The organism is Streptomyces sp. NPDC041191, assembly GCF_055591945.1.
In genome coordinates this window covers 450,365-508,035 of record NZ_JBVIZC010000004.1, presented here as the reverse complement: position 1 = coordinate 508,035, position 57,671 = coordinate 450,365, and the positions used below count along the sequence as shown (strand labels likewise).

The 57,671-nt window shown below is 72.1% G+C and carries 46 protein-coding genes and 2 pseudogenes (2 of these 48 running past the window's edge); 27 read left to right on the top strand and 21 right to left on the bottom strand.

Annotated features, from left to right (window positions below):
- From ACZ6AQ_RS11030 to ACZ6AQ_RS11020, 3 genes are all read left to right on the top strand, one after another.
- Window positions 1-457: the final stretch of a flavin monoamine oxidase family protein gene (locus tag ACZ6AQ_RS11030; RefSeq protein ID WP_468759189.1), read on the top strand. It extends 1,283 nt beyond the left edge of the window; 457 of the gene's 1,740 nt are visible here — the last part of the coding sequence; the start codon falls outside the window, past its left edge; it ends in the stop codon at window positions 455-457.
- Between the two features lie 85 nt (window positions 458-542).
- Window positions 543-2,486: a metal-dependent hydrolase family protein gene (locus ACZ6AQ_RS11025; protein ID WP_468759187.1), complete on the top strand. Its 1,944-nt coding sequence runs from the start codon at window positions 543-545 to the stop codon at window positions 2,484-2,486.
- Between the two features lie 39 nt (window positions 2,487-2,525).
- On the top strand, window positions 2,526-3,638 hold the full coding sequence (locus tag ACZ6AQ_RS11020) for a threonine aldolase family protein (protein ID WP_468759185.1): 1,113 nt from the start codon (window positions 2,526-2,528) through the stop codon (window positions 3,636-3,638).
- An 81-nt stretch (window positions 3,639-3,719) separates the two neighbouring features.
- Here the strand turns inward: ACZ6AQ_RS11020 and ACZ6AQ_RS11015 are convergent, their stop codons facing one another.
- Window positions 3,720-6,854: an amino acid adenylation domain-containing protein gene (locus ACZ6AQ_RS11015; RefSeq protein WP_468759183.1), complete on the bottom strand. Its 3,135-nt coding sequence runs from the start codon at window positions 6,852-6,854 to the stop codon at window positions 3,720-3,722.
- A 567-nt stretch (window positions 6,855-7,421) separates the two neighbouring features.
- Between ACZ6AQ_RS11015 and ACZ6AQ_RS11010 the strand changes: the two genes are divergently transcribed.
- From ACZ6AQ_RS11010 to ACZ6AQ_RS10995, 4 genes are read left to right on the top strand one after another with little or no spacing between them, the layout of a single operon-like run.
- Window positions 7,422-8,084 carry a hypothetical protein gene (locus tag ACZ6AQ_RS11010; protein ID WP_468759181.1) on the top strand — a complete coding sequence of 221 codons (663 nt, stop codon included), beginning with the start codon at window positions 7,422-7,424 and terminating at the stop codon, window positions 8,082-8,084.
- A 35-nt stretch (window positions 8,085-8,119) separates the two neighbouring features.
- A complete protein-coding gene (locus tag ACZ6AQ_RS11005) occupies window positions 8,120-9,361 on the top strand; it encodes an FAD-dependent oxidoreductase (RefSeq protein ID WP_468759179.1) in 1,242 nt (413 codons plus the stop codon).
- Window positions 9,362-9,371: 10 nt separating this feature from the next.
- The gene (locus ACZ6AQ_RS11000) at window positions 9,372-10,172 is read left to right on the top strand and encodes a HisA/HisF-related TIM barrel protein (protein WP_468759177.1); all 801 of its coding nucleotides are present in this window, start codon (window positions 9,372-9,374) and stop codon (window positions 10,170-10,172) included.
- Window positions 10,173-10,182: 10 nt separating this feature from the next.
- On the top strand, window positions 10,183-11,187 hold the full coding sequence (locus ACZ6AQ_RS10995; RefSeq protein WP_468759175.1) for a zinc-dependent alcohol dehydrogenase family protein: 1,005 nt from the start codon (window positions 10,183-10,185) through the stop codon (window positions 11,185-11,187).
- A 54-nt stretch (window positions 11,188-11,241) separates the two neighbouring features.
- Here ACZ6AQ_RS10995 and ACZ6AQ_RS10990 read toward each other — a convergent pair whose 3' ends face one another.
- From ACZ6AQ_RS10990 to trpD, 4 genes are all read right to left on the bottom strand, one after another.
- Window positions 11,242-12,624, bottom strand: coding sequence for an amidase family protein (locus ACZ6AQ_RS10990; RefSeq protein WP_468759174.1), 1,383 nt, complete (start codon window positions 12,622-12,624; stop codon window positions 11,242-11,244).
- Complete coding sequence (locus ACZ6AQ_RS10985; RefSeq protein WP_468759173.1) at window positions 12,621-14,036, bottom strand: aspartate aminotransferase family protein; 1,416 nt, start codon at window positions 14,034-14,036, stop codon at window positions 12,621-12,623. The genes ACZ6AQ_RS10990 and ACZ6AQ_RS10985 overlap by 4 nt, the downstream gene beginning before the upstream one ends.
- Complete coding sequence (locus ACZ6AQ_RS10980) at window positions 14,033-15,493, bottom strand: tryptophan 2,3-dioxygenase family protein (protein ID WP_468759171.1); 1,461 nt, start codon at window positions 15,491-15,493, stop codon at window positions 14,033-14,035. The genes ACZ6AQ_RS10985 and ACZ6AQ_RS10980 overlap by 4 nt, the downstream gene beginning before the upstream one ends.
- 189 nt (window positions 15,494-15,682) lie before the next feature.
- Window positions 15,683-16,711 carry an anthranilate phosphoribosyltransferase gene (trpD, locus tag ACZ6AQ_RS10975; protein WP_468759169.1) on the bottom strand — a complete coding sequence of 343 codons (1,029 nt, stop codon included), beginning with the start codon at window positions 16,709-16,711 and terminating at the stop codon, window positions 15,683-15,685.
- 473 nt (window positions 16,712-17,184) lie between these two features.
- Between trpD and ACZ6AQ_RS10970 the strand changes: the two genes are divergently transcribed.
- Window positions 17,185-18,507 (top strand): pyridoxal phosphate-dependent aminotransferase, encoded by a 1,323-nt coding sequence (locus ACZ6AQ_RS10970; protein WP_468759167.1) that lies wholly within the window; start codon window positions 17,185-17,187, stop codon window positions 18,505-18,507.
- 68 nt (window positions 18,508-18,575) lie between these two features.
- Entirely contained in the window at window positions 18,576-19,091 is a 516-nt protein-coding gene (locus ACZ6AQ_RS10965) for a carboxymuconolactone decarboxylase family protein (protein ID WP_468759165.1), read from the top strand.
- Here ACZ6AQ_RS10965 and ACZ6AQ_RS10960 read toward each other — a convergent pair.
- Window positions 19,045-19,473 carry a helix-turn-helix transcriptional regulator gene (locus tag ACZ6AQ_RS10960; RefSeq protein WP_468759163.1) on the bottom strand — a complete coding sequence of 143 codons (429 nt, stop codon included), beginning with the start codon at window positions 19,471-19,473 and terminating at the stop codon, window positions 19,045-19,047. The two genes, ACZ6AQ_RS10965 and ACZ6AQ_RS10960, sit on opposite strands and share 47 nt — an antisense overlap.
- 697 nt (window positions 19,474-20,170) lie before the next feature.
- Between ACZ6AQ_RS10960 and ACZ6AQ_RS10955 the strand changes: the two genes are divergently transcribed.
- From ACZ6AQ_RS10955 to ACZ6AQ_RS10945, 3 genes and pseudogenes are all read left to right on the top strand, one after another.
- On the top strand, window positions 20,171-28,993 hold the full coding sequence (locus ACZ6AQ_RS10955) for a SpvB/TcaC N-terminal domain-containing protein (RefSeq protein ID WP_468759161.1): 8,823 nt from the start codon (window positions 20,171-20,173) through the stop codon (window positions 28,991-28,993).
- 3 nt (window positions 28,994-28,996) lie between these two features.
- Complete coding sequence (locus tag ACZ6AQ_RS10950) at window positions 28,997-29,413, top strand: hypothetical protein (RefSeq protein ID WP_468759159.1); 417 nt, start codon at window positions 28,997-28,999, stop codon at window positions 29,411-29,413.
- Window positions 29,414-29,451: 38 nt separating this feature from the next.
- Window positions 29,452-29,715 (top strand): annotated as a pseudogene (locus ACZ6AQ_RS10945) (IS5/IS1182 family transposase); the annotation flags it as partial.
- Between the two features lie 41 nt (window positions 29,716-29,756).
- Here the strand turns inward: ACZ6AQ_RS10945 and ACZ6AQ_RS10940 are convergent.
- From ACZ6AQ_RS10940 to ACZ6AQ_RS10925, 4 genes are all read right to left on the bottom strand, one after another.
- A complete protein-coding gene (locus ACZ6AQ_RS10940; RefSeq protein ID WP_468759272.1) occupies window positions 29,757-29,993 on the bottom strand; it encodes a hypothetical protein in 237 nt (78 codons plus the stop codon).
- Complete coding sequence (locus ACZ6AQ_RS10935) at window positions 29,990-30,571, bottom strand: hypothetical protein (RefSeq protein WP_468759157.1); 582 nt, start codon at window positions 30,569-30,571, stop codon at window positions 29,990-29,992. The genes ACZ6AQ_RS10940 and ACZ6AQ_RS10935 overlap by 4 nt, the downstream gene beginning before the upstream one ends.
- Window positions 30,572-30,623: 52 nt before the next feature.
- Window positions 30,624-31,469 carry a helix-turn-helix domain-containing protein gene (locus tag ACZ6AQ_RS10930; protein WP_468759155.1) on the bottom strand — a complete coding sequence of 282 codons (846 nt, stop codon included), beginning with the start codon at window positions 31,467-31,469 and terminating at the stop codon, window positions 30,624-30,626.
- Between the two features lie 75 nt (window positions 31,470-31,544).
- On the bottom strand, window positions 31,545-31,796 hold the full coding sequence (locus ACZ6AQ_RS10925) for a hypothetical protein (protein WP_468759153.1): 252 nt from the start codon (window positions 31,794-31,796) through the stop codon (window positions 31,545-31,547).
- A gap of 1,174 nt (window positions 31,797-32,970) precedes the next feature.
- Between ACZ6AQ_RS10925 and ACZ6AQ_RS10920 the strand changes: the two genes are divergently transcribed.
- Window positions 32,971-33,234 (top strand): hypothetical protein, encoded by a 264-nt coding sequence (locus ACZ6AQ_RS10920; protein WP_468759152.1) that lies wholly within the window; start codon window positions 32,971-32,973, stop codon window positions 33,232-33,234.
- Between the two features lie 94 nt (window positions 33,235-33,328).
- Window positions 33,329-33,922 (top strand): annotated as a pseudogene (locus tag ACZ6AQ_RS10915) (zeta toxin family protein); the annotation flags it as partial.
- 216 nt (window positions 33,923-34,138) lie between these two features.
- Here the strand turns inward: ACZ6AQ_RS10915 and ACZ6AQ_RS10910 are convergent.
- Both ACZ6AQ_RS10910 and ACZ6AQ_RS10905 read right to left on the bottom strand, forming a co-directional pair.
- Window positions 34,139-35,653 carry a right-handed parallel beta-helix repeat-containing protein gene (locus ACZ6AQ_RS10910; protein ID WP_468759151.1) on the bottom strand — a complete coding sequence of 505 codons (1,515 nt, stop codon included), beginning with the start codon at window positions 35,651-35,653 and terminating at the stop codon, window positions 34,139-34,141.
- Between the two features lie 265 nt (window positions 35,654-35,918).
- Window positions 35,919-36,374, bottom strand: a complete 456-nt coding sequence (locus ACZ6AQ_RS10905; RefSeq protein WP_468759150.1) for an SPW repeat protein — start codon at window positions 36,372-36,374, stop codon at window positions 35,919-35,921.
- Between the two features lie 436 nt (window positions 36,375-36,810).
- Between ACZ6AQ_RS10905 and ctaD the strand changes: the two genes are divergently transcribed.
- Window positions 36,811-38,541 (top strand): aa3-type cytochrome oxidase subunit I, encoded by a 1,731-nt coding sequence (ctaD, locus tag ACZ6AQ_RS10900; RefSeq protein ID WP_468759148.1) that lies wholly within the window; start codon window positions 36,811-36,813, stop codon window positions 38,539-38,541.
- Entirely contained in the window at window positions 38,538-38,972 is a 435-nt protein-coding gene (locus ACZ6AQ_RS10895; protein ID WP_468759146.1) for a hypothetical protein, read from the top strand. The genes ctaD and ACZ6AQ_RS10895 overlap by 4 nt, the downstream gene beginning before the upstream one ends.
- On the opposite strand, the gene ACZ6AQ_RS10890 is transcribed toward ACZ6AQ_RS10895, so the two are convergent.
- From ACZ6AQ_RS10890 to ACZ6AQ_RS10870, 5 genes are all read right to left on the bottom strand, one after another.
- On the bottom strand, window positions 38,969-39,439 hold the full coding sequence (locus ACZ6AQ_RS10890; protein ID WP_468759144.1) for an SPW repeat domain-containing protein: 471 nt from the start codon (window positions 39,437-39,439) through the stop codon (window positions 38,969-38,971). The genes ACZ6AQ_RS10895 and ACZ6AQ_RS10890 overlap by 4 nt on opposite strands.
- 199 nt (window positions 39,440-39,638) lie before the next feature.
- A complete protein-coding gene (locus tag ACZ6AQ_RS10885) occupies window positions 39,639-39,776 on the bottom strand; it encodes a hypothetical protein (protein WP_468759142.1) in 138 nt (45 codons plus the stop codon).
- Between the two features lie 218 nt (window positions 39,777-39,994).
- Window positions 39,995-40,882 carry a Rieske (2Fe-2S) protein gene (locus ACZ6AQ_RS10880; protein ID WP_468759140.1) on the bottom strand — a complete coding sequence of 296 codons (888 nt, stop codon included), beginning with the start codon at window positions 40,880-40,882 and terminating at the stop codon, window positions 39,995-39,997.
- Between the two features lie 527 nt (window positions 40,883-41,409).
- Window positions 41,410-42,762, bottom strand: a complete 1,353-nt coding sequence (locus ACZ6AQ_RS10875) for an APC family permease (RefSeq protein ID WP_468759138.1) — start codon at window positions 42,760-42,762, stop codon at window positions 41,410-41,412.
- Window positions 42,759-42,932 (bottom strand): hypothetical protein, encoded by a 174-nt coding sequence (locus ACZ6AQ_RS10870; protein ID WP_468759136.1) that lies wholly within the window; start codon window positions 42,930-42,932, stop codon window positions 42,759-42,761. The genes ACZ6AQ_RS10875 and ACZ6AQ_RS10870 overlap by 4 nt, the downstream gene beginning before the upstream one ends.
- 249 nt (window positions 42,933-43,181) lie before the next feature.
- Here ACZ6AQ_RS10870 and ACZ6AQ_RS10865 point away from each other — a divergent pair, with 249 nt between their 5' ends.
- Entirely contained in the window at window positions 43,182-43,751 is a 570-nt protein-coding gene (locus ACZ6AQ_RS10865) for an EF-hand domain-containing protein (protein ID WP_468759135.1), read from the top strand.
- Between the two features lie 101 nt (window positions 43,752-43,852).
- Here ACZ6AQ_RS10865 and ACZ6AQ_RS10860 read toward each other — a convergent pair whose 3' ends face one another.
- Complete coding sequence (locus tag ACZ6AQ_RS10860) at window positions 43,853-45,013, bottom strand: baeRF3 domain-containing protein (RefSeq protein WP_468759133.1); 1,161 nt, start codon at window positions 45,011-45,013, stop codon at window positions 43,853-43,855.
- Window positions 45,014-45,172: 159 nt separating this feature from the next.
- A complete protein-coding gene (locus tag ACZ6AQ_RS10855; RefSeq protein WP_468759131.1) occupies window positions 45,173-46,831 on the bottom strand; it encodes an FAD-dependent monooxygenase in 1,659 nt (552 codons plus the stop codon).
- Window positions 46,832-47,061: 230 nt separating this feature from the next.
- Here ACZ6AQ_RS10855 and ACZ6AQ_RS10850 point away from each other — a divergent pair, with 230 nt between their 5' ends.
- From ACZ6AQ_RS10850 to ACZ6AQ_RS10820, 7 genes are read left to right on the top strand one after another with little or no spacing between them, the layout of a single operon-like run.
- Entirely contained in the window at window positions 47,062-48,171 is a 1,110-nt protein-coding gene (locus ACZ6AQ_RS10850; protein WP_468759129.1) for a SchA/CurD-like domain-containing protein, read from the top strand.
- A gap of 54 nt (window positions 48,172-48,225) precedes the next feature.
- A complete protein-coding gene (locus ACZ6AQ_RS10845; RefSeq protein ID WP_468759127.1) occupies window positions 48,226-48,690 on the top strand; it encodes a cupin domain-containing protein in 465 nt (154 codons plus the stop codon).
- Complete coding sequence (locus ACZ6AQ_RS10840) at window positions 48,687-49,955, top strand: beta-ketoacyl-[acyl-carrier-protein] synthase family protein (protein WP_468759125.1); 1,269 nt, start codon at window positions 48,687-48,689, stop codon at window positions 49,953-49,955. Before ACZ6AQ_RS10845 ends, ACZ6AQ_RS10840 begins: the two co-directional genes overlap by 4 nt.
- Window positions 49,952-51,199, top strand: a complete 1,248-nt coding sequence (locus ACZ6AQ_RS10835; RefSeq protein ID WP_468759123.1) for a ketosynthase chain-length factor — start codon at window positions 49,952-49,954, stop codon at window positions 51,197-51,199. Before ACZ6AQ_RS10840 ends, ACZ6AQ_RS10835 begins: the two co-directional genes overlap by 4 nt.
- 22 nt (window positions 51,200-51,221) lie before the next feature.
- On the top strand, window positions 51,222-51,482 hold the full coding sequence (locus tag ACZ6AQ_RS10830; protein ID WP_468759122.1) for an acyl carrier protein: 261 nt from the start codon (window positions 51,222-51,224) through the stop codon (window positions 51,480-51,482).
- A gap of 1 nt (window position 51,483) precedes the next feature.
- Window positions 51,484-51,963 (top strand): SRPBCC family protein, encoded by a 480-nt coding sequence (locus ACZ6AQ_RS10825; RefSeq protein WP_468759120.1) that lies wholly within the window; start codon window positions 51,484-51,486, stop codon window positions 51,961-51,963.
- A 24-nt stretch (window positions 51,964-51,987) separates the two neighbouring features.
- Window positions 51,988-52,320 carry a TcmI family type II polyketide cyclase gene (locus ACZ6AQ_RS10820; RefSeq protein ID WP_468759118.1) on the top strand — a complete coding sequence of 111 codons (333 nt, stop codon included), beginning with the start codon at window positions 51,988-51,990 and terminating at the stop codon, window positions 52,318-52,320.
- 91 nt (window positions 52,321-52,411) lie between these two features.
- Here the strand turns inward: ACZ6AQ_RS10820 and ACZ6AQ_RS10815 are convergent, their stop codons facing one another.
- Together ACZ6AQ_RS10815 and ACZ6AQ_RS10810 are read right to left on the bottom strand one after the other, a co-directional pair.
- A complete protein-coding gene (locus tag ACZ6AQ_RS10815) occupies window positions 52,412-53,458 on the bottom strand; it encodes a methyltransferase (RefSeq protein WP_468759116.1) in 1,047 nt (348 codons plus the stop codon).
- 116 nt (window positions 53,459-53,574) lie between these two features.
- On the bottom strand, window positions 53,575-54,636 hold the full coding sequence (locus ACZ6AQ_RS10810; RefSeq protein WP_468759114.1) for a right-handed parallel beta-helix repeat-containing protein: 1,062 nt from the start codon (window positions 54,634-54,636) through the stop codon (window positions 53,575-53,577).
- Window positions 54,637-54,835: 199 nt separating this feature from the next.
- On the opposite strand from ACZ6AQ_RS10810, the gene ACZ6AQ_RS10805 reads away from it, so the two are divergent.
- The 3 genes in view from ACZ6AQ_RS10805 to ACZ6AQ_RS10795 are tightly spaced (each overlapping or abutting the next) and all read left to right on the top strand, a layout consistent with a single transcriptional unit that may run on beyond the window.
- On the top strand, window positions 54,836-55,954 hold the full coding sequence (locus ACZ6AQ_RS10805; protein ID WP_468759112.1) for a glycosyltransferase family 1 protein: 1,119 nt from the start codon (window positions 54,836-54,838) through the stop codon (window positions 55,952-55,954).
- Window positions 55,951-57,021, top strand: coding sequence for a glycosyltransferase (locus ACZ6AQ_RS10800; RefSeq protein WP_468759110.1), 1,071 nt, complete (start codon window positions 55,951-55,953; stop codon window positions 57,019-57,021). Before ACZ6AQ_RS10805 ends, ACZ6AQ_RS10800 begins: the two co-directional genes overlap by 4 nt.
- Window positions 57,018-57,671, top strand: partial view of a glycosyltransferase gene (locus ACZ6AQ_RS10795; RefSeq protein WP_468759109.1) — the 5' portion only. 390 nt of this gene lie beyond the right edge of the window; the window shows 654 of its 1,044 coding nt (coding positions 1-654); its start codon is at window positions 57,018-57,020; its stop codon lies off the right edge, out of view. The genes ACZ6AQ_RS10800 and ACZ6AQ_RS10795 overlap by 4 nt, the downstream gene beginning before the upstream one ends.

The following is a 57,671-nucleotide window of genomic DNA, read 5'->3' as shown; positions in this document are numbered from 1 at the left end:
CCAGGACGCGGTGAAGGTCGCCCCTTCCGACCTGGAGGAGAGGGTCGACCTCTTCGTCCGCGACCTCGCGGCCATCCACCCCGGCATGGCGGACGAACTGCGCGCCCAGGCCCGTGCGGGAGAGGCGGTGACGGTGTCGTGGGAGAACGAGAAGAACTTCCGCGGCCTGTGCCGCTGGTCCTGCCCGGGCGACTACCCCTACCAGCGGGACCTCTTCGCCCACTTCCTCAAGGACTTCACCGGGACACCGGCCGTACCGGGCGAACCACCGAACGCCCTCTACCTGGCCGGTGACGACACCTCCTGGTCGCCGGGCTGGCTCGATCACGCCCTCGCCTCGGGCCTCAACGCCGCCTGGGGGGTCCTGCGCCTGCTCGGTGCCCGCCCCGAACCCGGCAATCCGGGGCCGGGTGACGTCTGGGGCGATCCCCGTTACACGCCGCTTCTCGCTCCCTGAAGCGCTCCGACGGCACCGCCCGGCCCACACCGCCCGCAGGCCCCCCCGCACCCGTCCCGCCGTGTCCACCGCTCCGGAGGTATTCGTGCGCACACCCCCCGACCGGGAGATCCTGCTGCGTCCCGACCGCGTGTGGGACGCGGTCGCGGATGCCCCCGTCGAAGGACTCTCCGTCCTCGTGAGGGACGGCCGTGTCGCGGCCGTCGCCCACGACCTCGTTCCGGGACCGGAGGCGGACGTCCTCGACATGCCCGGCTGCACGCTGCTGCCCGGATTCATCGACTGCCACGTCCACCTGCTCGACGAAGGCGCGGAGACCGGACCCGCCGCGTACCAGACCCTCACCGCCGTACCCGTCCTGCGCACGCTGCTGCACAACGGTTTCACCACCGTCCGGGACCTCGGCAGCGCCCACCTGCCCCTCAACGTGTCGCTGCGCGACGCGGTCGAGGACGGCCTGATCGAGGGACCGCGCATCCTCGCGGCCCCCAACATCCTGTCCCCGCCCGGCGGTCACGGCGACAAGAAGCCCGACCTCGCCCAGCGCTACGGGCACCGGATCGGAACCCTGGCCCAGGGCGTCGAGGGACTGCGCCGCGCGGTGCGCGAGCAGTCCCGCGCGGGAGCCGACTGGATCAAGTTCGCCGGCGGCGGCGGATTCTCCTCACCGGTGGACAGCCCCACCAGCACCTCCTACTCGCGCGTCGAGGTGGAGACCATCGTCGCCACCGCCGACGACCTCGGCCTGCCCTGCGCGGCACACGTCTTCACCGACCGCGCCGTCCTGCGGGCCGTCGCCGCGGGGGTGCGCAGCGTGGAACACGGATGCTTCGCCACTCCGCCCGCCTACCGGGCGATGGAGGAGGCGGGCACGTTCCTGGTGCCCACCCACTACGTCCAGACCTACTTCCTCGACCGGATCGACGACGACGCCTTCTGGGACGACTCCACCGCCCTCGTCCGCGAGAGCTACCGGAAACACGCCGAGGCGCTGCGCGAAGGGCTCCTGCGGCCCGCCCGGACGGACGTGAAGACGGCGTTCGGGACCGACGCCGGGATGTTCCCGCACGCCGAGAACTGGCGCGAGTTCCCCACTCTGATGGACCACGGCTACACCGCCCTGCGCGCCCTGCGGGCGGCCACGAGCGTCGCGGCCGATCTCCTCGGCCGGCCCGACCTGGGCACCCTCACCCCCGGGGCCGTCGCCGACCTCGTCGCCCTCGAAGGCGATCCGTTCCGGGACATCACCGCCGTCGGCCGCGTGCGGCACGTGATCCAGCGGGGGCGCCCGGTCGTCCGGGAACCGGCCACGATCACGCCGGGCGCGCGTCCCGCCCCGGCCCTTCCCTCCCCCTCCGCACCGACGAAGGAGAACCCCGTGGAACCCGAACAGCTCGTCGAAGCGACGAAACCGGACGTCGAACGGTTCGTCAGCGGCAACCGGCTCGTCGAACTGGCGCGGTCCGGTCAGATCCGTCCCGAGCACTTCAGGAGGATCCTGCTGGCCGAGTACCAGTGCCAGGAGGCCGAACTGTCCACCTACGCCCTCCTGGTGGCCCGGCACCGCCACGAGATACCGGCCACCATGTTCTCGTTCGTCCAGCACACCATCGCCACCGCGCGCGGCCTGCTGCGCGAGGCGGCTCCGTCCGTCGGCGTCTCCGGCCCCGACATCCCGCCGGTGCCGGTCGACCAGGGACTCTTCCGCGTGGTGCGCGACCTGACCTGGATGGGCACCCAGGCCGGTCCCGCCGAAGCCGCCCTCTACCTCCACACGGACCTCTCGACCTGGTGCACGCTCTTCTCCCGCATCGTCGACGCCTCCCGGGAGCTGCCGGACGCCCCGCGCCCCGTCCTCACCTACATGGAGTCCTGGGGCGACCGGCCACCTCCGGAGGTCGCCGAAGGAACTCTGGAGGTCCTCGAGTACGGTCTGGCCCGGGGGGAGGAGCCCGCGCGCATCCTCCACACCGCCCGGCAGCTCGGGGCGCTCGTCGACCCGTACTGGGACTACGTCGACGGCGGTTGAAGGGGGGACGCGTCCGCCGGGAGCACCCCACCGGCCCGCGTGCCGCCCCCCGCACGGCGCTCGTCGCCCTCCACCAGCGCGGTCCTCCGCCACGACCCCGAGCGGCGCGGCTTCACGAGCGACAACTGCTCGGGCGCCCACCCGGAGGTCTTCTCCGCACTGCTCCTCGCGAACGGGGGGCACCAGGGGGCCTACGGGCAGGACGGCTACACCGCCCGCCTGAAGGACACCTTCCGCCGCCATTTCGGACCCGCCGCCGAGGTCTTCCCGGTCTTCAACGGCACCGGAGCGAACGTCGTCGCGCTGCAGGCCGTCACGGACCGGTGGGGCGCGGTCGTCTGCGCCGAGCGGGCCCACGTGAACCAGGAGGAGGGAGGGGGGCCGGAACACGTCGCGGGACTGAAACTGCTCGGGGTCCCCTCCGCGGACGGGAAGATCGGGCCCCGGGCGGTGGAAGCCGTGCTGGAGGCTTCGGTGGACGAGCACAGCGCCCGGCCGCAGGTTCTTTCCCTGACCCAGGCCACGGAACGGGGAACCTGCTACACCCCGGAGGAGGTCCGCGATCTCGCCGCGCGCGCCCACGCGCACGGTCTCGCCGTGCACATGGACGGGGCACGCCTCGCGAACGCGGCCGCGTCCCTGGGCGTCCCCCTGTCGGCCTGCACGGCGGACGCGGGGGTGGACGTCCTGTCCTTCGGCGGCACCAAGAACGGTCTCCTCTTCGGCGAGTGCGTGGTGGTCCTCGACCCGTCCCGTGTCTCGGGCACGGCCCGCCTGCGCAAGCGCACCACGCAGCTCGCCTCCAAGATGCGCTTCCTCTCCGTCCAGTTCGAGGCGCTTCTCGGCGGAGACCTGTGGCACCGCAACGCGGCTCGCGCGAACGCCATGGCGGAACGCCTGGGCTCCCTCCTCGCGGGGGTGGAAGGGGTGGCGGTCGTCCGGCCGGTCGAGGCCAACTCCGTGTTCGTCGTCCTCCCCGGAACCGTCCTGGCCGCGCTTTCCGGACGGTACGACCTGCGCCCCGACGAGAAGAACCGGAACGAAGTGCGCCTGATGTGTTCGTTCGACACCACGGAAGAGGACGTCCGGGACTTCGCCGCGGCGGTGGCGCGGGCGGTCGACGCGCGTGAGAAGGGTTCCCGCCGGCCGTAGGGCCGGAGAGCGGGTGCCGGGCGGGGAGTCCGCCCGGCACCCGGCGCGGGAGGCGTCCCCCGGGCCGGCGGGGACCGGGCGTCATCCGGCCGGCTCCCTCCCGTCGCCCTCGTCCGGTGTCGTGGGGGCGGGAAGGAGACCGGCCCCGCTCAGGAACCGGAGGTTGGTGTCGATCAGCCGCGCGTCGACGGGCGGGCAGACGATACCGCTTCCGGAGAGCGCGTCCTCGGTGTTGTCCCGGCCGAAACGCGGGAACGTGCCGGCGAAGTACATCTCCGCGACCGAGACGGTGGAGCAGCGGGCCGGTTCGGTGAACATCGGAACGTACGGGGCCAGGGGGTGTTCGGGATCGCGGGCCGTCAGCTCGGCCATGTGCCGGGTCCAGGTGGCGTAGGACTGTTCCCGGACGCCGTAACCCATGGCACGCAGGCGTTCCACCAGCAGGTGCAGCAGCGCGGGACGGGGATTGGCGAGGTGGTGGACGCGGCCCTCGCAGGGCTGGTGGGTGAGGATGTGGACGACGGCGGCCGCGGTGTAGTCCACCGGGACGAAGTCCAGGAGCAGGGGAACGTCCGGGGCCGTTCCGGTTTCCGCCACGGTGCGGAAGAGCGCGCACATCATGGTGTCGGTGTTCCACGTGCCGCTGTCCGTGGCGCCCGTGATCTCGTGGGGCCGGTGGATGGTGACCGGAAGTCCGCGCCGCGCCGCCAGGGAGACGAGGCGCTCGGCGACCCACTTGGTCTCGGCGTAACCCTGGGAGAGCAGTTCCGGATGGGACGGAGGGGTGTCCTCGTCCACCCGCCGTACGCCGGCGAGTCCGGAACCGGCGATGACGCTCATGCTGGAGACGTGGTGCACGGCCTTGAGCCGTCGTTCCGTCGCCAGGGCCAGGACGGTCCGGGTCCCCCCGACGTTCGCGGCGGACAGGGCCTCGTAGGGGTAGGCGAAGTTGACTTGGGCGCCATTGTGGAGGACGACCTCCACCTCCTGGGCGAGGTCGTCCCAGGCTCCGTCGTCCAGCCCGAAACGCGGCAGGCCCAGATCACCGGGAACCACCGCGACGCGGTCCGCCCAGCGGTCGGGGTCGAGGCCGTAGTGCCGCAGTCGGCCCCGCAGGCGGGCAAGGGCCTCGGCGCCGTCACGCGCGCGCACGAGACAGTGGACGCGCCGGACGCCGGACGCGGCGAGGCGGTCGAGGAGGTGGACCCCGAGGAAGCCGGTCGCTCCCGTCAGCAGCACGGAACGCGGGACCTTCTCCTCGTGGCGTTCCGTCGGGACCCCACCGGCGGCGGGCGCGTCGAACCGCAGGGCCGGGTCCGGAACGGCCTCGGCGGCGAAGTCGACCGGGGCGTCATGGGCGGCGTCGCCGGACGCGTGACGCAGCCCGGACGCTCGCTCCGTGAACGCTGCCAGAGTGGGGTTGTCGAGGAGGACCCGGACGAGGGTCCGGGTGAAGGCCGACCGGATGCCGAGGCGTTCACGGACGACCGCGGCGACCCGGGTCGCCTGGAGCGAGGTACCGCCCAGAGCGAGGAAGTCGTCCCGGCGCCCGACGCCGTCGACGCGGAGGAAGCGGCGCCAGACCTCGGCGACAACCTCCTCGTCCTCTCCCCGGGGGCCTTCGGCGGTTCCCACCGGTTCCCGGGCCGCGTCGTCCGTGAGTTCCCGCAGCCGGCCCCGGTCGACCTTGCCGCTGCTGTTGAGGGGCAGTTCGGGTACGGGGACGACGCGCGCGGGCCGCATGTGCGGCGGCAACCGCTCGCGCAGGTACTCGTCGAGTTCCCCGGGCAGGCCGTCGTCCTGTTCCGGTGCGGGCACGACGGCGGCGGCCAGGCGCTGCGAGGCGCCCTCCCCCAGGACGCCGACGGCGGACTCGTTGACCTGCGGGTGGTCGGTGAGGGTGGTCTCGACCTCGTCGAGTTCGACCCGGAAGCCGCGGATCTTGACCTGCCTGTCCCGGCGCCCGTGGAACTCGATGACCCCGTCCGTCCGCCATTCGGCAAGGTCTCCCGTGCGGTACAGGCGCCGTCCCGGGCCGGGACGGAACCGGTCGGGGACGAAGGCCGCCGCCGTTCTGGCGCGGTCGCCGAGGTACCCGAGTGCCACGCCGTCGCCACCGACCCACAGTTCGCCGATCTCCCCGGGACCGGCCGGGGTGCCGTCGTCCCGTACGACATAGGCGGTGGAGGCGGCCACCGGCCGGCCTATGGGGACGCCGCGGGCTTCCGGCGGGAGCGAGTCGATGACGTGCGTGGTGGAGAACACGGAGTTCTCGGTGGGGCCGTAGCCGTTCAGGAAGAGGGCGGGGGGCCCGTGCTCCAGTACGGCCCTCACCGCGGAAGGGTTGAGGACGTCCCCGCCCGCGATCAGGCACCGGAGTCCCGCGAACATCCCGGGACGCTGTTCGGCGTGCAGGTGGAAGAGCCCGGCGCTGAGCCACATCACGGTGATCCCGCGGTCGCCGAGCAGCCGTTCGAGGGCAGCCGGGTCGAGGAGGGTCTCGGGGTCGGGCAGGACCAGGGCGGCGCCGTTCAGCAGGGGGGCGAACAGTTCGAAGCAGGAGACGTCGAAGGTCGGGTTGGTGGTGGCGAGGAGACGGTCGGCCGGTGTCAGCCGGAGGACCTCGGTTCCGCGCACCAGCCGGACAGGACCCCGATGCGCGCAGACGACGCCTTTGGGCGCGCCGGTGGAGCCGGAGGTGTAGATGACGTAGGCCGCGTCGTCGGCGTGCCGGCGCGCCGTCCGGTCTCCGGCCGGGCCCGGCCCTTCCCGTGACGTGAGTTCGGTGACGGTCATCCGGTCGAATTCTCCGGCCGGTTCCGTGCCGGCGGTGACGACCGCGCGGACGCCCGCGTCGCGCAGGATCGAGGAGATGCGGTCGGCGGGGTGCGAGGGGTCCAGCGGCAGGTAGACCGCGCCGGCCTCGAGGACGGCGAGCACGGCCGCGACGGCTTCCGGGGAGCGGGGCAGGAGGAGCGCGACGCGGTCCCCGTCCTCCACTCCGCGTGCCCGCAGGCGTGCCGCGCCGCGCCGCACGCGATCCAGCAGTTCGCCGTAGTTCCAGGCTCCCCCCTCCCACAGCACCGCGGGAGCGCGGGGACGGAGCCGGGCCTGTTCCTCGAACAGTTCGGGAATCAGCGCGTCCCGGGGGTAATCGGTGGTGGTGTCGTTCCACCGCCGGACGGAGTCCGGCAGGTGGACGGGGGGCTGGACCATACGGCGCCTCGATGACTGGGGGTGGAAGGGCGGTCGCCGGCGGACGTGTCCGACCCGGGACGGAGCGCAACGGAAATGCGCGGTCCCCCGGGTGCCGGATTCATGCACGGCGATTTCGTTGGGGCCTACCCGGGCATCGCCATCCGATTCACCCCGCCGGAACAATTTCCAAATCCTTTCGCCTCTCCCGGCGCATGGAAAACATGCGCAACAGTGGTTCACCCGCGATCCGTCCAGCGGGTTTCCGGAAGGGTTTCACCCGCCTTATCGGGACGGTTGAACCGCTGGGGCGGGCGAGGGGATCGATCTCTCTCTCCAAAAGATCCAGAAATCGTTACGACGAGGTAATAGAATCTTGATGACCCCCTTGCCCATGCCTGTGGTTCGTGTAGTAATGGAGACGAACCCGGCGGGTCGTGGCGGGGACCGGCGGAGATCGCCAAATCTTTATCCGACCATTATTTCGGCCGTGTCGTGCCCTGTATCTCCATGCGCTCCCACGAGCCTTGCGGAAAGCCTGCGGTCGACCCGGAGAAAATGCGAGACGAGCAAAAAGGACGAGGTTACATGCCCGACATCATTCCTTCGGACGCCAGGGAGCTCGCGCGACGCCTCGAGGAGCGGCGCGAGCACGCCCCGGTGGGCAACGCGCTCCTCGACAGGCTCGACGGCGACCGGGCGCCGGAGCTTTTCCGGCGCCTGGTCGGCACCGAGGCCCAGTGCCACCGAGCCGAGATGATCGCCTACGGAACCATGCTGGCACGCTTCCCGCGCCGCCCGGCCGCCGATCTGTTCATCCGCCTCTCCCGGCTGGTCCACGACGCCCAGCCGAAACTGCGGAAGTGTGCCGACGCCCTCGGCCTGCCCGACCCCTTCGGGAGGTTCTGGCCCCCGGACCGTGAGACGTACGCGTTCAACGGAACGCTCAGCTGGGTGGCGAACCAGGGGAGCCAGGCGTCTTTCGCGCTTTCCTCGTACACCGACATGGTGGTGTATTTTTCTGGCTGCGCCTCCCTCGTGCAGCGGGTACGCGAGCTGAAGATCGACGCCCCTGCGGAATTCATCGAATACTACGAGGGCGGGGCATCGGACGAGCTGACCGAGCTGGCGCTCGACGTGGTCCAGGACGGCTTGGACCGGGGCGACGACCCGCAGGAAGCACTGTTTCAGGCCCGGCTTCTCGAGGAGTCGATAGGCGACTTCTGGAAGTCCGCCGCAAACAGTTCCTGAGCCGCCCCACCCCACCCCGAAGCCAAGGAAAAGAAATGCGTGTCGCAATCGCCGGCGCGGGCATGGCAGGACTGGCCGCCGCATGGCTTCTGGAGGAGACGCACGATGTCCTCCTCCTGGAGGAGCGGACAACTCCGGGAGGAAATCTCCGCACGTTCTTCCCGTCCGACCCGGTGCACCTGCCCGAAGCCGTGGAGTTGGGGGTGCGGGCGACCCCCGCGGGCCCGGACTCCCTGGTCGCGCGGCTCTCCGGGGCGCTCGGCCTGGACCGCGGGCAGTGGCTTCCCCTTCCTTCCGGACACCTCCTCCTGAGCGACCGCGGGGAGGCGGACGGCTCCCGCCGCACCGCTTCCCCGGTCGCCCCGGTGCGCCGCGAGGAGGCGGTGCGGGCGGCGGCCCTCCTGGCGGAGCAGGCGCACCTCTGGAAGAGCGGACGACTCGACTGGGAGGTGCCGCTGCGGGAGATGGTCGAGGACTTCGACCTGCCCGAGCGGGTGAAGGAGGTGGCGGTGTACTCCCTGCCGGCCGCGACCTTCGGCTGCACCCTGGAGGAGGCCGGCCTCCTGTCGGCCCGTGCCGTGGGGGAGCTGTGGGCCGAGGACCCCGCCGCGCCGGCCCCGGTGAGCTGCCGGCTGCGCGGCGGCATGCAGTCGCTCGCCCGGCACCTGGTCTCGCGGTCGCCCCGCGTCGAACTGGCGATCGGCACCGCCCTGCGGACGGTCCACCGGCGCGGAGGGAAACCGGAGCTGACCGACACGAACGGGCGCCGGTACCGGGTGGACGCCCTCGTCCTCGCCGTGCCCGCCGACGAGGCCGCACGCATCCTGTCCCCGCACTTCGCCCCCCTGCGGGCGCGACTGGCGTCCTACGCCTACCGTCCCCTCCTCTACCAGGTGCACCGGGACCCCTGCCACATGCCCGGGGACCGCCGCACCTGGGCCCCCTCGACCGTCACCGTCCACGGCCCCTGGGCGGAGACCACGGACTGGTACCCCACGAGGAACGGCGACCTGTTCGTCAGCCAGGTGACCCACAGGAAGCCCCGCCCCCGCACGCCCCTGGCCTCGGCGGGCTTCCGGACGGTGCAACCGACCCCCGGCATGCTGAGAGGGCAGAGGGAACTCCTGCGCTTCCAGGGGGACGGCGGCGTCTTCCTCGCCGGTCACGTCACCGCACCCGTGAACACCCTCGAGAACGCCCTCGGCAGCGCCGTCGCGGTCGCCCGCCGGTTGGCCCCCCGGAGCCGGCGACTCGCCCGGCTCCTCGACGACACGTGAAAGGTCTCCCATGTCCCGGCCCGTCTTCCACGACCAGCACTCCCACATAGGCGATCTGGTCATCCCCTGCATCGACGTCTCCCGTGGCCGCGCCACGGAACCGAGCGGCATTCCTCACCTGACCGACCCCAGCGACGTCCTGGCCATCGCCGAGGCATACGCCTCCGGCAGCGCGCAGAAGCTCTTCCTCGACGTGTTCGACACCTGGGACGCCGTCGACTACCTCCCCGGTCTGCTGCGCGACCTCAGCACGACCGGGATGAGTCTGCTGGTGTCCGTGGGGCACGGTGACATCCCGTCCACGGTGCACGCCGGCGGAATCCTGGAGGCCGGGGCCGACGTCATTTCCGTCAGCACCGCCCTGATCGAGAAGCCGGACACCGTGACGCAGGTCGCCGAGGCGTACGGTGCCCACCGCCTCATGGGCGTGGTCAACTGCCGGTCCGCCGGACCCGGGCAGTGGCGGGTGTACGTCCACGACGGCGAGCAGGGCACCGGACGCGACGCCGCGGACGTCGCCCGGCAGCTCGCCGAACTCGGCGTGGCCGCCATCCTCGCCAACAACATCGACCGGGAGGGCACAGGAGCCGGATTCGACCTGGAGCTCGTCCGGACCGTCGCCACCGCCTCGGGCCTCCCCGTCATAGCGTCGGGCGGCTGCGGCAGTCTCGACCACCTCCAGGAGGCCCTCGGCGCGGGGGACTCCACCTACGTCCTGGTCAACGCCATGGTCCACCGGGGCACCCACAGCGTCCGGGAGATCCGCGACCACCTCCTCGCCCACTCCTCCTTCCGCACCGGTCTCGACTAGGAGCCCGGCCGTGCGACAGATCGTCTTCACCCGGTACGGCGATCCCGCCGACGTGCTGGTCCTCGTCCACCGCCCGGTCCCGGAACCCGGCCCCCACCAGGTGCGCGTGCGCATGCGCGCCCGGCCCGTCAACCCCTCTGACCTCCTCCTGGTGGAGGGCCGTTACGGGAGGCCCGCCTCCTTCACGCCGGGACTCCACCCCGACGGCGTCCATACGGCGGCCCCCGTCGGGTTCGAGGGAGTCGGCGTGATCGACCGGGCCGGACCGGACGCGTGTCACCCCGTGGGCACGCGCGTGGCCGTCTCGGCTCCGGGCACCTGGGCCGAGTACGTCGTCGCGGACCACCGGGACGTCCACCCCGTGCCCCCGGACCTGAGCGACGGCGCGGCCTGCCGGCTGACCGTCAACCCCGTCACCGCCAACCTCCTGCTCGAAAGCCTGGCGGTGGAACCGGGAGATCTCGTCCTGTTCACCGCGGCCGCCTCCTCGGTCGCACGGATGATGATCCGTCTCGCCCACCTGGGAGGCGTGCGCTGCGTGGCCCTGGTGCGCGACCGGCGTCACCGCCGGTCCCTCATGGAGACCGGCGCTTTCGCCGTCCTGCGCGAGGACGAACCCGCCCTGGAACGACAGCTCTCGGAGATCGCCGCCCCCCGGGGCATCCGTGCCGTGGTGGACGCCGTCGGCGGCCCGGTCGCCGACCTGTCGCTCCGGGTCCTGCGTCCGCACGGCCGGTTCGTCAGTTACGGCCTCCTGTCCGGCCTGCCCGTCACCGTCCGCCCGGAGGACCTCCTGTTCCGCGGCATCACCATGACGGGCTTCTGGCTTCCCGAACGCCTGTCACGGCTCACCCCCGGAGAGGTCGGCGACGTGATGGCGCGGGCCGCCGCCCAACTGGCCGACGGCACGATCGAGGTCCCCGAGGCCGAGACGTTCGACCTCTCGGACGTCCGGGCCGCCGTGCGCCACAGCCGGGAGGCGGGACGCCTCTCCGGAGCGGTCCTGGTCGGCTGAGGCCCGGCCGGACGCCCGGCCGGGGGGACGGGACGTCGTCGTACACGTCCGGGGTCACACGTCCTCCCGCCCGGAAAGGAGGCCGGCCGCCCGTTCGGCGACGGCGAGCAGCATCGTGTCCGCGCCCGGGGCGGCATCCAGGAGCAGGCCCACCGGAAGACCGGCGGCGGTGCGCCCGGCCGGGACCGTTACGGACGGGCTCCCCGTCACGGCCGCCACCGCCGTGTTGCGGATGTAGGTGAGGAAGGTGGACGCCTCGCCCCGGGGGAGGGCCAGGGTGGCGCGCACGTCCTTCCCGGGAGCCGGAAGCGTGGTCGCCGGCGCCAGCAGCACGTGCGCCCCCTCCCGCCCTCTCAGGGCCTCCAGCCGGCCCGCCAGCAGGCGGGCGCGGTGCAGGGCCTCCTCGTAGGCGGCCCGGTCCGGCCCACCGCCTCCGAGCAGCGGCAGGACGAGTTCGCGGACGTCCTCGTCCGACACCGCGCGCAGCACTTCGTCCGCCTCGGGCGCGCCGGGGTGGCGGGCGAGGTAGCCGGCGAGGGCGCAGCGGGTCTCCCGCGCGGGGACGAGGGTCGCGCTTCGCAGCACGTCGTGCCAGGAGAAACCGGGCAGCGTGCGTTCCACCAGGTCCCAGCCCGCGGCGCTCAGCCGTTCGCAGGCGGCCCGGCAGACCTGTTCGACCCGCGGGTCGAGGTCCTCCCAGAGAGGGGCGGGAAGCACGGCCCTGGGGACCCGGGGAGGCGGCGCGCCGGCGCGGGCCCGGGGACCGGCCAGGACCCGGTCGAGCAGGCGCGCGTCGTGGACGTCGCGGGTCATCACGCCGACCGTGTCCCGGCTGGTGGAGACGCGCACCACCCCGTCCGCCGGGTAACGGCCCCGGGTGGGCCGGTACCCGACGATGCCGCAGAGCGCCGCCGGGATGCGGACGGAGCCCCCGGTGTCGGTGCCCAGGCCCGCCGGCACGAGGCGCGCGGCGACGGCCGCGGCGGTCCCCGAACTGCTGCCGCCGGCCAGGTGGTCCGGTGCGGAGGGGTTGAGCGCGGGCGGCCCCAGGGCGTGGTGACCGGTCGTGCCGTAGGCCAGCTCGTGCAGCGCGGTCTTTCCCGCCAGGGCGGCGCCGGCCCGCGCGCAGCGCTCCCAGGCCGTGCTGGAGCGCGAGGGGAGGTGTTCCCGCAGGGCCGGAGTGCCCGCCGTGGTGGGCACGCCCGCCACGTCGATGTTGTCCTTCACCGCGAGGAGCACACCGGACAGGACGCCGTCGCGTCCGGCTTCCGCGGAGGGGGCGTGGAACGTCTCGTGGAGGTACGCGTTGAGGTGCGCGTGCTCTTGGGTGCGGGCGGCGAGGGCCTCCCGATAGGCGGCGGGGGTGGTGCGGCCCGTCCGCAGGTGTGCGACGGCCTGTGCGAGCGTCCAGTCCGCCGGTTCGGACGGGCGGTTCACGGCGCGTCCCGGCGGGTGCGGACGGCGTCCTTCTCCAGTAATTCCGGATGGTGGACGGCGATGTAGGGGCGCAGGTCGTCGAGGACGTTGCCGTAGGCGTCCACGAGGGCGTCCACGCTGTCCGGCGAGGTCGGCACGTGCTGGCACAACAGGCCGTGCGGGGCGGTGAGGAAACCGGCGTGCAGGAGGCCGAGGTGCAGCAACGACCGCAACCCCGCCCTGCCTTCGCGGAGGCGGGCGGTGTCGGCCGCGTCGCGCGGGGGCGTGTTCCCGAAGTGGAAGTAGCTGAGGCCGCCCTCTCCCACCGACCGGCCCGCCACCCCCACCGAAGCGGCCGCCGCGTCCAGCCCCGCGCGCAGCCGGTCGCCCAGGAGGTCGAGGTGGGCGATCTCGTCCGCACCGAAGTGGTCGAGGGCTGCCGCTCCGGCGGCCAGGGAGAGGCTGTTCCCCCCGAAGGCGCTGGCGTGGTAGACGGGTTGGGCACCGGAGGGATCGAAGAGGGCCATGACGTCCTCGCGTCCGCCGAAGACGCCCAGGGGCAGCCCGCCCCCGACGATCTTGCTGTGGGTGGTCAGGTCGGGGACGACACCGTGTTTGACCTGCCAGGGGCCGAGCCGGAGGGTGGCGCACTCGTCGAGCACGAGCAGGGCACCCGCCTCCCGGGTGAGACGCCGCAGTCCGGCGAGGTAACCGGGTGCCGAGGGGACGCCGCCGCCGACACCGAGAACCGGTTCCACGACGACGGCGGCGACCTGCTCGCCCAGCCGGCGCAGGACCGCCGCGGCGACGGGGAGGTCGTTGTACGGCACCGCCACGACGTCGGCGGCGGTCGACAGGGTGACACCGGACGCCAGCCGCGCCTCGGACACCCCCGTGAAACGCGCCGGTGCGGTCCGGTGCGGGGCGAAGAAGGCGTTGACCTGCCCCCACTCGTGGGTCCCGTGGTAGCCGCCGTCGATCTTCACGATCAGGTCGCGGCCGGTGTACGCGCGCGCGGTACGGACCGCCCACATGGTCGCCTCCGTGCCGCTGTTGCAGTACCTGACGCGTTCCAGGGAGGGGTTGAGGGCGCGCAGCCGTTCCGCGTGTTCGTACTGGAGCGGAACCGGGCCGCCCGGTGCGGTGCCGCGGGCCATCTGTCCGGTGACGGCCGCCACCAGTGCCGGATGGTTGTGACCGTGGGCCAGGGCCCCGTAGTTGGCGACCATGTCCTCGTACCAGTGCCCGTCGGCGTCCTGGACCCGTGTGCCCTCCCCCCGTACGAGGAACAGGGGGTAGGGGGCGAACCACGTCATCGAACGGGTGTCGCCGCCGGGCAGCGAACGGGCCGCGCGGCGCGAGGCGGCGGCGGAGGCGGGGGTCGCGCGTGCGTAGGTTTCCCGGATCCTCCGGGCCACGTCCTGACGGTTCATTTCCGTTCCTGTTCCTGTGAGGTGCCCGGTCCGGGACCGAGGGGAGAACGGGGGGAGACGGGGCAACCGCCGGCGGGTCCGCCCTCCAGGGAGGAACGCGCTTCCCACAGCTCGGGAAAGGCGTGTCGGGAAGCGACGTGGCGCAGCCATGCGACACCGGTGGTACCGCCCGTCCCCGGCTTGTACCCGATGATCCGCTCCACGGTGAGCAGGTGGAGCCACCGCCACCGGCCGAAGGCCTGGGCGAGGTCCATCAGCGACTCCGCCCAGCGCAGCAGCTCGCCGGAGACGGTCTCCTCGCGGTGGATCCTCGCCCAGGCGTCACGGATCGCCGGCGCGTCGCGGTCCGGTCCCGGGGCCCCCGCGCTCAGCAGCCCCCGGCGCACCAGCAGGCCCAGCGCGTCGTCGTAGAGGCTCGCGTCGTGCAGGGCCCGGTACACCTCGGTCTCGACCCCGGGCACCCCCTCGTACGCCGCGGCCGTGGAAGGGGACGCGACGCCGAGCGCGAACTCCAGCGCGCGGTACTTGTAGGAACCGCTGCCGGAGGCGTCTCCGAGCGCGTCCCGGAAGGAGTGGAACTCGGCCGGCGACAGCGTGGACAACAGGTCCCAGAACTCACCGAGGAGCCGGAGTCCTGCGGTGGCCCGCCGCACGTGCCAGGAGGACCGGCCCGGGTCGTCGGCGGCGATCCCCTCCTGAGCGGCCCGCACTTCTCCCAGGACCAGCGAGAACAGGAGTTCCTTGGCCTGTCCGGCGAGGTAGAAGGAGGATTCCGCCTGGTGCGCCGTACGGGGCTGGTGCAGGGCGTGGAGCAGGGTGACGCTCTGGTAGTCGACGTACGGGTTGCCGGTCGGGGCGGGAAGCCTGGGCGCTCCTTCGTACAGCGTCCGGAACTCCTGCGGCACTTTCCCGCCGTCCTCGTACCGGCTTCCGAACCTCCTCCGGTACTCGGCGAAGAGAACCGGGTCCGTGTGCAGGAAAAGGATGTCGTGGAAGGCCATGTGCCGGACCGCCACGAGCGGCAGCGGCGACCTGGACACCGCGAAGGAGGGGTTCCAGTGAGCGGGTTCCGGGCAGTCGGGATGGAACTGCCCCACCATCAGGCCCTCGCGCACGGCCTCCCGTTTCAGGCGCCGCTGCGCCGCGTCGAGCAGACGCCAGCGGTGCCGGGGGAGGCCCTGTATCAGGACCACCAGCGCGGTGAGCGATTCCTTCCCCTCCGGAACCGGAAGGTCCCGGAAGTGCCGCATGCGGTCGCGCAGGGAGTCCACCAGTTCCTCCGTGCCGTCCGCGGGTTCCGCGCGAAGGCTCTCCGTCCGGATCGCCCCCGCCTCCCGAGCGGGTCCGACGAAAGGACACACCGCTCCTCCGCGCCCCAGGTCCTCGTGCTCCCCGCTGAGGTACTCCTCCATCCACCGCTCGGCGACGCACCGGCCCTCGGATGCTGATTCGACCATTCGCATGACGTGCCCCACACATTATTGCCCGAAGGGATTCCGCTTCCTTCCTACGCCTCGTGCGGGGACAAGTAAATCGATTTCGATTCTTTTTTGAATATCTTGCGTCGAATTCAGCACCGGTGGTTTTCTGTTTCCCCTCGAGTCCCTCCGATGGAAAAACGGAACACGACTGCGCCCCGGGTGCTTCTACCGCGCCCGCGACACCCGTGCCCACCGGTCGAGCACGTCGTGCGCGGTTCCGTCGTCGATGGCTTCGGCGGCGCGCGCCATCGCCCCGCCCCAGTCCTCGTAACCGCCCGCGATCCGCAGCGCCGCCGCCGTGTTGAGCAGGACGATGTCGCGGCGCGGTCCTCGCTCCCCGGCCAGCACCCTGCGCGTCAGGTCGGCGTTCCGCTCCGGTGTTCCCCCCGTGAGCGAACCGGGCGCCGCCGCCGCGAGTCCCAGCGCGGCCGGGTCGAGCACGTAACGCCGGGTCCGGCCCTCCCTCATCTCCACCACCCGGGCGGGCGCCGCAGTGCTCAGCTCGTCCAGGCCGTCCCGTGGACAGAAGACCATCACGTGGGCGGCCCCGAGGAGTTCCAGGGCATCGGCCAGCAACTCGAACGCGTCCTCGTCGGGCACCCCGATGATCTGGTACTCCGCCCGCGCGGGATTGCAGAGGGGGCCCAGCAGGTTGAACACGGTCCGGACCCGCAGTTCCCGTATCGGCCCCATGGCGTGCTTGAAGGCGGGGTGGAACACCGTGGCCGAGAGGAAGGTGATGCCCGCCTCCTCCAGGCAGCGGGCCGCTGCCCGGGGGGACAACTCGACGTCCACCCCGAGCGCTTCGAGGACGTCGGCGCTGCCGCACCGGGAGGAGACGCTCCGGCTGCCGTGCTTGGCGACGGGGACGCCGCAGGCCGCCGCGACGACGGCCGCCGTGGACGAAATGTTGAACGTGCCGTGTCCGTCGCCTCCCGTGCCACAGGTGTCGAGCACCTCGGACGGGCCGGGGAAGGGCTCTGAGAATTCCCTCACCGTCCGTACGAACGCGGCGAGTTCACCCGCGGTGACCCCTTTTCCCGCCATCCCCATGGCGAGGCCGGCCACCTGCAGGGGCGACGCCTCGCCCCGCATCACGGACGACATGGCGCGTCTCGCCTCCGCCTCCTCCAGATCGCGGCGGTGGGCCAGTCGGTCGAGGGCTTCCCACATGAGCGACTTCCTTCCGGTCATCGGCGGGTCCGTGGCGGAGGCGGTCACCTCCGCGTCACGCGCTCGGTCCGGCCAGGAAAGGTTCTTTCCGGGCCGCGCGTCCTTCCGCGTCGTCTGCGCCTCCGGGCCGCCGCGGGCACGGCCGGGTCGCCCCGGTGCTCACCGCACGGGCCTTCCGGCTGTCTACCCGCGCGCCGGCTCGCCCACGCACCGGCCGTGCGGCCGGCGGGCGCCGTCGGACCACGGCTCCGCGCCGCGCGCCGGCGGGTACCGCCCGGCCCGGCCGAAGGTACCGGCCGGGTCCCCACATGGAAGGCCGGAACCCGGTCAACCGGGAACTGCGGCCACGGGAACGGCGCGACACCGGTGGGACGACGGGCGCCGCACGCCCCCCTCCCCCCCGGCCGGGCCTCCGCGTGCCGACCCCACACCGCGGCCGCCCCCGTGTCCCCGCGGGGCAGGAGCGCCACGGACCCGACAGAAGGAGACACGACATGAGCGTGCCGGAGACCATGGTCAGGGACGGCGACCTCTACAACCCGTACGAGGACACGGAACTGCTTCGCGAAGCGACCGCGGCCGGCAGGAAGGTGGCCGACATCATCTACCTCAGCCTGGGGGAGACCTGGAACGGGGCCGCTCCGGGGCTGGTCACCGCCCTCGGCAGGGACGTTCCGCCGCACGGTCACGGTTACGTCCTCAGCCCGTACGGCCTCCCCGCGCTGAGGCGGGTGCTGCGCTCCCGCATCCCCGCCGAGCACCGGCTCCCCCCGTCGGCGCGCCTGGGGGAGGAGTACGACGTGGCCGTTTCCCACGGCGGGACCCGCAACGCCATGTTCCACTTCGGACGGCTCATGGCCGACCGGTCCCGTGAGCCGGACGCCCGCCCGGCCGTGGTGTGTTCCTCACCCGGGTGGGACTACCCGGGGGTCTTCGGGGCACTCGGCTACGACGTCCACCGGTTCCCTCTCGATCCCGGGACGGAGTACCGGCCCGACCCCGGCGACGTCGCGTGCATCCTGAGGAAGGCCCGGGCGGAGACCTCGGGCCCGCTCCTCCTCGTCCTCAACGCCCAGCACAACCCGACCGGCGCCGACTGGGCCGAGGACACCGTGCGCGCGATGGTCCGCGCGGCGCTGGAGGTGGGGAGCGGCGTCCTCGTCGACGACGCGTACTACGCGCTGCACGACCCGGGGGTGACCCCGGTCTCCGCTCTGCGGGTCCTCCTGGAGGAGTTCGGCGCCGTTCCCGCGGCACGGCGCCCGCCGTGGCTGGCGGTGCGTTCCCTGAGCAAGCAGTTCCACTGCAACGGCTGGGGAATCGGAGCGCTGACGGGACCTCCGGACGTGCTGGAGGACCTGCTGGGACGGCTCCTTCCCGAATACGGCTTCGTCTCCTCCGTCCCCCTCCAGGCAGCCATGGCGTCCTGGCTCGGGAGCCGGGAGAGCGACGACTACCTGGCCCGGCAACGCGAGGAGTACGCCCTCAAACGAGCCCACATGGCCCGGCACCTCACCGGGGAACTCGGTTACCCGCCGGACGCGTTCTTCATCGGACCGTGCGGTCCCTACCTCCTGATGCGCACACCCCCCTGGTACGACGCCCGGACGGGCGAGCCCTACCGCTCCTTCTGCCTGCGCCGCAGCGGCGTTCTCCTGGGAGAGGGGCACATGACCACTCCGGGCGAGCTCCCCGTGACCGGACAGGACCGGGTCCGCCTCTTCCTGGGACCGGCGACGCGAACCCTGACCCGGGCCGTGCGGCGCATGGCGGCCGCGGGGCTGACGTGGCAAGGCGGTCCGGCGACCGGCCGCTGACCCCCCCGCCCGGACCCGTACGAAGGAACGGCCCGGTGAAGCCGGTGCCATGAACCTGAGGAGTGACGATGAACGATCCCGCGGACCGGCTCGCACGCGGCCGCGCCATGATGCACCTGCTCTCCCCCCGGCTGGGCGGTGACATGACCGACGGCTTGCGCGAAGTGGCCCCGGACTTCGAGGAGTTGTTGCTGGGCTTCGCCTTCGCGGACGTGTGGGCGCGGGCCGTCCTGCCCCTGCGGGAGCGCGCTCTCGTCCGGCTCGGAGCCCTCACGGCCCTGGGCGCTCCGGCGACCGCGACACGCGCCAACATCGACTCGGCTCTCCGGGCGGGGCTGGACCGGGAGGAGGTCTCCGAGGCCATTCTGCAGACGTTGCCCTACGCGGGCTTTCCCCACGTGATCGCCGCGCTGGAAATCCTCCGGGAACTGGTGGAGCCGCCATCAGGACCCACTGGTCCTCCCGCGCGCCGGGCGGAGCCGGAGGATGCGCCACCGAAGAGGCGTCCGGACCACCGCGACTGCCCGGGCCCAGACGCTACGGGCGGCCCCGGCGCCCCACCAGGTGCGCCATGGTCCTGCTGATCGCCTCCGACCGCCCCGACACTCCGAGCTTCACGTACACCGAGTGCAGGGTGTTCTTCACCGTCCGCTCGGTGACACCGAGATCGCGTCCCATCTTCCGGTTGGTCGCCCCCGTGAGCAACGCTGCCAGTGTCTGGCTCTCCCGTTCCGTCAGGCCGGACGCCCTGCACCAGTCGGTGAAGCCGGCACCCACCCGCCCGTCCACCGCGTCGTCGTCGCCCTCCGCGGTCGGGTGCAGATACCTCAGCTCACGTACGAGCCGTTCTTGACTCCGTTCCAGGGCCGCCAGAGCGTCGATGACGCGTAGCAGGAGGGCGAGGATCTCGCCCTCCCGGGCATCGTCCCCGTCGTGTGCGCCGGGTTCGGGAGAAGGGTGCGCCACTGATCGTCCACCGCCGTCTGAAAAGCGCCCGGGTGGAGAGCCGGGCACAGTCGAGGGACCTGTTTTTCTCGTTCCCTCCCCACGCGCCTTGAACCGGGTCGACCGGTTCGCCACGAAAGCGGGCGCCGCATTCGTCCGGAGCCCGAACCTCGTGAAACCGATTGTCGGATCGGCAAGCGCTTTCGACGGGAGCATCGGCCGGCCACAGGAAGTTCCTCGCATTTTCGCGCGCACCAAGGCGACATCGGCGACCACGAACGGGACTACTCGGGCAAGGCCCGACGGCACGGAGTGGACGTCCAGGCCGTCACCGATCCGGTGGGCGAGCTCATCCGGTACTCGTACTCGCCGGAGCTGCCCGGCCGCACGGTCGGCATCCCCGCCGTCCGCACCCACCGCATCGTCACCATCTGTGAACGACCGCGGTCCCCGTCCTCGCCGGCAAGGCCCACGCCGGCGCCGGCGGCACGTTCCGGGTGCCGTTCCAACGCCACCTCGGGTGCCCCTCACCGTCGTGCCGGCCAGAACTCCCGTTGCCGGACCGTGACCACACGGGCCGGATCTTGTCCAGAAAGCCTGTACGAACGGCCCGATCCGCAAACTACTGTTCGGTGGCGCAGGGGGCGGGGGTCGTCGGACGACTCGTGCTTCGGGGACGTCCGGCGGTATGGGGGGCTCTTTGATGACGGTCCATCGCGTGGTCCGCGGCCGAACGGCCGTGACCATCATGCTGGCCATGGTGCTCACCATGTCCGGGATGACCTCGCCCGAACTGCTGCGCAGCGTTGCCGCGGCGGTACCGGACGCCGGGTCGGCGGTCACCGGCCCGGAGGGTCCGGAGGGAACGTCGTTCAACCCGAACCAGATCAAGGACGTCAAGGCGGCCGATCCCGGCTCCGGGGTGAACCTGATCGAGGCGCCCGCTGCGAACAACAGCGGCGACGCGCGGTTGTCGTACCCGCTGGAGGTACCGAAGGGGCGCGCGGGCCTGGAGCCGAGCCTGGCCCTCGCCTACAACTCGTCGGGGGCGAACGGGTGGCTCGGTGTCGGGTGGGACCTCACCACTCCGATGATCACGGTCGACACGCGGTGGGGCGTGCCGCGCTACGACACCGGCCTCGAGACCGAGACCTACCTGCTCAACGGGGAGCAGCTGACTCCGGTGGCGCACCGGGGCGCATTGCAGGCACGGACGTCGGAGAAGGTGTTCCACTCCCGGGTGGAAGGCTCGTTCGACCGGATCGTGCGCCACGGCGACAGCCCCGCGAACTACTGGTGGGAGGTCACCGACAAGCAGGGTGTCCGCACGCTCTTCGGCGGCACGGCCGACAGCACGCTGGCCGACGGCAAGGGCCGCGTCGCCACCTGGGCGGCACGGGAGGTCCGCGACGGCAACGACAACGTCCTGCGCTACCGGTACGCCGAGGTGGCCGACGGCGGCACGGCGAACTCCACGGTGCCGGGCAGCGAGCTGTACCCGCAGAAGATCACCTACACCGGCCGCGGCGACACCGACGGCAGGTACTCGGTGACGTTCGTCCGGGACCGCGAGCGCGGCGAGCCCCGCCGGACGGACGTGCGGATCGACGCCAGGTACGGGTTCAAGAAGGTCACCGCCGACCTGCTGCGACGCGTCGAGGTCAAGCTGGACGACCGGCTGATCCGCGCCTACGAACTGAACTACCGGACCGGCGCGTTCGCCAAGACGCTGCTCACCTCGGTGTCGCAGTTCAGCGAGACGAATCAGCTGTTCCACACCCATACGTTCGACTACTTCGACGACGTGCGCGATCAGGCGGGCACCTACAACGCCTTCGCCGACGCGACGGGTTGGTCGGTGCCGGACGACGACCTCGGTGTGAACATCCGCGAAGGGGAGGCCAGCACGATCTCGGCGAACACGTCGGCCAACTTCGGCGCGCACCTGTTCGCGGGCTACAACGTGCAGGGTCTGATGACCAAGGAGGGGTCCGTCGGGCTGAAGGTCGGGTTCAGCGCGGGCCAGTCCGACGGCCTGTCGACGCTGGCCGACGTGAACGGCGACAACCTGCCGGACAAGGTGTTCCGCAAGAACAAGGACGTGTTCTACCGGCCCAACCTGGCCGGGCCGGGAGGCGAGCCGAAGTTCGGCGACACGCCGATCAAGCTCACCGGCCTTCCGGGGATCTCGACCGAGCGCACGCTGTCCGGCACCATCGGCGTCGAGTCGTACGTCCTCACCACCTCGGCCCAGCTGGACTTCGTGGGCACCACGACCACCTCGGACCGGTTCTTCAGCGACGTCAACGGCGACGGCATCACCGACCTGGTGAACAACGGCGGCGTGCTCTTCGGCTACCTGGACGCCCAGGGGCAACCCGCCTACAGCGCGGACTCCACCCGCACCCCGGTGCCGATCGGGGGAGGCGCGGTGACCGGTGAGATCGTCGGTGATCAGACCGCCCAGTTCAACCAGCAGGTGGACAACTCGCCGCTCCTCGACACGGTGCGTCGCTGGGTCGCGCCGTTCGACGGCACCGTCCGCGTGGACGGCGACGTGCAGCTGACCCAGGACCCCTCGCCGGCGCGGGCGGCCTACACCAAGGCCGACGGCGTGCGGGTCACCATCCAGCACAAGGACGCCGAACTCTGGGCGCAGCGGATCGGCCCCGACGACCACACCGCTTTCACCCCGGGCAATGTGGCGTCGATTCCGGTGAAGAAGGGCGACGCGCTGTACTTCCGCACCCAGTCCGTCCTGGACGGCAAGTACGACACCGTGGCGTGGGACCCGGCGATCACCTACACCGACCTGCCGGCCGGCACGGACGCGAACGGGCTGGCGAGCACCGTGTTCCGCGCGTCGGCGGACTTCACCTTCGGCGGCAGGCCGTCGCTGGTGACCGTGCCGGTGAACGGCACGCTGCGGCTCACCGGTGACGTGGTCAAGTCCAGGGCGACCTCGGACGACGTGACCGTCGTGATCGAGAAGGGCAACGGCGTCCACACCCCCTCGGAGGTGTACCGCAAGGTCCTGCCCGCCGCGTCGACCGGCACCACCGCGATCGACGTGAGCATCCCGGTCAGCATGTTCGAGAAGATGTCGTGGAAGCTGAAGACCGACTCCCCGATCGACCCCTCGGCGGTGAGCTGGGCGCCGAAGGCGCACTACACGGCCGCGCAGGGAGTCGAGTCGGTCGTCGACGCCAAGGGCGATCCCACTCTGGTGATCACCCCGCCGTACGACATGACCATGTTCCCGGCGGACACCCTCACCGCGCCGCAGCAGACCTACAAGGCGACCAGGACCGGCCAGATGAAGGTGCGGCCGAAGATATCCCTCAACTTCGGACTCCTCGGTGACGCCCCCATCGCGTTCACGGTGAAGAAGCGCGGCGGGCAACTGCTCGGCAAACGGATCTTCAAGGCCAAGGACACCTACTTCGGTGGCCAGAACCTGGACCTGACCGTGCCGGTCACCGCCGGCGACGAGCTCTACATCGACTACTCCACGACGGAGACCGGACTGCTCGGCTCGCTCACCGGCCAGTCCGCGTCGGTCACCTACGACGTGACGTCCAGCTGGCCGACCTTCACCCCGGCACCCAGCGCCATGCACGGTTCCGTCGGACAGGGTGCCTTCGCCCAGCCCTACCGCGGCTGGGGCGTGATCGGCTACCAGGGCAACCGCGAGCGCGCCACCCAGCCGCTCAGGCAGGCCGAACTCACGCTGGACCAGAGCTTCAAGGATGCGCTTCCCAAGGAGCCCAAGGAGGCGGACGTCGCGCCTTTCGCCGCGAACCCCCGGCTCACCATGCCGCGGCTCGCGGTGTTCGCCCCCGTGCCCGCCAAGGGCGGCTGGGCCGCCCAGGACGAGTCCTCCTGGGTCACCGCCACGATGGCGACGAGCTCCCGCCTCGGCGCGGACACCATCGACGTCGTCACCGACGCCGACGTGGCGGGCGACCGGGCGGTGATGCGCCGCGGTGTCACCGGCCAGGTGTCGGCCACGCTCGCGGCCGGCCCGTTCGGCGGCACCGTGGTCGGCGGGATCACCGCGGGCTCGGTCGACTACCTCGACCTCAACGGCGACGGCTACCCCGACGTCGTGGGCGCCAAGGAGATCCAGTTCTCCGACACGACCGGCGCGCTCGGCGCCACGCGCGGCACCCTCGGCGGCAACGTCCGCGAGGCGGACAACGTCTCCGGCAACGTGTCGCTCTCCGCGGGCAGCGAGACCGCCACCATCGCCAGCGCCCTGGGCATGGCCGCACCCGACGCGGGCACCAGCGCCAACACCGCCACCACCGGCTCGGTCCAGCCGTCGCTCGGCATCGGCGGCAGCCTGGGCGGCGGCGAGTCCGACGTCCGCGTCGACCTGCTCGACATCAACGGGGACGGACTGCCGGACAAGGTGTTCTCCAACGGCGATGTCCAGTTGAACCTCGGCTACTCCTTCGCCGCCCGCGAACCCTGGCCGGCCGGAGCGATCAACGACGCGTCCACCCGCAACGCCGGCGTGAACCTCGGGTTCAACGTCGACCGCTACGGCTTCGCCGGCGGGCTGTCCGCCGAGCTGGGCACCTCGTACACCAGCGCGAGCATGACGGACGTCAACGGCGACGGCCTCACCGACCGGGTGTTCACCGACGGAACCAACCCGATCAAGGTCGCGGTCAACACCGGCACCGGCTTCACCGCGCCCGCCCCCTTCCGCGGCAGCTTCCCCCAGATCGCCGTCGACAAGAACGCCAGTCTCGGCGCGGGCGTCTACTTCACCGTCGGCCTGCCCACTCCCGTCGGCGTCTTCGTCTTCAACCCCGGTGCCAACGCGTCCACCGGCATCAGCCGGGCCGAAACCAGCCTGCGGGACGTCAACGGCGACGGCCTGGCCGACCACGTCAAGTCCACCCGGGACGACGAACTCCTGGTCGCGGTCAACAAGGCCGGACGCACCAACCTGCTGCGCTCGGTGTCGCGCCCGATGGGCGCCCGGATCGACCTGGACTACACCCGGTCGGGCAACACCGCCGCCATGCCGGAGAGCCGCTGGGTGCTGTCCCGCACCTCGGTGTTCGACGGGCTCACGGGCGACGGTGCCGACACCCGGCTCACGACCTACCGCTACGAGCAGGGGCGCCACGACCGGCTGGAGCGCGAGTTCCTCGGCTTCGGCCGCGTGGTGACCGAGGACCGCGACACCCGTGCGGACGACACCGTCCGCCGCACGGTGACCGACGAGTACCGCACCGACGGATACGTGAGCCGCGGCCTGCTCACCCGCACGCTGACCGAGGACGGCGCCGGCCGCCCGTATCGCGAGACCCTCCACACCCACCGGCTGCTCGACACCTCCACGGGCGGGGAGGCCGACCCGAAGAGCCGGACCGCCACCGTCTTCCCGCAGCTCACCCGCATCGAGGACAAGTACTACGAAGGCGCGGCCACCGCGGGGAAGTCCACGTTCACCGACCTCTCCTACGACGAGTACGGCAACGTCGTCCGCACCTTCGACGCGGGTGACGAGGGCACCGCGGACGACCTGGAGACCGTCTACGCGTACAGCGGCTCCGACACGCGGTGCCGCGACCGGCACCTCGTCGGCATCGCCGACGCGATACGGCAGAAGGCCGCGGCCACCGGCACACTCCTGCGCCACCGCGAAGCCACCGTCGACTGCGCGACCGGCACCGTGAGCCAGACGCGCGAGTACCTCGACGACAACACCCCGGCCGTCACCGACCTGACGTACCACCCCGACGGGAACCTGAAATCGGTGACCGGTCCGGCCAACGCGAGGGGACAGCGCTACAAGCTGGAGTACGGCTACGACACCACCGTCGGCGTGCACGTCGAGTCCGTCGAGGACAGCTTCGGCTACCGCTCGTCCACGGCGTACAACCTCAAGTACGGCCTGCCCGAGCTGAACACCGACCACAACGGCCAGCCGCTCCGGATGTCCTACGACAGCGTGGGCCGGCTCGACAAGGTGACCGGGCCCTACGAGAAGGACGGCGACCGGGCCACGATCACCTTCGGCTACCACCCCGAGGCGGCCGTCCCGTACGCCACGACCAAGCACCTCGACCGTGCCGCCTCGGGCGTACGCGAGGACACCATCGACACCGTCACCTTCACCGACGGGCTCAAGCGAGTCCTGCAGACCAAGAAGGACGCCTCGGTGTCCGCCTCGCCCGGGGACGCGCCCACCGAGGCCATGACGGTCTCCGGCCGGCTGAAGTTCGACCACCTCGGCCGGGCCGTGGAGAAGTACTATCCGGTGACCGAGGCCAAGGGTGCCGCGAACACCGCGTTCAACGCCTCCTTCGACTCCGTGGCCCCCACGAAGGAAACCTTCGACGTCCTGGACCGGTCGGTCAGGACCGTGCAGCCGGACGGCGTCACCACCAGCACCGCTTACGGCTTCGGAGAGGACCGGGCAGGCACGACCCGCTTCGAGCGGACGGTGACCGACGGCAACGGCAAGGAGCGCCGCACCTACACCGACGTCCGGGGCGCCACCACCTCGGTGAAGGAGTTCAACGGCTCCTCGGCCATCTGGACCGGCTACGCGTACGACCCCATGGGCCGGATCACGACGATCACCGACGACAAGAACAACGTCACGCGCGCCGGCTACGACGCACTGGGACGCCGGATCTCGTTCGACAGCCCGGACGCCGGGCGCTCCGAGACCCGCTACGACCTCGCCGGGAACGTCACCTCGAAGGTCACCGCGAACCTGCGGGCAGCGGCCGAGGCCGTCGAGTACGACTACGAGTACTCGCGGTTGAAGGCCATCCGCTACCCGACGTTCCCGGAGAACAACGTCTCCTACGAGTACGGAGCCCCCGGCGCACCGGACAACGCGGCCTCGCGCGTCACCCGGGTCCACGACGCGGCGGGAACCGTGCGGCGCGCCTACGGGGCACTGGGCGAGGTGATCGAGGAGACCCGCACGATCACCGCGCTCAGCGACGCACCGCGCACCTACACCACCGCCTGGCGCTACGACGCCTTCAACCGCGTGCTGCGGATGACCTACCCCGACGGCGAGGTCCTGACCTACGACTACGACTCGGGCGGCCAGGTCGGCCGGGCCACCGGATCGAAGAACGGCACCGACTACACGTACCTGGACCGGATCGACTACGACAAGTTCGGCCAGAAGATCCTCCAGCAGACCGGCAACGGGGTCCGCACCACCTACACCTACGACGCCGAGGATCGCCGACTCGCGGCACTGAAGTCCGCCGCACCGGGCGGAACCGCCTTCCAGGACCTGGGCTACGCGTACGACAAGATCGGCAACATCACCTCGCTGGCGAACAACGTGCCGCAGGGCGGGGACATCGGAGGGCCGAGCAGCCAGACCTACGGATACGACGACCAGTACCGCCTCACCTCCGCGTCCGGCCGGTACACCGACAAGAACAACGCGGTCAACACGTACACCCTGAGCCTGGGCTACGACTCGATCCACAACACCACGAGCAAGTCGCAGACCCACGAGGTCACCGGCGGCACCCCGGCCTTCCCCGTCGGAGGCGGCGCGGCCGGACCGATCGAACCGGTCGACGACCCGTCCAACCCGATCGACGTCCAGGACCGGACCACCTACACGTACGGGTACGCGTACGACGGCACCCGTCCGCACGCCCCGACCAAGGTCGGCCCGGTCAGCCACGCCTACGACGCCAACGGCAACCTGACCGGCACGGTCAACACGGCCGCCGCCGACAAGCGCCGGCAGTACGTCTGGGACGAGGAGAACCGCCTCGTCTGCACCCAGGACACGGCGACCGGCACCCTCGCGCAGGACCCGAGCGGCTGCGCCGGCGCCACCGTCTCCTACCTCTACGACGACAAGGGCGACCGGGTCGTCAAGCGCAGCGACGACGGGCTCTCGCTCTACCCGAACCGCTACTACAGCGAACGCGACACCACCGGCTACAAGCACGTCTTCGTCGGCGACAGCCGCGTCACGACCAAGACCGTCGCCACCACCGGCCCCGAGGACGCCCAGCAGTTCTTCCACGCCGACCACATCGGCTCCTCCGGCTACGTCACCGACAAGCAGGGCAAGGTCACCGAGCACCTGGAGTACTTCCCGTACGGGGAGACCTGGGTGGAGGAACGCACCGGACAGGCGGACACGCCCTACCAGTTCACCGGCAAGGAACTCGACGCGGAGACCGGGCTCTACTACTACGGAGCCCGCTACTACAACCCACGGACCCAGCTCTGGGCGAGCACCGACCCGGCGCTGCCCGACTACCTCGACGGCGGCATGGCGGGCGGCATCGCCGAACCGCGCAACCTCGCCGCCTACACCTACACCCACAACAACCCGGTCAAGCTCACCGACCCGACCGGCAAGTGGCCGAAGATGCCGTCCTGGAAGACGATCGGCCACACCTCGCTCGACGTCGTCGGCATGGTCCCGGTCGTCGGCGAGGCCGCCGACCTGGCCAACGCCGGCTGGTACGCCGCGGAAGGCGACTACGTCAACGCCGGCCTCTCCGCCGCCTCGGCCATCCCGGGCGCGGGCTACGCGGCGAACGCCGCCAAGTACGGCAACAAGGCACTCGACGCCACACAGGCCGCCAAGACCGCCAACAACGCCGGCGACGCGGCGACGACGGCCAAGGCCGCCGACACCGCACCCGTACCGAAGGCGGCGGACAGCCAGCCCGCACCGAAACCGGCCGGCGACGGGGCAGGGAGCTGCGGTACCGGCAACAGCTTCACCCCGGACACCAAGGTCGTCATGGCCGACGGCCATGACAGAGCCATAGAGCAGGTGCGCACCGGCGACGAGGTCATCGCCACCGACCCGGTGACCGGGGAAACCGGCCCGCGCACGGTCACCGCGCTCATCACCGGCGAGGGCGAGAAGAACCTGGTCGAGGTCACCGTCGTCAACCCCGGCGGAGATTCGGGCAAAGTCGTCGCGACGGACAACCACCCGTTCTGGGCGCCCGGGCTCGGCAAGTGGGTCTATGCCAAGGAGATCGTCCCCGGAACGCTTCTGCAGACCGGCAACGGCTCCTACGTCCAGGTGAGCGCCGTCCGCGCATGGACCCAGCACAAGCGGGTCCACAACCTCACGGTCGAAGATCTGCACACGTACTATGTGCTGGCGGGGGCTACACCGGTACTCGTTCACAACTGTGGGGACGTGTATCGAAGCGATACCCGAGATCCCGGCGAAATCTTCGATGGAGGATTCGCGCCCAAGGGAGACAATATGAATCTAGAAGAGCACGTAGCGGGTGTCTCCGGGGTCTATACCCCCGACTCCGGATTCGTTTCGACGACCACCTCGAAGTCTCACGCGTCGAGCCGGAATGGCCACACTTACGTGATCGACTCCAGAGGTGCATCTGGAGGGATTGACGTGAACAAGAGTATCCCTGGGAATGTTCACGCAAACGAGGCGGAGATAGCTGTTCCGCGTGCCATTGATTCGTGTCACATACGCGGGTGTTGGCATGAAAAAACAGGAGAGTGGATCCCGAATCCGAAATATCGGGAGTGAGGCATGGAATCGCTTGAACTGCTGGCCGTAGGGCGAGGACCCTCAGTCGTTCCAGTCTCGTTCGAGATCCTTGATGGCGAAGGGGCGGGCTTGAGAATGAAGTTCTCAGGTCGAGACTGGCAGTCCTTCACCGAGTCGAATCTTTTCAAGTGTCTCCTGAGTGCTCGAACCGACTTGGAGAAGGAAGATCTTCTGCTTTGCTGCCAAGGAGCGCGACCGGACGTCTTTCCCTCCGGAATGCAGCAGCAGATGGATAATGGCCGCTTTGCCGCAGTCCTCTCCCGGTCTGCCGAAGAGAAAGAGGTTGTCGACATCTTCGCTGCGGCCGAACCATCACAGGTGACTTCTGTGGAAGCCCAGCGAGTAGCCGTGTATCAGTTCTTCGACCTGCCGATTTCTGATGCGGGCGGAGACGCTTAGACCGTGTCCTGTGGGGTGAGGCGGCCGCTGGGCTGGTCATGGGGCGGGGTACGCGGAGTTGGATTGTTCCGGACGGGCTGTGGGAGACCGCGAAGCCGCTGATCCCACCCTCTCGGGTGCGGCCGCGGGGCGGCGGCACCCGGGGCACGCCTGAGGAAATTCTGCACCGGCGCGACGACGCCGGCCTGCTCGACCTGTCCCGCGCCGTTCTCGACTCCGCCCGCGCCCGGGTGAAAAAGGGGGCGACCTCACCGGAACGTGTTCTCCGCGCAGGCGGAGGCGGTTCGAGCGGGCGGCCGGGAGTGGGCCGGGGATGCGCGCCTGTGGGGGGCCTCTCGGGGGTTCATGGGCTGGGCCGGGTGGGGGGCCAGATGACGAGGGTGTCGTCGTCGAGGGTGACGTACCGGGTGGGGTGGCAGGCGCGGACGGCGGCCAGGAGGGTGTCGGTGACCGGGCCGTGGGCGACCACGGCGTTGCCGTCGGGTTCGACGCGCAGTCCGGTCGGGCCGGTCGCGGCTGTTTCCAGGGGACAGGTGCCGTGGTGTTCGGGGACGGGGCAGAGGAACCGGGCCGGCTTCACGAGGGCCCGAACCCGCCGTGCGGGGTGGGACGCCGCGTGGTGGTGACGGCCCAGAGCAGGAGGGCGTGGGGATCGCCGCTGCTCAGGGTGACCGAGCGGTGTTCTTCGGCGGCGAGGGAGGTGATGGCGGGGCCGCAGGGGACGGGGGGAAGGCGGTGTCTGGTGCCGCTCGGGGTGAGCGTGGTGGCGGTGGCGGTTCCGGTGCCCTGGCAGCGGTAGGCGATGCGGTGCGGCGGCCGGCCGGGTAAGGAGCGGGTGTCCACGAAGACGGGGGCGCCGGGCTTGGACACCCCTGACGCGACGACGCTCTCGCCCGGGGGCCGGTGGGCGGGGAGGTCGGCCAGGAACTGGCGGTGGGCCCGGACACCGGGCTCCTCCCTCGTTCCGGAGCCGTTCGCGTCCTGGGGAGCGGTGATGGCGCCGGACAGGACCAGGGCGATGACGGCCAGCCCGGCGACCGTGACGGTCAGCATCCCGGAGGTGGCTCTGCCGGTGTAGTCGTAGAAGGTCTCGGGGCCGGGTCCCGGCCCGCGTAACGCCCGTGCGCAGTGCCGGTCCCGGGTTTCGTGCCGTGTCATGCCGCCGCTCCTTGGCTCTTGCGGCGGGCCCGGCACGGTCGGGTCCGCCGCGTCAGCTGTAGGAGTTGAGGGCGGAGGCGATGCGGGTGAAGACCCGGCCGCCGTGCTCGGCCAGGTCGGACAGGCGCTGGAAGTCGCCGGTGTAGAGCTTGATCTCGTGGTTCTGCCGGACGGTCAGGTAGGCGGAGACGAGTTCGACGTTGACCTGCCGGTCGTCGAAGATCCAGAAGTCCTCGACCGGGGGCATGAGGCTGCGGTCGGCGTCGCGCGGGATGATCTCCAGCCGCACGTGGGGCAGGACGGAGAGCTGGATGAGGCGGGCGAGCTGGTCGGTCATCAGTTCCGCAGGCCCGACCCGCCGGTGGAGCACGTTCTCTTCCAGGACGATGTGGAACGCCCTGGACGGGTCGTCCAGGACGGCCTGCCGCTCTTCCCGTACGGCCACGGCGGCCTCGACGTCGTTGGGCAGGTGGCGCCGTTGCCGGATGCCGTCGAGGACGGCCCTGGTGTACTCCGGGGTCTGCAGCGGGCCGGGGATCAGGTTCTGCGCGTAGGCCCGGAACCTCTTCGTCCGCCCCCACAGCAGCCGCACATTGTCCTGGGCCTGGCGCAGGCCGGCGCGTTCCATCTCCCGCCACTCGACGTACATGCCCTCGATCCCGCGGGCCGCCTCGACGAGCTCGGCCACCAGGTCCTGCGCGCCGCACGCCCGCGCCCACGCCTCGATCGTCTCCGGTGAGGCGGCGGCATGCCCGTTCTCGATCCGGCTGCACTTCGACTCGTGCCATCCGCACCGCCTGGCCAGTTCCCGGGCGGAGATCCCCCGGTCTTGGCGCAGGCGGCGCAGTCGCTTCCCGAAGGCGAGGCGGGCTTCGGTGACGCTGGATGAGGTAGGCATGCCGCCAGTGTGCAGGCAGACACCGAGGGGCGGCGATTCCCCCTGGAAGGACGGGGTGTGGCGGTGCGTCAGGTTCTAGGGGGCTTTGCCGCCCTCCGGTGTTGCGCTGCCGTGCGGGTCGCTCCCGGCGGTCGGGAACAGGCGCAGCAGCCGCTTGGGGAACTCGACCACGGTCTCGTGGTCCGGTACCTTGATCGACGCCAGGCGGGCCGGGTCCAGCACCTTCCAGGACTGGAGCAGGTAGCTGTCGGAAACGTCGTCGTAGTAGAGGGTCGGGCTGCCGTTGTTCGGGCTTTCCGGGTCCTTGCACAGCAGGTGCAGAGCCACGAGACCTCCAGGTCTTCCGCGAGGTTGATGACCCTCCGAGAGTGACCTGTCGCGCAGGGCGACCGCCACCGGCTTGCGTCAGCTTGCGAAAGAAAGAAGGCCCACGGCCTCGACATGCGCGAACTTGCGCGCATATCAGGTTGATAACAGTACGTTGACAGTCATCCGTGCCGGTACAAGCCTTTTCGCCCGCGTAGCCCGACTCCACACCCCGGGAAAGCGGTTGCCGTCCCATCAGCGTGCGCCGGGAACGGACTCGCCGCACGCCTTCTGAACGCGTACTTCCCGGCGCCGGGCCGAACTGGAATCAGATCTCGGCACGGGCCCGGCGGCTTGCGGCCGGAACCGGCGAACCATCAGGACGGCCCGAGCCGGCAGCCACCGGCCGGGCCCGCGCCGGACGGTGGCGCAGGCCGGCAGAGCCCGCCCTCCTGCACGCCGGTTGAACCGCTGAACTCCTTCCCGCGCGGGACCGGCGCTCCTTGGCGTGCCCGTCGGGCGGCCGTCGGGCCTCAGCGCCAGGTGAGGCGGTCGCGGATGACTTTCTCGTCATGCTCAGGTCCCCGGCGATGGCGGGCAGCGCCTCGTCCTCTTCGTGGGTGAGGGCCCGGGCTGTGACCGGGCCGGCAGGTCTTTGAGGTCTTCGGGCAGCGCCACCGCGCGTTCGGCGACCTCTCCCAGAGGGGATTCCCGGTCCGCGTGGGGGCCGGAGGTGTCGTAGGCGTCAGGATCGTCGTGCTCGCGGACCTTCTCCCGCCGATGGCGTAGGTCCCCACTCCGCGCCGGCCGCACGCGCACCGGCCCCGCATCGAGGCCGTCGGCGGACGGCGGAGCGTTCCGTCGTACACCCGCCAGTCGCTCGTCCTTGGAAGTTGCTGCCGCTGCCCAGGTCGAAGAAGACCGGCCCGGGCTCGCGGCCGTCGACCGGCAACACCCCCTGCGCCGGCTTCTGGACCGCGAACTGTCCGCCGGACCCGGCCCGTCACCCGAGAAGCCCTCGCCCAGGTCCGATACCGCTCGGCGAACCACTCCGCTTCCTCCTCCCACCCGCCCACCATGACAAGGGGCGACATCTTCCGGAAGGAGGACCGCACCGACCCCGGCGCCCCCGCCGTCCCCGGCGTCCCCCGCGCCGCTCGCGCGCCCTCCGGCCGACACGAGACAGGAGAGTCCCATGCCCCACGGCAGCGACCCCTATGAGCACACTCCGACCGCCATGGTCTTCGACGTCTTCACCGAGACCTCCAACGAACTGATCGGCCTGTTGACGCACCGGTCCGACTCCGCGGCCGACCCGGACACCCGGGAGGCGTGGTGGAAGCGCACCCTCGCCGTCCGCGACGCCCGCCGCGCCGTGGACCCGCAGGACCGGCGGGTGCTGCTGGCCCACATCGCCGCCTGGAAGCAGGAGATCGCGAAGCTGACGGCGACCCCGTGACCGACCCCGGCGTCTACTTCCTCACCGAGGACCGGTTACGGGCCCGCTTCGACGAACGCGTGCGGGAGTTCGTCTTCGGCGGCTTCCGTCCCCAGGAGAACCCCGCCCGGTCCTGCTCGGCGGGCAGCCGGCCGCGGGCAGGAGCCGGGCCATGGCGGCCACCGTCCAGCGCCACGGCGGGACCCTCGTCCCCCTCACCGGCGGCGAGCTGCGCCCGCTCCGCCCCCGGTACCGCGAACTCCCGGACGAGGACGCGCAGACGCGCGAGACGGCCACCGCCCAGTTCTCCGGAGCGATGGTCCGCATGAGCATCGAGCACGCCCTCGACAACGGCTACGGCCTGCTGCTGGAGGGGGTCTTCCGCGACCCGGCCATGACGGTCGGGACCGCCAACGGTTCGCCGCCGCCCACCCCGCAGGGCCGGGCCGAGGCCGGGCGGCGGGACCGGCTCTCGCCGACAGCCCGTGGCGCGGAGGACGAACTCCGCGGTGCGTTCGCGGCGGTTCACCACCGGCGCCGGGGCACCGTGCCCGTACCGCCCGCCGCCCACAGGCCGGACGCGAGCGCGGCACGGTCCCGCTCCACCACCCGCGCCCGGCCCGCTCCCTCCTCCGGTACGGGAAATCCTCCCTCCCCGGGCGCCGCCCGGCCGCCGGCTCCGGAGCGACGCAGGGGCCGGAACCGGTAGGACGTCGGCGGACCCGTCCGGTCACCCTGCGACCGGCCCCCTTCGGCGGCGGCCCCGGCCCGGACGGCGGGGACCGCCGCTTCCCGCACACCCTTCAGCGGCCGTTCGAACTGCCTCCTCGGCGGATCCGTGAACGTCCCCGCCCGCAACGGCCCGGACCATGACCCGGCACGCGTGCGGGGAAGAGGGACGCTCCACGGGTTTCTGCCACACGCCTTACAGACCCGGGCCGTTGTACGCGCCCCGGTGCGGCTTCGTGGTCGTGGACACGGGGTTCCCCCAGTAGTCGCGGCCTCCATTGCCGCTGATCACGGAGCCGTTGTTCAGGGCGGGAGAGGTGGAGCGCAGCCTGTAGCCGTCGGCGGAGTCGATCGTGTCGCCCCCGGTGCCGGGGTTCACGAACTGCGGGTCGCCGGCGATGCCGTTGGCGGTCGGTCGCGGCACGCCCTGGAAGACGTTCCACAGCCATGTGATGCCGCTGCCGGTGGGGAGCCGGGAGTCGGCGGTGCCCACCCAGACGTTGTTCTCGACGACGCTTTCGTCGGGGAGCGTGATGCTGAACTTCTTGTCCGTGCAGTAGAGGACGTTGTTGTACATGCGCAGCGCGGAGCGGCCCGCGCTGTTGCTGCTCATGCGGCAGTCGTTCTCGGAGATGTTGTAGCGGATGACCTGCTCGGCGCCGCCGATGGTGCCGCACCCGTCGCAGTCGAGGAAGAAGCCGCCGATGTTGTCGCGGCTGAAGTTGTACTGGATCGTGCAGGTGCCGGTGTTGCCCCAGTCGCAGTCGAACGCCTGGCTGTCGGCCACGGACATCCGCGTGATGCCGTACACGGCGTTCTTCTGGATGGTCGGGTTGTGGTCGCCGAGCACCCATATGCCGGCGAAGTTGCCGCCGGAGAAGGGGTACGCGCCGTTGCCGACGCCGGAGGCGTTGTTGTACTGGATCATGGGCGCGTCGGCGTAGCTGGCGATGATGCCGTCGCCGCCGACGTCCTTGACGACGTTGTGCTCGATCAGGACGCCGGAACCCTTGACGGCCATGGAACCGACACGGATCTTGAGCCCGCCGCCACCCGTGTTGGTGATCTGGTTGTGGTGGACGTGGATGTCGTGGAGGGTCGAGTTCGTGCCGCTCGCGCCCGTGACGACGCCGGCGGACTGGACGAAGTCCTCGGTGGTCGGGCTGTTCTTGTTCGTCTGGCCGGCCACCCGGTCGACGACGAGGCCGCTGACGTCGAAACCGCGGTGCGCCGTTCCGTCGGTGGCGGAGATCCGCAGGCCGGTGCGGCGGGCGAGCGAGGACGCCGGGTTGGTGAGCCTGAGGTTGCTGATCCGCCAGTGGTCCTGGTTGGTGAAGGAGACGACGTCGGCACCGCCGTTGCCGTTGATCACGGGCAGCGCGCCGGTGCCGTAGGCGGTGAGGGTGACGGGGGTGGTGGCGGTGCCGCTGCCCCGGGGGGCGAGGGTGCCGGTGCACGTGGTGCCGGACGCGAAGGCGAGCGTGTCGCCCGGGCCGTACGTCTTTCCGTTGGCCTGGCCGACGCTGTTGAACGGTGACGCCGAACTGCCGTCCCCGGCGGCTTGGGCGGAACAGTCCACGTAGGTGGTGCTTCCCGCGGCCGAAGCGGGTACGGCGGCGAGAGCGGTGGTGCCGGTGAGAGCGAGGACGAGGACGGTGGTGGCGAGCCCTCGGGTCCTCACCCGCCGTCCTCGGAAAGTTTCGATGGCCATGACGTCACGCCCTTCTGGGGTCTGGTGCCGCCAGAAGCTAGGCGCGGCCGATGATCGAGTCAATGCACCTTTGTCGATTGATCGAATTTCGATCACATGATGGGTGATTGACTGCCTCTTGGACGAGTTCGTTCAAAGGTGTGGCCGCAGGGCGTGGGGTTGGACCACCTGCCCGGAATGCCTGGCGCCCGGAACGTGTGGTGTCCGTGCATGGGTCACCGCCGGGAAGGGGGGCCTTCCCGGCGGTGCCGTGGGTTCCTCGGTGTCAGCGGCGGTCGGAGCGGCGCTCCCGGCCCCCGGCGTGGTCGCGGGCGGCGGACGCGGCGGCGAGGGCGAGGAGGGTGGCGAGGGCGCCGGTGATGAGGTTGCTGGTGATGGACCGGGTGTGGGCGGCGTCACCGGCGACGACCCAGGGGGCGACACAGGTCCAGACGCCGATGACGGCGGCGGCCCAGGCCATGGAGTGGGTGCGTTCGTAGGAGTTGCCGAGGCCGCCGAGCAGCAGCATGTAGGCGACGCCGGCGATGAGGTTGGTGACGGCCAGGGTGGTGAAGCCGTTGAAGCCGGTTATCCACGGGGAGGCGGCGAGGTAGAGGCCGGTGAGGAGGGCCAGGGCCTCGACCATCTGCGCCCGTGGAGTGGCGGCGGCGCGGTCGTGCCGGGCGCGCAGGTCCATCAGGTCGGGGTGCTCTTCGATGGGTGCGCGATGGGTTGACGCCATGATGGCCTCCGGAAGGGGGATGTTTACGCGTCTCTTATCCATAAAAGCACGATAAGCACTCATATGGGTGTATTCGTGTTGCGTATCGGGCCGTTCGTACCGGCCGGCTCGTGCCGGGATGGACCGGGCGGGGTCCCCGGGACGGCCGCCCCGCCGCGAGACGCGGAACCGGAGTACCCGGGCGGACGCGGGAGGTGCGACCGCGTCACGCGTCGGGACGAGGTGTCCCGGGTCCCTTCCGGGGGCGTGTGGCGGACGGTCCTCGCGCCCGCCGTTCGGGTGCTTCCTGGGGGTGGGGCTGGGAAAACCGCAGGTCATGCCCTGCTGGAGAGGTGGTTTGGGTCGATCACCCGTGTTCCTACTGTTTGTCGGGAGTGATCGGTTTTATGGTCGCCCCACCCCTGTGTGTTCACCTGATTCCTTGCCGGGAGTTCTCATGGCCGTCTCCACGGAGCCACCCACCCTCGTACCCGTGAAGAAGAGAGGGCGGGGGGCGATCGTCGTGGACTGGCTGACGACGACCGACCACAAGAAGATCGGGCACCTCTACCTGATCACGTCGTTCGTGTTCTTCCTGCTGGGGGGTCTGCTGGCGCTCGTGCTCCGGGCGGAGCTGGCGCGGCCGGGCCTGCAGATCATCTCGCCGGAGCAGTACAACCAGGTGTTCACGCTGCACGGGACGGTGATGCTGCTGCTCTTCGCCACCCCGACGTTCGCCGGCTTCGCCAACGCGATCATGCCGTTGCAGATCGGCTCGCCCGACGTCGCCTTCCCGCGGCTGAACATGTTCTCGTACTGGCTGTTCCTCTTCGGCGGGCTGATCGCCTTCGCGGGGATCTTCACCCCGCAGGGAACGGCGGACTTCGGCTGGACCGCCTACGCGCCGCTCAGCGGCGGGGAGCGCACACCGTACGTGGGCGGCGACATGTGGATCATGGGGCTGGCGTTCGCCGGTTTCGGCACGATCCTGGGAGCGGTCAACTTCATCGCCACGATCATCTGCATGCGCGCCCCGGGCATGACGATGTTCCGGATGCCGATCTTCACCTGGAACGTCCTGCTGACGTCGGTGCTGGTGCTGTTCGCGTTCCCCGTCCTGGCCGCGGCCCTGTTCGCGCTCGAGGCGGACCGCAAGTTCGGCGCGCACGTCTTCGACCCGGCCAACGGCGGGGCGCTGCTGTGGCAGCACCTCTTCTGGTTCTTCGGGCACCCCGAGGTCTACATCATCGCGCTGCCGTTCTTCGGGATCGTCACCGAGATCCTGCCCGTCTTCTCCCGCAAGCCGACCTTCGGGTACATCGGCCTCGTCGGTGCCACCATCGCCATCGCCGGCCTGTCGGTGACCGTGTGGGCGCACCACATGTTCGCCACCGGCGCCGTGCTGCTGCCGTTCTTCTCCTTCATGACCTTCCTGATCGCGGTTCCGACGGGGGTGAAGTTCTTCAACTGGATCGGCACGATGTGGAAGGGTTCGCTCTCCTTCGAGACCCCCATGCTGTGGTCGATCGGCTTCCTCGTGACCTTCCTGTTCGGCGGGCTGACCGGGATCATCCTGGCCTCGCCGCCGATGGACTTCCACGTCACGGACAGCTACTTCGTCGTGGCCCACTTCCACTACGTCGTCTTCGGCACGGTCGTCTTCGCGATGTTCGCCGGGTTCTACTTCTGGTGGCCCAAGATGACCGGCACGATGCTCGACGAGCGCCTGGGGAAGATCCACTTCTGGACGCTCTTCGTCGGTTTCCACGGCACCTTCCTCGTCCAGCACTGGCTCGGTGCCGAGGGGATGCCCCGCCGCTACGCCGACTACCTGGACGCCGACGGCTTCACCGCCCTGAACACGGTGTCCTCCATCGGCGCCTTCCTCCTGGGCACGTCCACCCTGCCGTTCTTCTACAACGTCTGGAAGACGGCCAGGACCGCGCCGAGGATCACCGTCGACGACCCCTGGGGCTTCGGCCGCTCCCTGGAGTGGGCCACCTCCTGCCCGCCGCCCCGGCACAACTTCGTCACCCTCCCGCGCATCCGCTCCGAGTCCCCGGCCTTCGACCTCAACCACCCCGCCATGGCCGCGCTCGACCACGGCAAGACGCACAAGCGGGACGTGTTCGACGACTCCGACGCCGCCACCCACGAAGGCGGCCCCGACTCCGGACGGAACGCGTGACCGCGTACGGACCCGGGGAGCCGCGCCACCCCGCGCACCCCACCGGCGGTGACGCTCCCGCACCGGCCGCGGGCGGCCGGGAGACCCCGCGGGCCCTGGCCGTGGAGGCGGCCGAGGGCATCGCCCGGATCGAGGGGTACCTGCTCGCCCGGCGGGCCGGCACCGAGGCCACGGAGGCCGGCGCCGCCTTCGCCCGCCGGTTCCCGTGGCTGGGACCCCAGGAGCGGTCGGAGGTCGCCCGCGCGTTCGCGCGGGAACACCTCGCCGTGCGGCGCCGGATGTTCGAGGACGCCGTCGCGCGCGCGGAGGAACTCCGGCACGAGTACGGCGGCCGCTACGAACGCCTGCGCCGCCGGCTGGTCGCCACGGTCCTGGGGGCGTTCGGCGCCATGGCGGTCGTGGCGTCGTACCTGGCCCGGAGCGTGGTCTAGGAGGTGCGCCGGTGCGCGCCCCGATCCGTCCGGTGCGCGCCCCGGCCCGTCCCGCGCGCGCGGTCCGTCCACCAGACCGCCAGGGACAGCAGGCTCAGGGCGACCAGGACGCTCCCGATCACGATGTCGAGCGTGCGGGTCCCCGTGTCGAGGGCGGTGTCCTGGGTGTCGAGGACGAACGGCGAGAGGATCAGCCACACGCCGGCGAGGCCCACCAGCACGTCGGACCGCACGCCTCCGCCGCGGTACACGCGTGTGCCCGCGGCGAGGGCGACGACGAGTCCCACGATCAACTCGTTCACCTGGGCGTCCTTGGGCCCGTCCTGCGTGGCCATGAGGAAGACCAGCAGGACGACGGACGCCAGCAGCGTCAGCAGGCCCAGGATCTGGTCGTGGAAACCCTGACGCAGCACGTGCGCCCGGTCCGGGGTACGGAGGGCGGCTCCCCGGTCGATGTCGATCGCCATGATCTCTCCTCTTTCCCGATCGGAACAGGGGCCGCGTGCGACTACCCACGACACCCGCCCCCACTCCTCCCGGCCCGGCCGGACCGTCCCGCCCGTGACGGGCCGTACGTGAGGAGGCGCCCCGCCCGGGAGCGGGACGCCTCCTCACGTACACGCCGCGCGCGGTCCGGCGACCGTCACGCGCACACCGGAGCCCGCCTCACTCGGCGTTCTTCCGAAGCAGGCAGCCGTAGCCCGGCTGCAGGGTGTCGGCGACCGCCAGGGCGGCCAGACCGCCCGTCACGGTGCGCGTGGCGCCCGGCCACAGGAGACGGGCCCGGCGCGCGCCGGCCGCCACACTCCAGGCGGCCGTGTACGCGCCGAAGGCGACGACGGCTCCGAGGTGCCCGCCGAGCCGGCGCTCCTCCTCCGGCGCCGTAGGCCCTGCCCACGCGCCGGAGCGCCTCCCCGGCCCGTCGCAGGGGAGTGGTCTTCCCGGATGTTTCGGGGGTCACGGCAACGGTCTCCGTCGAGCAGGGGTGGTGGTGATCCGGTCCGATGCGTACGACGGAGGCGTCACGTCTCGTCGTGGGAAGGGGCGGCGTCCCCGGTCCCGGTGGCGTCCCCGGTCTCGGGGGAGCGCAGCCTCGCCTCGACCCGGCCGTCGGTGACGCGGGTGTCGAAGACGGGCTGGGGGGCCGTGGCGGGACCGCCCACGTTCCATCCGTCCTCCAGGCGGAAGACGCTGCCGTGCCACGGACAGCGCACACAGCCGTCCTCGATCGTGCCTCCGGACAGGGGGCCGGCGGCGTGGCTGCACGTGTCCGCCAGGACGTGCACGCGGTCGGCGTCCTCGCGGACGACCAGGACGGGCACGTCACCGACGTGGCGCCGGACCGCTCGTCCGGGCGGGAGGTCCGTGATCTCCCCGATCCCGTGCCAGCCCGGTTCCACCAGGTCCGGGACGGACGCGGTGTGGTTGACGCCCGCTCCCTGCCGGTAGGCCAGGTGTCCGCCGATCGCCCCGCCCAGGCCGACGGCGGTCAGCCCGGCGAACCCCAGGGCCTTGCCCAGGGCGGCCCGGCCCCGTACCCGAGCGGCCAGGGAGCCCGTGTACAGCGCCACTCCCGTGATGTTCGCCGCCGCGTGCACCAGCCCGACCCGCGCCTGACGGCGCTGCAGCTCCGCCCAGTCGACCCAGCCGGCAACGGCCGCGGGGGCCGCCGCCACGAGTCCCACGCCGATCAGCGTGCCCGCCGCCCGCCGCTGCCCCGGCACCGCGTCGAGCACCGCCGCCGAGAACCAGGCGCCGATCGGCACCTGCACCATCACCGGGTGGACGGGATGGCCCAGCCCGCGCCCGTGCAGCGCGTCCCGCCCGCGTCCCAGAGGGAGCGCGCGGACCGCGTCGCGGAGGCGTTCGGCGCAGCCGTCGAGCACGGCGGCGCGTTCCAGCCGGTCCATGCCCCGGAGAATCCGGCCGGGACCGGACACCGACGGCAGGACGCGTTTCAGCGCCCGCCGCACGGTCTCGTTCCCGGGGACACGACCATCGAGTTCCGGCTCATGAGTCATGAACCGCCTCTAACCGTTCGATCACCGGCGAAACGGTCCGGAGTCCGTTCCCCGCCGCGTACGGCGGGGTGCGCGGCGGCGTCAGGCGGACCCGCTCTCGTCTTCGGAGCCGTCGGGGTCGTCGGGCTCGCGCTCTCCCTCGGCCTGCGACGGCGTCGTGCGCTCGGGTTCCGCGTCCCGGTGGCCCGCGTCCCGCGGGGGGTTCTCGTCGGGGCGTTCGCCCTCCGCCTGTGACGGGGTGCTCTCCTGGATGGTTCGCTCTTTTCCTCGGTGTGACTCGTACGGACACGCGGCATCGCACATGTGTGCCCACAGGACGAGTACCTGTCCCGGGCCACCACGGACCCGCGCGGGTCGAAGAAGCTCCCGGACGGATCACCGCTCCGGGGACGCGGGGACCCGGAGCCCCCGGCGTCTCAGGCCCCCGTCTCCTCCGGCGCTCCCTTCTCCTCCGCCTCCGCCGAGCGGCGGCGGCGGCCGGCCGCGACGGCGGCGAGGAGCGCCGCGAGGGCGAGCACCACCGAGCCGCGCAGCCACACCCCGGCCTCCACCTGGGTGGCGAGAAGGACGCAGGAGGCGGCCCCGAGGACCGGCAGCGCGGTCGGGGCGCGGAAGTGACCGGGCTCGCCCGGATCGGAACGCAGGACGAGGACGGCCGTGTTGACGATCAGGAAGACCACCAGGAGCAGCAGCACCAGGGTGGACGCCAGCGTGGCGACGCTGCCGGTCAGGGCCAGCAGGAGGGCCGGGACGGTGGTGGCGGCGATCGCGGCCCAGGGAGTGCGGCGACCGGGCAGGACCCGGGTCAGGGCGGCGGGCAGCAGCCCGTCGCGGGCCATTCCGTACGCCAGACGCGAGGCCATGATGCCGGTGAGCAGCGCCCCGTTGGCGACGGCGATCAGGGCGACGGCGCCGAACAGGCGCGGGGGGACGCCGCCGGCCTCGCGGACGACCTCCAGGAGGGGGCCGCCGGAGGAGGCGAGGACACCGGTGGGCACGGTCGCCGAGGCGGCCACGCCGACCAGGACGTAGACGGCCCCGGCGGTGGCGAGCGCGGCGAACAGGGCGCGGGGGTAGGAGCGCCGGGGGTCCCGGGTCTCCTCGGCGACGTTCACCGAGGTCTCGAAGCCGACGAACGAGTAGAAGGCCAGGACGGAACCGCTCAGCACGGCCGCCGCCGCGCCCTTCTCGGGCGTACCGAGCCGGAGGAGGCGGCCCGGGTCGCCCTCCCCGCGCAGCAGCAGCCGCGCGCCCAGGATCACGATCACCACCAGGCCGCCGACCTCGATCAGGGTGGCGACGACGTTGGCGCGGGTGGACTCCCTGATGCCCCGGGCGTTGACCAGGGCCAGGAGGGCGAGGAAGACCACCGCGACCGGGGCGACGGGCAGGGTGACGAAGGCCGCGAGGTAGTCGCCGGCGAAGCCCCGGGCGAGCGCGGCGACCGAGACGACGCCGGCCGCCAGCATGCAGAACCCCGCGACGAACCCGACCGCCGGGCCGAAGGCCCGGGTGGCGTAGTGGGAGGCGCCGCCGGCCCTCGGGTACTTCGTCGTCAGCTCGGCGTAGGAGGCGGCGGTCAGCAGGGCCAGTACGAGTGCCACGGCGAGCGGCACCCACACGGCGCCCCCGGACGCGGCGGCGACCTGCCCCACCAGCACGTACACCCCGGCGCCCAGGACGTCGCCGAGGATGAAGAAGTAGAGCAGGGGAGTGGTCAGGGCGCGCCGCAGCGCGGGCCGGGCCGCGCTCTCGGGTCCGGCGCTCACCGCGCGTCCGGTCCGGGCCGCAGCGGCGGGCGTGCCGGGGCGCGGGTCGCCCCGGCCCCGGTGGTCCGGCCGTCGGCCGGGGGCCGGACGCCGTCGGCGGCGTGGTGCGGGCGCGCGGGCGCCGTTCCCCGGGCGGCGGTTCCGCCGGCCCGTTCCTTCCACTCCTGCATCGTCCTGCGCTTTCCGTGACGGGCGACGGGTTGCGTCGCCTCCTCTCCGCCGGACCGCTCCGGGAGCGCCGCCCGGGTGGTCCGGGCGCCGGGCCCCGTGTTCCGGCGCGGACCTCCCGCTCCCTCACCCGTACGTGCACGAATATGCGGAAACGCCCCCGCCGCCGGCCGGGGTTCGTAGCGTCGACGTGGCGGGACGCACTCCGCGTCCCCCTGTTCCCCTTGTTCCCCCACCCCCGAGGAGCGATCATGACCGACCGGGAATTCCTGACGAAGAAGATCGAGCACGGCTTCGACCAGCTGGACGTGGACGGCAACGGCGTGCTCACGGAGGACGACCACGTGGAGATGGGCCGCCGGACGGCCTCCTCCCTCGGGCACGCCGAGGGCTCCCCGGAGGCGGAACGGATCATCGGCGCCTACACGGCCATCTGGCGCGAGGTGCACCTGCCGTTCGTCCCCGCCGGGGCCCGGGGGATCCCCAGGGACCGGTTCGTCGAGTCGACCCGCGCGCTGGCCGACGACCCAGGGACCGCCCGCGCCACCCTCGGCAGGCTCGCCGAGACCTACCTGGGGATCGCCGACCTCGACGGGGACGGCCGGATCAGCCCCGGCGAGTTCCTCGCGTTCCAGCGGGGACACTTCCCCCGGCTCACGGAGGAGGAGGCGGCCGAGGCGTTCGGCCACCTCGACACCGACGGCGACGGCGTCCTGTCGCCCGCCGAGTTCACCGACGCGGTCGTCGAGTTCTGGTCCAGTTCCGACCCCGGGGCCACCGGCAACTGGTGGATGGGGCGCCCCGTCTTCCCGCGCGGCTGACCCGGCCCGCCCGGCGCCCGGACCGCGACTCGCGGGGCCTCCCCCTCCGGGGGGCGGCCCCGCCGCCGGGCACCGGGCCCCCGGCCCGTCCGCCGCCCGTGTCAGTAGCGCAGGGCCGCCACGACCCGCCCGCGCTCGTTCAGCGTGCCGTCGGGCACGAAACGGACCGAGGCGTCGGCGTCCAGGGCGTTCTCCACCAGGGTGTCGACGAGGTCGGTCACCACCCCGTCCGGGGCCTGCTCACCGCCGCCGTCGGTGAGGCCGGGCCCGTCGGGCAGCGGGACGAGACGCAGGCCGCGGCCGTCCTCCGCCACCGTGCCCGCGGCGCGCAGCCCCTCCTCCAGGACGAGGAGGTGGACCCGGCGGTCGGCGACGGCGACCCACACGTCCTGCAGGCCGGCGGCGTACTGCTTGCGGCCGCGGGCGTCGTCGAGGTCCTGGAGCGCTCGGCGCGTCTGCCGCTCGCGGAAACCGGAGAGGACCGGCTCCAGGCGTTCGGCCAGGACGGCGGGGGAGACCTCGTCCAGACCGACCAGGTCGAGCCGGCCCTCCACCCGGTCGGCGTGCCGGCTCACGCCGTCGAACTCGGCCAGGAGCTTGGTGCCCCCGACGAGGAAGAGCGGCTGCCGCCGCGCGGCCAGGGGGGCGGCCAGCTTCTCGTCCACGGCGCGCATGTACTGCTGGATGCGCTCGTCGCGGGCGGGCGACGGGAAGTCGGTGACCGGCCCGGGGAGGGCGTCCTCGTGGTCCGGGATCGCGGGCTCCGCCGGGAAGCCGTGCTCCTCGACCTCGAACAGGCGCCCGGCCGACCCCTGGTAGAGACGGCAGGTCTCCAGCCCGAGGACCAGGACCCAGTAGGGGGCCGAACGCTCGCGGGCCGCCACCAGGTACCGGGTCAGGAACGTCGGGGCGAACTCGACGCGGGTCGGGACGTCCTGCTCGCCGTCGAGCTGCCACACCTGCGTCTCCTCGCCGGGGGCGAGCAGGATCTCCAGTCCGGCCCCCGCGTGCAGGAACACGTCGTCCCGCCCGAGGACCTCGGTCTCCTCCAGCCTGGCCCGCAGCTCCAGCCGCTCCTCGCGGCCCACGCGCGGATCGGCGTCGAGCTGCGCGCGCGCCTCGGACAGCAGGTTCTTGAGCCGCACCCGGTCCTCGTCCACCCCCCGGCGCGGATGCGTCCGCATGACCAGGGAGATCGCCGGGTACGGCCGCGGTCGCCGCAGATCGGCGAGGACGGCGGAAGTGAGTGCGCTGACGTGCATGATGCGGACCTTCCGGTGCGAAGGGGGATCGCCTACAGGAAAACAGTCACCGGGGGACCCCGCGAGTCCACGGGAGCCCTCCGGGCGCGCGGGAGCCGGGGCGGGCCGGCGCCGCCGCCCCCGCCCCGTCCGGTTCCGCCGGGCGGGACGAGGGCGCGCTCACCCCCGGTCGAAGAGAGCCGCCAGGGCCGCCCGCAGGGCCGCCCCGGGGTCCTCCGAGGGGCCTTCGGAACGCCAGGCGACGAAACCGTCCGGGCGGACCAGGACCGCACCGCCCGGAGCGACGCCGTGGAGGCCGGACCAGTCCGCGCCCCCCTCGGGGGTCAGCTCGGCGTCGGGCCCCTCGCCGATCCGGTACGGGACGAGGGGGATCCCCAGCTCCTCCGCGACGCGCACGGCGGCGGCGTGCCACGTGCCGGTGGCGCCCGCGGAGCTCAGGAGCACCGGGGTCCGCTCGTACAGGTCCAGGGTGGAGATCCGGCTCCCGGCGCGGTCCAGCCACATGTGCGGGGCCCGGGTGCCGGGTTCGCCCGTCAGGCGCAGGACGTCGGACACGACCGGAAGCTCCCGGTCGGCGCCCAGGACCGCGCCCCGCGGGTAGCGGTAGCCCAGGACCACGGAGAGGATCCCGCCCTTCCTCCCGCCGCGGCCCTCCGCCTCGGGACCGGGGGCGTAACCGGGGTGGCTGTGCTCGACCGAACGCGACGAGGCGCGGTCGCTCGTCACCTCCGCGACGGGGCGGCGCTCCGCGTCGTAGGACTCGAGCAGACCGGGGCCGGCCCAGCCGTCCAGTACGGCGGACAGCTTCCAGGCCAGGTTGTGCGCGTCCTGGATGCCGGTGTTGGAGCCGAACGCGCCGGTCGGGGGCATCTCGTGGGCCGAGTCCCCGGCGAGGAAGACCCTCCGGTCCGCGTACCGTTCGGCGGTCCGCACGGCGGCGTGCCAGGGCGCCCGGCCGGTGATCTCCACGTCGAGGTCCGGCACGCCCACGGCCCGCCGGATGTGTTCCCGGCACCGCTCGTCCGTGAAGTCCTCCAGGAGTTCGCCGCGTTCGGGGTGCCAGGGCGCGTGGAACACCCAGCGCTCCCGGTTGTCCACCGGCAGGAGCGCCCCGTCCCCGTCCGGGTCCGTCAGGTAGCAGACGATGAAGCGCCGGTCGCCGACGACGTCCGCGAGACCGCGCGAGACGAAGGTGACGCTCACGTTGTGGAACAGGTCGCCCGGACCGGTCTGCCCGATGCCGAGCCGCTCGCGCACGGGGCTGCGCGGCCCGTCCGCCGCGATGAGGTAGTCCGCCCTGATGACGGTGTGCTCACCCGTCTCACGACTCTTGACCTGGGCCGTCACTCCTTCGGAGTCCTGCTCGAACGACAGCATCTCCGTCGAGTACCGCAGGTCCCCGCCCAGCTCCCGGGCGCTCTCCAGGAGGACCGGCTCCAGGTCGTTCTGGCTGCACAGGCACCACTCGGCGGGGCTGAAGCGGGCGAGGCCGCCACCGGGGTCGATCTCCCTGAAGAGCCACTCGCCCGCGTCGCCCGCCAGGCTCGGAGCCTGGAGGATGCCGTTGTTGGACGACAGGACCGAGGCGGCCTCCCGGATGCGCCACCGCACCCCGGCGGTCCGGAACAGCTCCATCGTGCGCACGTTGTTGCCGCGTCCGCGAGGATGGATCGAGGTGCCGGAGTGGCGCTCGACGAGCGTGTGCGGCACGCCGAGGCGACCGAGGAACAAAGAGGCCGACAGGCCCACCAGGGAGCCGCCGACGATGAGGACGGGCGTACGGTGCTCGCCCTCGCCGGGCCCTTCGGATCGGTTCATCGCGTGCCTCCAGCGTCACCTGTGACGCGAGTCGGGGGTGGGGTGGAGATCCATGCCCTCGGGGAACCGGTCCGCGTGTCCGGAGCACCCGAATGACGCGCAGTTCACTCATCCGCCCCGTGGGACTCGCGCGACCCCCGGGAACGCACCGACGATCGGCATATGACGACCCCTGCCTCCTGGCACGGCGGTCTCTTCCGCCTCCCCACACGAAAGAAGAGGTGCGCCGGATGACCATCTCGGCACGTATCTCGCAGTCGGCGTTCGACGGCTCCCGACTGCGGGTGATCCTGCTGCTCGACCTGTACGAAGGGGCCCAGCAGCAGTTCCTGGAGGCGTACGAGCTCATGCGCAAGCAGGTGGCCTCGATCCCCGGCCACATCAGCGACCAGCTCTGCCAGTCCATCGAGAACCCCTCGCAGTGGCTCATCACCAGCGAGTGGGAGAGCGCCCCGCCGTTCCTCGCCTGGGTGAACAGCGAGGAGCACGTCGAGACCGTCCGGCCCATGCACAGCTGCGTGCGGGACACCCGGTCGATGCGCTACAGCATCCTCCGGGAGACGGGCTCCCGGGACGTGGTCCCGGCCGCCGCGGAGGTCGCGGCCCGCGTGGGCGACGGGGTGGCGCGCCACGCCCTCACCTTCACCGTCAAGCCCGGCAGCGAATCGAAGGTCGCGGAGCTCCTGGCCGGGTACGACTCGCCCGAGGCCCGCGTCGACGAGACCACCCGGCTGCGCCGCACCTCGCTCTTCATGCACGGCAACCGCGTCGTGCGGGCCGTCGAGGTGGAGGGCGACCTCCTCGCCGCCCTGCGCCACGTCGCCCGCCAGCCGGAGGTGCGCGCGGTCGAGGAGGCCCTCAACCCGTACCTGGAGCAGGACCGGGACCTGACCGACCCCGACTCGGCGCGCGTCTTCTTCACCCGGGCCGCGCTCCCGGCCGTGCACCACGTGGTCGCCGGCCGCCCGGCCCCGGACGGCCTGCGGCGCCACGCGCTGTACTACCCGGCCAAGGAGGGCCGGGGGATGGAGCTGGCCCGGCTGCTCGCCCAGCAGGACGAGGCCGCGGCGGACGACCCGCACAGCCCCGTGCACAGCAGCACCGTCTTCCACCGCGACGACCTCGTGGTGCGCCTGATCGACATCACGGGCGAGATCGACCTCGACCCCGTCGCCTCCCTCGGCCTCAACGGCCCCGGGAAGGCCGCGGAGCTCGAAGCCCTCCTCGACGGCGCCGCGATCGGCGTCGAGGGTTCCCTGACGACGGACCGCAACATCAACCGGCTCCTGTCGCACGCCGACATGCTGCCCGTCACCGACCGCACCTCGGCGGACTCCTGACGGCCGGTCGCGGCCCCCGTCCGGACGCCACCGCCACACCCGGAGGTATCAACCATGCTCAAGCAGCATCCCCGCATCGTGAGCCTGAACGAGACAGAGCCCAACCGCAGGCGCGGTGGTGACCTGCGGGCCATGCTCACACCGGCCACCGTGGGTTCCACCAGCGGCTTCATGGGCCTGGCCATCGTCCAGCCCGGCGAGCGCATCGGGGAGCACTACCACCCGTACTCCGAGGAGTTCGTGTACGTCGTCTCCGGCACCCTCGAGGTGGACCTGGACGGAGAGACCCACACGCTCGGGACCGACCAGGGGCTCCTGATCCCCGTCGACGTGCGGCACCGCTTCCGCAACGTCGGCGGCCGGGAGGCCCGCATGGTCTTCCACCTGGGCCCGCTCGCCCCGCACCCGAGCCTCGGCCACGTCGACACCGAGACCACCGAGGACGCCGGGCCCGCCGGACCCCAGCTGACCGTGGGCGGACCCGGTCAGGTGCCGGAACGAAGCGGGGCCATCGAGTGAACCGGCGAGTGGCCGTCACCGGGATCGGTGTGGTCGCTCCGGGCGGCACCGGAGCGGCGGCGTTCTGGGACCTCCTCGCCGAAGGCCGTACCGCCACCCGCGGCATCACCCTGTTCGACCCGGCCGGCCTGCGTTCGCGCATCGCCGCCGAGTGCGACTTCGACCCGTCCGCCCACGGCCTCGACCCGGAGCTGATCCGGGACGCCGACCGCTACATCCAGTTCGCCGCGGTCGCCGCCGGGGAAGCCGTGCGCGACTCCGGGCTCGACGCCGGCACGCAGGACCCGTGGCGCGTCGGCGTCTCCCTCGGCAGCGCCGTCGGCGGCACCACCCGGCTCGAACACGACTACGTCCTGGTCAGCGCGGGCGGACAGCGGTGGGACGTGGACCACCGCGCGGCCGACCCGAAACTGCACCTGGCGTTCTCGCCGAGCACGCTGGCCTCGGTCGTGGCCGAGCGGTTCGGGGCCCGGGGCCCGGTGCAGACCGTCTCCACGGGCTGCACCTCCGGCCTCGACGCGGTCGGCTACGCCTTCCACACCATCCAGGAGGGCCGGGCGGACGTCTGCCTCGCGGGGGCCTCGGACTCGCCGATCTCACCGATCACCATGGCCTGCTTCGACGCCATCAAGGCGACGTCCCCCGACAACGACGACCCCGCGCACGCCTCCAAGCCCTTCGACAACCGCCGCAACGGCTTCGTCATGGGCGAGGGGGCCGCGGTCCTCGTCCTGGAGGAGTACGAGCACGCCCGGGCCCGCGGCGCGCACGTCTACTGCGAGATCGGCGGCTACGCCACCTACGGCAACGCCTACCACATGACCGGTCTGACCGGCGAGGGAATCGAGATGTCCCGGGCCATCGACAACACGCTCGACCAGGCCCGCGTCGATCCCACGCTGATCGACTACGTCAACGCGCACGGCTCGGGCACCCGGCAGAACGACCGGCACGAGACCGCCGCCGTGAAGCGCTCCCTGGGCGCCCACGCCTACGAGACCCCCATGAGCTCCATCAAGTCCATGGTGGGACATTCCCTCGGGGCGATCGGCGCCATAGAGGTCGCCGCCTGCGTCCTCGCGCTGAAGCACCAGGTGGTCCCCCCGACGGCGAACTACGAGGTCCCCGACCCCGAGTGCGACCTGGACTACGTGCCGCGCACCGCCCGCCCCCGGAGGCTGAGGAACGTGCTCTCCGTGGGCAGCGGCTTCGGCGGCTTCCAGTCCGCGGTGCTCCTGACGGAGCCGGCAGGGAGGACACGATGAGCACGGACCAGCCGAGACGGGCCGTCGTCACCGGCATCGGGGTGATCGCCCCCAACGGCCTGAGCGCCGACACCTACTGGAAGTCCGTCCAGGAAGGCATCGGCGTCCTGGACCGGATCACCCGGGAGGGGTGCGGGCACCTTCCGCTGAAGGTGGCGGGCGAGGTCAGGTCCTTCGACGCCTCGACCCTCATCGAGGACCGCTTCCTCGTCCAGACCGACCGGTTCAGCCACTACGCCATGGCGGCGGCCTCGCTCGCCCTCGACGACGCCGGCCTCGGCCGGGACGCCCCCGAGGACCCCTTCTCCATCGGGGTGGTCACCGCCGCCGGCTCCGGCGGCGGCGAGTTCGGCCAGCGCGAGCTGCAGAAGCTGTGGGGCCAGGGCTCCCGATTCGTCGGCCCGTACCAGTCCATCGCCTGGTTCTACGCCGCCAGCACCGGCCAGATCTCCATCCGGGGCGGTTTCAAGGGGCCCTGCGGGGTCGTCGCCAGCGACGAGGCGGGGGGCCTGGACTCCCTCGCCCACGCGGCCCGCGCCGTACGGCGCGGGACCGGCACGGTGGTCGTCGGGGCGGCGGAGGCACCCCTCGCCCCGTACTCGATGGTGTGCCAGCTCGGCTACCCCGAGCTGAGCACCGCCGAGGACCCGGACCGGGCCTACCGCCCCTTCACGGCGGGCGCCCGCGGCTTCGTGCCCGCCGAGGGCGGCGCGATGCTCGTCGTGGAGGACGAGGACCGCGCCCGGGACCGGGGGGCGGCCGTCCGGGCCGTCGTGGCCGGTCACGGCGCCACGTTCACCGGCGCCTCCCGCTGGGAGGAGTCCCGGGAGGGACTCGCCCGCGCGATCCGGTGCGCGCTCGACGAGGCCGGCTGCGCCCCGGAGGAGATCGACGTGGTCTTCGCCGACGCCCTGGGCGTGCCGGAGGCGGACCGCGCCGAGGCCCTGGCGCTCGCCGACGCCCTGGGGGCCCGTGCCGCCCGGGTGCCGGTCACGGCGCCCAAGACCGGCATCGGCCGCGCCTACTGCGGGGCGCCCGTCCTGGACACCGCCGCCGCCGTGCTGGCGATGGAACACGGCCTGGTGCCCCCCACCCCCTACGTGTTCGACACCTGCCACGACCTCGATCTGGTGGTGTCCCGCGCCCGCCCCGCCGAACTGCGGACGGCCCTCGTCCTCAGCCGGGGCCTCATGGGTTCCAACGCCGCGCTGGTAGTGCGCCGCGGCGACGAAGCCGCCCGGTGAACGGGCGGGAAGGAGAGTACAGATGAGCACCACCGAACTGACCTTCGACGAACTGGCCGCGCTGATGAAGCAGTCGGCCGGCGTCACCGTCGACCCCCGGGAGCTCGCCGACACGTCGGACGTGCCCTTCGGCACCCTCGGCGTCGACTCCCTCGGCCTCCTCGGCATCGTCGGCGAACTGGAGAACCGCTACGGCGTGGCGCTCCCCCCCGACGCGGAGCGCAGCAAGACCCCGGCCGACTTCGTCGGCCTCGTCAACAGCACCCTCAAGGCCGGAGTCTGACATGACGGGACACACCGACAACAGCGTCGTCATCGACGCCCCCCTCGACCTGGTCTGGGACATGACCAACGACATCGAGAACTGGCCCGGCCTCTTCACCGAGTACGCCTCCCTGGAGGTGCTCTCCCGCGAGGGCGACACGACCACCTTCCGCCTCACCATGCACCCGGACGAGGCAGGGAAGGTCTGGAGCTGGGTGTCGGAGCGGACCGTGGACCGCGAGGGGCGGACCGTCCGGGCCCGCCGCGTCGAGACCGGGCCCTTCGCGCACATGGACATCTGCTGGGAGTACGTGGAGAAGCCGGACGGCGTCCACATGCGCTGGGTCCAGGACTTCGCGATGAAGCCCGACGCCCCGGTCGACGACGAGTGGATGACGGAGAACATCAACCGCAACTCCCGCACGCAGATGGCCCTCATCCGCGACCGCATCGAGCAGGTCGCCCGCGAACGCCGGCAGGCGCCGGTCATCCCCGGCTGATCGCGGAACCAGGAAGGACACCCGATGCACCACGCCCTGATCGTCGCCCGCATGGCGCCCGGTTCGGCGCCGGCGATCGCCGACGTGTTCGCCGACTCGGACCGCGGCGAACTGCCCCACCTGGTGGGCGTCTCCCGGCGCAGCCTCTTCCAGTTCGGCGACGTCTACCTGCACCTCATCGAGTCCGAGCGGGACCCGGCGCCCGCCATCGCGAAGCTGACCGGGCACCCGGAGTTCCGGAGCGTCAGCGAACGCCTCTCGACGTACGTCAGCGCGTACGACCCGGAGACGTGGCGCGGCCCCAGGGACGCCATGGCGCAGTGCTTCTACCGCTGGGACCGGGGCTCCGGTTCCTGAGCGGGCACGACGAGAGACCCGAGGCCGCCGGCCCCGCGAACGAAGCGGGGCCGGCGGCCTCGGGTCTCGCCCCTTCTCCGGGGCCCTCCGGTCAGGCGGGAACGACGCACTCGAAGGCGTGGAGGTACGCGTTGACCGGGTGGACCCCGCCGATGACCAGCCCCGCGTCCGTCAGCCGCTCGGTCATGCTCCGCCGGGTGTGCTTCGCGCCCCCGACGTTGAGGAGCAGCAGCAGGTCCATGGCCGTCGTGAACCTCATCGACGGGGTGTCGTCCACGAGGTTCTCGATCACGACGACCCGGGCGCCGGGCCGCGCCGCCCTCCGGACGTTGGCCAGCGCCCTGCGGGTGCTGTCGTCGTCCCACTCCAGGATGTTCTTGAGGATGTACACGTCGGCCTCGACCGGGATGTCCTCGCGGCAGTCCCCGGCCACGACCCGGGCCCGGGAGGCCAGCGCGCCGCCCGGCCGCAGCCGGGGGTCGGGGTTCTCCACCACGCCCGGCAGGTCGAGCAGCGTGCCGTGCAGGGCGGGGTGCCGCTCCAGCAGGCTCGCCAGGACGCGTCCCTGACCGCCGCCGATGTCCGCGACCGACGACACGCCCTCCAGGTCCAGCAGGTCGGCGACGTCCCGCGCGGACTGCTCGCTCGACGTCGTCATGGCCCGGTTGAACACGTACGCGGACTCCGGCGCGTCCTCGTTGAGGTACGGGAAGAACTCCTTGCCGAACACGTCCTCGAAGACGTTGCCGCCGGAGCGCACCGCCTCGTCGAGCTTCGGCCAGACCTCCCACGTCCACGGCTCGGTGCACCACAGGGCGATGTACCGCAGGCTGTGCGGGTCGTCCTCGCGCAGCAGCCGGGACATCTCCGTGTGCGCGAACGTGCCGTCGGGCAGCTCCGTGAAGATCCCCTGGGAGGACAGGGCGCGCAGCAGCCGCCGCAGGGTGTGCGGCGGGGTCTTCACGGCCGCCGCCAGGTCCTCCACGGCCGCGGGCGTGTCGTCCAGGGCGTCGGCCACGCCGAGGCGGGCGGCGGCGCGGACGGCGGCGGCGCACGCCGCGCCGAAAACGAGTTCCCGCAGCCGCATGGGCGGTGGGGGAGCGGTGTCGGGGGTCCTCACCGGATCAACGGTCGTCATCTGTCGCCTTGTCTTCTCTGTCGTGCCGTGGATGGGGTTCGTACGGTCCGTACCGTCGGTGCGATCGGTGCGATCGGTGTGATCGGTACGGTCGCGCGGAAGGGGGAGCGGTCCGCTCAGCACATCCCGGCGGGCTCCGAGACCCCGCAGGTGTTGCCGCGGAAGGTGTTGCCCCCGCCGGTGTCGCGGACGGCCAGGTCGGCCGCGCCGTTGCGGAGCACGACGTTGTCGCGGATCTCGTTGCGCTCGTTGAGGGCGCCCACGAAGCTCTTGAACAGGACGATGCCGCCCGACAGCGGGGAGGTCCCCCTGTTGTCCTCGATCCGGTTCCCCGTCACCAGGGTCTCCTCGGCGCCGGTGAGCACGAGTCCGGAGCCCTGGAGGAAGGGCAGGCGGGGGGTCTTGGGGCAGTACTTGTTGTTGTCGTGGAGGTGGTTGCGGCGCAGGCTCATCGCCCCGGCGCGCGGTGTGGACTCGTCGCCCACCACGAACAGCCCGGCGCAGTTGCCCGTCGCCTCGTTGCGGTCGACGGTCAGGTTCCGCAGGCGCCGCACGGTGAGGCCGATCCGGTTGCCGGACATGCGGTTGCCGCTGATCACGGTCCCCCCGGTGTCGACGGCCCCCTGCTCCGTGTCGGTGGTGTTGGACACGAAGAGGCCGGCGTCGCCGTTGTCCCGGGCGGTGTTGCCGCTCAGCACGCTCCGGACCGACCGCTCCTGGGCGATGCCCCAGTTGCCGTTCTTCTCGGCGGTCACCCCCTGGACCCGCAGCCGGTCGGTCCGCGACGCCCACAGGCCGTTCCTGGCGAAGCCCCTGAGGGTCAGCGAGCGGACGGTGACCCGTTCGACGGGACGCCCCTCCGTGCCGGTCACGCAGATGCCGTGGCCGGCCCCGGCGCACGCGCCGCCCTTGGTCCCGCCGGGCACGAGGACGGTGGGGAAGACGCCCGAGCCCCGCAGGGTCAGGCCCGGTGTCGTGACGGTGACGCTCTCGCGGTAGGTGCCGGGGGAGAGGACGACGGTGTCCCCGGGCCTCGCGGCGTCCAGGGCCTTCTGGATGGATTCGCCGGGCTTCACCCGGTGCACGGCGGGACCGGCGGCCGACGGGGCGGCGGCGCCCAGCCCGGCGACCACGAGCGTCGCGGCGCATGCCAGGGGGGCGATCTGTCGTTGGGTCATGTGCCGAAGCTATGAGTGGGCCACCCGGCCCGCCACCGTTGATCCCCCGGCCGGGCGGACCGTCCCCCGGATGATCCCCCGCCCGTCACGGCGGGCCGCCGGACCGGAAGAGGAATGGCATGTTCCGCACCTCGCGCATGCCCGTGGACCTTCCTGGGTAGCGGCCGCCCCGGAAATACCGTCCCGAGGCAGGAGCGCCATGACGACGACCGACCGGTTCCCGTCCGCGTCGCACGGACCGGGGGCGTCCGCCGCCGGGACGGTGCGGGTCGCCTCCGTGCCCGCCGGACACGTCTACGTACGGCACTGCTCGGACGGCTCGGCGCCGGACGGGATCGTCCGGCTCGCGGACCCCCGGCCCAACGGGGCGCCCAGCACCTCCCAGCGCTGGTGGCCCCCCGTCATGCTCGACCCCGGGTGGGTGCACGCCCACCACGCCGACTTCGACGTCTTCCACCTGCACTTCGGGTTCGACGCGCAGTCCCCGGAGGACCTCGCCTCGCTCGTACGGGCCCTGCGGCGGCACGGCAAACCACTGGTGTACACCGTGCACGACCTGCGCAACCCCCACCAGCCCGACCCCGCGCCCCACGACGCCGCCCTGGACGTCCTGGTCCCGGCCGCCGACCACCTGATCACGCTCACCCCCGGAGCCGCCGCCGAGATCCGCCGGCGCTGGAACCGCGCGGCGACGGTCCTGCCCCACCCGCACGTCGTCGAGGAGCCCCGCCTCTCCCGGCCGCGCCCGCCCCGCGAGGGGTTCCGCGTGGGAGTGCACGCCAAGAGCCTGCGCCCGAACATGGCCCTCCTGCCCGTCGTCCGCACCGCGGCGGCGGCCGTGGCCGACCTGCCGGGGGCGGAGCTGCACGTGAACGTCCACCGCGAGGTGGCCGACCCCGGCGCGCACGCCTACGCGCCCGACGTGCTCGCGGAGCTGCGGACGCTCTCCGACGCGGGCCGGCTGCGCCTGCGCGTGCACGACTACTTCGACGACGACCAGCTGTGGGACTACCTCACCGACCTCGACCTGTCCGTGCTGCCCTACGCCTTCGGCACCCACTCGGGATGGCTGGAGGCGTGCCACGACCTCGGCACCCCCGTGGCCGCCCCCACCTGCGGCTTCTACGCCCAACAGCGCCCGTGCCTGTCCTACGGCCACACCGTGGCGGACGGCCTCGACGAGACGTCCCTGTACGAGGCCGTGCGCGAGGCGCACCGGACCCGGCCGGGATGGCGGGCCTCCCCGGCGGACCGGGCCGTCGAGCGCGCCGGGGTGGCCGCCGCCCACCGCGCGGTCTACCGAGGGCTCCTGGGATGAGCGGGCCCCTGCGCGTCGCGCTGGTCGCCTCCGCCCGCTTCCCCATCAGGGAACCCTTCGCCGGGGGCCTCGAAGCGCACACCTGGTCGCTCGCCCGCGCCCTGAAGGCCCGCGGCCACCACGTCGAACTCTTCGCCGCCCCCGGCTCCGACCCGGCCCTCGGTGTCACCGAACTCCCCGTCCACCGACCGACGCTGAGCCGGGCGGCCCGCTCCGACGTCAGCATGCCGGCGAAGGTATGGATGGACGAGCACCACGCGTACCTCCGGCTCATGCTGGACCTGGCGCGCGACGGCGGGGACCGCTTCGACCTCGTCCACAACAACAGCCTCCACCACCTGCCCGTCGCCATGGCCCCGGTCGTCCGGACACCGGTGGTGACCACCCTGCACACGCCCCCCACCCCGTGGCTGGAGTCCGCCGTCCAGGCGGACCCGCGCTGCCCGGTGACCTTCACCGCCGTCAGCGAGCACACCGCGGCCGTCTGGCGCCCGCTCGTCCCCGACGCCCGCGTGATCCGCAACGGCGTCGACACCGCCCGGTGGCCGGAGGGGCCGGGCGGCGGGTACCTCGTGTGGTTCGGCCGCGTCGTGCCCGAGAAGGGACCGCACCTCGCCGCCGAGGCCGCCCGCAAGGCGGGACGCCGCCTCCTGCTGGCCGGGCCCGTCGGCGACGCGGACTACTTCACGACCCGCCTGGCGCCGCTGCTGGACGACGACATCGCCTACCTCGGCCACCTCGGCCACCGCGACCTGGCCCGTCTGGTGGGCGGCGCGGCCGCCGCCCTGGTCACGCCGTGCTGGGACGAGCCGTACGGCCTGGTCGTCGCCGAGGCCCTGTCCTGCGGGACGCCGGTGTGCGGCTTCGACCGGGGCGCCCTGGGCGAGATCCTCGACCCGGAGTGCGGCTCGCTCGCCCCGCCGGACGACGTCGGCGCCCTCGCCGGACTGGTCGACGCCACGACGCGGCTGGACCGCCGCGCCGCCCGGCGGCGCGCGGAACGCTTCTGCTCCCTGGACGCCATGGCGGACGGCTACACGGCCCTGTACGGGGAGCTGGCGGCGTGATCGGCTACTACGTGCACCACCAGGGCCGCGGCCACCTGCACCGCGCCGTGTGCGTCGCCCGGCACGCGCGCGTCCCCGTCACCGGCTTCTCCTCCCTGCCCCGGCCCGAGGGCTGGACGGGGGAGTGGCTGCGCCTGCCGAGGGACGACCGCGCCGGAACGGACCCCGCCGGACCGGATGCGGACCCGACGGCCGGCGGGCGGCTCCACTGGGTGCCCCGCCACCACTCCGGCCTGCGGGGCCGCATGGGCGTGATCGCGGACTGGATAGCCCGGACCGGGCCCCGTCTCTTCGTGAGCGACGTCTCCGTCGAAGTGGCCCTGCTCGCACGGCTCATGGGCATCCCCGTGGTCGTCGCGGCGATGCGCGGCGACCGTTTCGACCCCGCCCACCGCCTGGCGTACGACACGGCCGAGGCGCTGCTCGCCCCCTGGCCCGGGACGGTGCCGGAACCGGACTGGCCGCGCCGCTGGCTCGACAAGACCCTGCACACGGGGGCCTTCTCCCGCTACGACGGCAGGCCGCGCCCCCCGGCGCCCTCCCGGACGGGCACCGGGGAGGTCGTCGTCATGCTGGGCGCCGGCGGCACCGGGATCGGCGCCGACGACCTCCGGCGCGCCGCCGAGGCCGCCCCCGGCTGGACCTGGACG

Coding starts and splice junctions, on each gene's coding strand:
- ACZ6AQ_RS11015 (WP_468759183.1), bottom strand. CDS start 6,854: ATGGTCCAGCCCCCCGTCCACCTGCCGGACTCCGTCCGGCGGTGGAAC.
- ACZ6AQ_RS11010 (WP_468759181.1), top strand. CDS start 7,422: ATGCCCGACATCATTCCTTCGGACGCCAGGGAGCTCGCGCGACGCCTC.
- ACZ6AQ_RS11005 (WP_468759179.1), top strand. CDS start 8,120: ATGCGTGTCGCAATCGCCGGCGCGGGCATGGCAGGACTGGCCGCCGCA.
- ACZ6AQ_RS11000 (WP_468759177.1), top strand. CDS start 9,372: ATGTCCCGGCCCGTCTTCCACGACCAGCACTCCCACATAGGCGATCTG.
- ACZ6AQ_RS10985 (WP_468759173.1), bottom strand. CDS start 14,036: ATGAACCGTCAGGACGTGGCCCGGAGGATCCGGGAAACCTACGCACGC.
- ACZ6AQ_RS10980 (WP_468759171.1), bottom strand. CDS start 15,493: ATGGTCGAATCAGCATCCGAGGGCCGGTGCGTCGCCGAGCGGTGGATG.
- trpD (WP_468759169.1), bottom strand. CDS start 16,711: ATGACCGGAAGGAAGTCGCTCATGTGGGAAGCCCTCGACCGACTGGCC.
- ACZ6AQ_RS10970 (WP_468759167.1), top strand. CDS start 17,185: ATGAGCGTGCCGGAGACCATGGTCAGGGACGGCGACCTCTACAACCCG.
- ACZ6AQ_RS10965 (WP_468759165.1), top strand. CDS start 18,576: ATGAACGATCCCGCGGACCGGCTCGCACGCGGCCGCGCCATGATGCAC.
- ACZ6AQ_RS10950 (WP_468759159.1), top strand. CDS start 28,997: ATGGAATCGCTTGAACTGCTGGCCGTAGGGCGAGGACCCTCAGTCGTT.
- ACZ6AQ_RS10935 (WP_468759157.1), bottom strand. CDS start 30,571: ATGACACGGCACGAAACCCGGGACCGGCACTGCGCACGGGCGTTACGC.
- ACZ6AQ_RS10930 (WP_468759155.1), bottom strand. CDS start 31,469: ATGCCTACCTCATCCAGCGTCACCGAAGCCCGCCTCGCCTTCGGGAAG.
- ACZ6AQ_RS10920 (WP_468759152.1), top strand. CDS start 32,971: ATGCCCCACGGCAGCGACCCCTATGAGCACACTCCGACCGCCATGGTC.
- ACZ6AQ_RS10910 (WP_468759151.1), bottom strand. CDS start 35,653: ATGGCCATCGAAACTTTCCGAGGACGGCGGGTGAGGACCCGAGGGCTC.
- ACZ6AQ_RS10905 (WP_468759150.1), bottom strand. CDS start 36,374: ATGGCGTCAACCCATCGCGCACCCATCGAAGAGCACCCCGACCTGATG.
- ctaD (WP_468759148.1), top strand. CDS start 36,811: ATGGCCGTCTCCACGGAGCCACCCACCCTCGTACCCGTGAAGAAGAGA.
- ACZ6AQ_RS10890 (WP_468759144.1), bottom strand. CDS start 39,439: ATGGCGATCGACATCGACCGGGGAGCCGCCCTCCGTACCCCGGACCGG.
- ACZ6AQ_RS10880 (WP_468759140.1), bottom strand. CDS start 40,882: ATGGACCGGCTGGAACGCGCCGCCGTGCTCGACGGCTGCGCCGAACGC.
- ACZ6AQ_RS10870 (WP_468759136.1), bottom strand. CDS start 42,932: ATGCAGGAGTGGAAGGAACGGGCCGGCGGAACCGCCGCCCGGGGAACG.
- ACZ6AQ_RS10865 (WP_468759135.1), top strand. CDS start 43,182: ATGACCGACCGGGAATTCCTGACGAAGAAGATCGAGCACGGCTTCGAC.
- ACZ6AQ_RS10860 (WP_468759133.1), bottom strand. CDS start 45,013: ATGCACGTCAGCGCACTCACTTCCGCCGTCCTCGCCGATCTGCGGCGA.
- ACZ6AQ_RS10855 (WP_468759131.1), bottom strand. CDS start 46,831: ATGAACCGATCCGAAGGGCCCGGCGAGGGCGAGCACCGTACGCCCGTC.
- ACZ6AQ_RS10850 (WP_468759129.1), top strand. CDS start 47,062: ATGACCATCTCGGCACGTATCTCGCAGTCGGCGTTCGACGGCTCCCGA.
- ACZ6AQ_RS10845 (WP_468759127.1), top strand. CDS start 48,226: ATGCTCAAGCAGCATCCCCGCATCGTGAGCCTGAACGAGACAGAGCCC.
- ACZ6AQ_RS10835 (WP_468759123.1), top strand. CDS start 49,952: ATGAGCACGGACCAGCCGAGACGGGCCGTCGTCACCGGCATCGGGGTG.
- ACZ6AQ_RS10830 (WP_468759122.1), top strand. CDS start 51,222: ATGAGCACCACCGAACTGACCTTCGACGAACTGGCCGCGCTGATGAAG.
- ACZ6AQ_RS10825 (WP_468759120.1), top strand. CDS start 51,484: ATGACGGGACACACCGACAACAGCGTCGTCATCGACGCCCCCCTCGAC.
- ACZ6AQ_RS10820 (WP_468759118.1), top strand. CDS start 51,988: ATGCACCACGCCCTGATCGTCGCCCGCATGGCGCCCGGTTCGGCGCCG.
- ACZ6AQ_RS10815 (WP_468759116.1), bottom strand. CDS start 53,458: ATGACGACCGTTGATCCGGTGAGGACCCCCGACACCGCTCCCCCACCG.
- ACZ6AQ_RS10810 (WP_468759114.1), bottom strand. CDS start 54,636: ATGACCCAACGACAGATCGCCCCCCTGGCATGCGCCGCGACGCTCGTG.
- ACZ6AQ_RS10805 (WP_468759112.1), top strand. CDS start 54,836: ATGACGACGACCGACCGGTTCCCGTCCGCGTCGCACGGACCGGGGGCG.
- ACZ6AQ_RS10800 (WP_468759110.1), top strand. CDS start 55,951: ATGAGCGGGCCCCTGCGCGTCGCGCTGGTCGCCTCCGCCCGCTTCCCC.